59 protein-coding genes (2 of these 59 running past the window's edge) are annotated in these 55,269 nt (G+C 70.5%); 27 read left to right on the forward strand and 32 right to left on the reverse strand.

Annotated features, from left to right (window positions below; translation table 11 throughout):
- The 5 genes from CI089_RS04485 to CI089_RS04505 all read left to right on the forward strand — a co-directional run.
- On the forward strand, positions 1–962 hold the 3' portion of the coding sequence (locus tag CI089_RS04485; RefSeq protein ID WP_094261234.1) for a glycosyltransferase. 331 nt of this gene lie to the left of the window's left edge; the window shows 962 of its 1,293 coding nt (coding positions 332–1,293); the start codon falls outside the window, past its left edge; the stop codon is at positions 960–962.
- Positions 959–1,987: a GDP-mannose 4,6-dehydratase gene (gene gmd, locus CI089_RS04490; RefSeq protein ID WP_094260450.1), complete on the forward strand. Its 1,029-nt coding sequence runs from the start codon at positions 959–961 to the stop codon at positions 1,985–1,987. Before CI089_RS04485 ends, gmd begins: the two co-directional genes overlap by 4 nt.
- The gene (locus tag CI089_RS04495; protein ID WP_094260451.1) at positions 1,984–2,964 is read left to right on the forward strand and encodes a GDP-L-fucose synthase family protein; all 981 of its coding nucleotides are present in this window, start codon (positions 1,984–1,986) and stop codon (positions 2,962–2,964) included. Before gmd ends, CI089_RS04495 begins: the two co-directional genes overlap by 4 nt.
- A gap of 437 nt (positions 2,965–3,401) precedes the next feature.
- A complete protein-coding gene (locus tag CI089_RS04500; RefSeq protein WP_143738892.1) occupies positions 3,402–4,427 on the forward strand; it encodes an acyltransferase family protein in 1,026 nt (341 codons plus the stop codon).
- Between the two features lie 4 nt (positions 4,428–4,431).
- The gene (locus CI089_RS04505; RefSeq protein ID WP_094260453.1) at positions 4,432–5,817 is read left to right on the forward strand and encodes a hypothetical protein; all 1,386 of its coding nucleotides are present in this window, start codon (positions 4,432–4,434) and stop codon (positions 5,815–5,817) included.
- Between the two features lie 134 nt (positions 5,818–5,951).
- Here CI089_RS04505 and CI089_RS04510 read toward each other — a convergent pair whose 3' ends face one another.
- The 3 genes from CI089_RS04510 to CI089_RS04520 form a co-directional block, all read right to left on the reverse strand.
- Complete coding sequence (locus tag CI089_RS04510; RefSeq protein WP_094260454.1) at positions 5,952–6,134, reverse strand: hypothetical protein; 183 nt, start codon at positions 6,132–6,134, stop codon at positions 5,952–5,954.
- A 403-nt stretch (positions 6,135–6,537) separates the two neighbouring features.
- Complete coding sequence (locus CI089_RS04515; RefSeq protein ID WP_143738894.1) at positions 6,538–9,099, reverse strand: DUF5979 domain-containing protein; 2,562 nt, start codon at positions 9,097–9,099, stop codon at positions 6,538–6,540.
- Positions 9,100–9,298: 199 nt separating this feature from the next.
- Positions 9,299–11,893: a LuxR C-terminal-related transcriptional regulator gene (locus CI089_RS04520; protein ID WP_094260456.1), complete on the reverse strand. Its 2,595-nt coding sequence runs from the start codon at positions 11,891–11,893 to the stop codon at positions 9,299–9,301.
- Between the two features lie 171 nt (positions 11,894–12,064).
- Here CI089_RS04520 and CI089_RS04525 point away from each other — a divergent pair, with 171 nt between their 5' ends.
- A complete protein-coding gene (locus CI089_RS04525) occupies positions 12,065–13,450 on the forward strand; it encodes an HNH endonuclease signature motif containing protein (RefSeq protein ID WP_094260457.1) in 1,386 nt (461 codons plus the stop codon).
- 42 nt (positions 13,451–13,492) lie between these two features.
- A complete protein-coding gene (locus CI089_RS04530; protein WP_094260458.1) occupies positions 13,493–13,999 on the forward strand; it encodes a hypothetical protein in 507 nt (168 codons plus the stop codon).
- 17 nt (positions 14,000–14,016) lie between these two features.
- Here the strand turns inward: CI089_RS04530 and CI089_RS04535 are convergent, their stop codons facing one another.
- The gene (locus tag CI089_RS04535; RefSeq protein WP_094260459.1) at positions 14,017–14,505 is read right to left on the reverse strand and encodes an SRPBCC family protein; all 489 of its coding nucleotides are present in this window, start codon (positions 14,503–14,505) and stop codon (positions 14,017–14,019) included.
- Between the two features lie 220 nt (positions 14,506–14,725).
- Here CI089_RS04535 and CI089_RS04540 point away from each other — a divergent pair, with 220 nt between their 5' ends.
- Positions 14,726–15,661: an aldo/keto reductase gene (locus CI089_RS04540; protein ID WP_094260460.1), complete on the forward strand. Its 936-nt coding sequence runs from the start codon at positions 14,726–14,728 to the stop codon at positions 15,659–15,661.
- 11 nt (positions 15,662–15,672) lie between these two features.
- Here CI089_RS04540 and CI089_RS16700 read toward each other — a convergent pair whose 3' ends face one another.
- Positions 15,673–16,083 (reverse strand): excalibur calcium-binding domain-containing protein, encoded by a 411-nt coding sequence (locus tag CI089_RS16700; protein ID WP_306426966.1) that lies wholly within the window; start codon positions 16,081–16,083, stop codon positions 15,673–15,675.
- Between the two features lie 15 nt (positions 16,084–16,098).
- Entirely contained in the window at positions 16,099–17,595 is a 1,497-nt protein-coding gene (locus tag CI089_RS04550) for a protein adenylyltransferase SelO (protein WP_094260461.1), read from the reverse strand.
- 114 nt (positions 17,596–17,709) lie between these two features.
- On the opposite strand from CI089_RS04550, the gene CI089_RS04555 reads away from it, so the two are divergent.
- Entirely contained in the window at positions 17,710–19,020 is a 1,311-nt protein-coding gene (locus CI089_RS04555) for a UDP-glucose dehydrogenase family protein (RefSeq protein ID WP_094260462.1), read from the forward strand.
- Here CI089_RS04555 and CI089_RS04560 read toward each other — a convergent pair whose 3' ends face one another.
- Positions 19,021–19,494 (reverse strand): acyl-CoA thioesterase, encoded by a 474-nt coding sequence (locus tag CI089_RS04560; protein ID WP_094260463.1) that lies wholly within the window; start codon positions 19,492–19,494, stop codon positions 19,021–19,023.
- Positions 19,495–19,577: 83 nt separating this feature from the next.
- Here CI089_RS04560 and CI089_RS04565 point away from each other — a divergent pair, with 83 nt between their 5' ends.
- The gene (locus CI089_RS04565; RefSeq protein ID WP_094260464.1) at positions 19,578–19,814 is read left to right on the forward strand and encodes a three-helix bundle dimerization domain-containing protein; all 237 of its coding nucleotides are present in this window, start codon (positions 19,578–19,580) and stop codon (positions 19,812–19,814) included.
- On the opposite strand, the gene CI089_RS16370 is transcribed toward CI089_RS04565, so the two are convergent.
- From CI089_RS16370 to CI089_RS04610, 9 genes are all read right to left on the reverse strand, one after another.
- The gene (locus CI089_RS16370; RefSeq protein WP_179223225.1) at positions 19,794–20,312 is read right to left on the reverse strand and encodes a Na+/H+ antiporter subunit E; all 519 of its coding nucleotides are present in this window, start codon (positions 20,310–20,312) and stop codon (positions 19,794–19,796) included. The two genes, CI089_RS04565 and CI089_RS16370, sit on opposite strands and share 21 nt — an antisense overlap.
- A gap of 11 nt (positions 20,313–20,323) precedes the next feature.
- Positions 20,324–22,087, reverse strand: coding sequence for a complex I subunit 5 family protein (locus tag CI089_RS04575; protein WP_143738896.1), 1,764 nt, complete (start codon positions 22,085–22,087; stop codon positions 20,324–20,326).
- On the reverse strand, positions 22,078–23,619 hold the full coding sequence (locus tag CI089_RS04580; protein WP_094260467.1) for a complex I subunit 5 family protein: 1,542 nt from the start codon (positions 23,617–23,619) through the stop codon (positions 22,078–22,080). The genes CI089_RS04575 and CI089_RS04580 overlap by 10 nt, the downstream gene beginning before the upstream one ends.
- Entirely contained in the window at positions 23,616–25,058 is a 1,443-nt protein-coding gene (locus CI089_RS04585; RefSeq protein ID WP_094260468.1) for a complex I subunit 5 family protein, read from the reverse strand. Before CI089_RS04585 ends, CI089_RS04580 begins: the two co-directional genes overlap by 4 nt.
- Positions 25,055–25,366: an NADH-quinone oxidoreductase subunit K gene (locus tag CI089_RS04590; protein ID WP_094260469.1), complete on the reverse strand. Its 312-nt coding sequence runs from the start codon at positions 25,364–25,366 to the stop codon at positions 25,055–25,057. The genes CI089_RS04585 and CI089_RS04590 overlap by 4 nt, the downstream gene beginning before the upstream one ends.
- Complete coding sequence (locus CI089_RS04595) at positions 25,363–26,313, reverse strand: hydrogenase subunit MbhD domain-containing protein (RefSeq protein WP_094260470.1); 951 nt, start codon at positions 26,311–26,313, stop codon at positions 25,363–25,365. The genes CI089_RS04590 and CI089_RS04595 overlap by 4 nt, the downstream gene beginning before the upstream one ends.
- The gene (locus tag CI089_RS04600) at positions 26,310–26,633 is read right to left on the reverse strand and encodes a cation:proton antiporter (RefSeq protein WP_094261235.1); all 324 of its coding nucleotides are present in this window, start codon (positions 26,631–26,633) and stop codon (positions 26,310–26,312) included. The genes CI089_RS04595 and CI089_RS04600 overlap by 4 nt, the downstream gene beginning before the upstream one ends.
- A 17-nt stretch (positions 26,634–26,650) precedes the next feature.
- Positions 26,651–26,911 (reverse strand): hypothetical protein, encoded by a 261-nt coding sequence (locus tag CI089_RS04605; RefSeq protein ID WP_094261236.1) that lies wholly within the window; start codon positions 26,909–26,911, stop codon positions 26,651–26,653.
- 66 nt (positions 26,912–26,977) lie between these two features.
- A complete protein-coding gene (locus CI089_RS04610) occupies positions 26,978–27,682 on the reverse strand; it encodes an L-ribulose-5-phosphate 4-epimerase (protein WP_094260471.1) in 705 nt (234 codons plus the stop codon).
- Between the two features lie 117 nt (positions 27,683–27,799).
- Between CI089_RS04610 and CI089_RS04615 the strand changes: the two genes are divergently transcribed.
- From CI089_RS04615 to CI089_RS04625, 4 genes are read left to right on the forward strand one after another with little or no spacing between them, the layout of a single operon-like run.
- A complete protein-coding gene (locus CI089_RS04615; protein ID WP_094260472.1) occupies positions 27,800–28,900 on the forward strand; it encodes a VanZ family protein in 1,101 nt (366 codons plus the stop codon).
- A 19-nt stretch (positions 28,901–28,919) separates the two neighbouring features.
- Positions 28,920–29,096 (forward strand): hypothetical protein, encoded by a 177-nt coding sequence (locus tag CI089_RS16375; RefSeq protein WP_157096452.1) that lies wholly within the window; start codon positions 28,920–28,922, stop codon positions 29,094–29,096.
- Positions 29,097–29,148: 52 nt separating this feature from the next.
- Positions 29,149–29,700 carry a VOC family protein gene (locus CI089_RS04620; protein WP_094260473.1) on the forward strand — a complete coding sequence of 184 codons (552 nt, stop codon included), beginning with the start codon at positions 29,149–29,151 and terminating at the stop codon, positions 29,698–29,700.
- Positions 29,697–30,497, forward strand: coding sequence for a MerR family transcriptional regulator (locus tag CI089_RS04625; RefSeq protein WP_094260474.1), 801 nt, complete (start codon positions 29,697–29,699; stop codon positions 30,495–30,497). Before CI089_RS04620 ends, CI089_RS04625 begins: the two co-directional genes overlap by 4 nt.
- A 4-nt stretch (positions 30,498–30,501) precedes the next feature.
- On the opposite strand, the gene CI089_RS04630 is transcribed toward CI089_RS04625, so the two are convergent.
- Complete coding sequence (locus CI089_RS04630) at positions 30,502–31,464, reverse strand: alpha/beta fold hydrolase (RefSeq protein ID WP_094260475.1); 963 nt, start codon at positions 31,462–31,464, stop codon at positions 30,502–30,504.
- Positions 31,465–31,541: 77 nt separating this feature from the next.
- On the opposite strand from CI089_RS04630, the gene CI089_RS04635 reads away from it, so the two are divergent.
- Genes CI089_RS04635 through CI089_RS04665 form a run of 7 tightly spaced genes read left to right on the forward strand, consistent with a single transcriptional unit; the run spans position 31,542 to position 37,000 of the window.
- A complete protein-coding gene (locus CI089_RS04635; protein ID WP_094260476.1) occupies positions 31,542–32,657 on the forward strand; it encodes a Gfo/Idh/MocA family protein in 1,116 nt (371 codons plus the stop codon).
- Between the two features lie 9 nt (positions 32,658–32,666).
- Positions 32,667–33,608, forward strand: a complete 942-nt coding sequence (locus tag CI089_RS04640; RefSeq protein ID WP_094260477.1) for a metal ABC transporter substrate-binding protein — start codon at positions 32,667–32,669, stop codon at positions 33,606–33,608.
- A complete protein-coding gene (locus CI089_RS04645) occupies positions 33,605–34,354 on the forward strand; it encodes a metal ABC transporter ATP-binding protein (protein WP_094260478.1) in 750 nt (249 codons plus the stop codon). Before CI089_RS04640 ends, CI089_RS04645 begins: the two co-directional genes overlap by 4 nt.
- Before the next feature lie 5 nt (positions 34,355–34,359).
- Positions 34,360–35,226, forward strand: coding sequence for a metal ABC transporter permease (locus CI089_RS04650; RefSeq protein ID WP_370877360.1), 867 nt, complete (start codon positions 34,360–34,362; stop codon positions 35,224–35,226).
- Positions 35,227–35,235: 9 nt separating this feature from the next.
- Positions 35,236–35,484, forward strand: a complete 249-nt coding sequence (locus tag CI089_RS04655; RefSeq protein ID WP_023954097.1) for a hypothetical protein — start codon at positions 35,236–35,238, stop codon at positions 35,482–35,484.
- An 8-nt stretch (positions 35,485–35,492) separates the two neighbouring features.
- Complete coding sequence (locus CI089_RS04660; RefSeq protein ID WP_094260480.1) at positions 35,493–36,563, forward strand: spore photoproduct lyase family protein; 1,071 nt, start codon at positions 35,493–35,495, stop codon at positions 36,561–36,563.
- A 47-nt stretch (positions 36,564–36,610) separates the two neighbouring features.
- Entirely contained in the window at positions 36,611–37,000 is a 390-nt protein-coding gene (locus CI089_RS04665) for a PLD nuclease N-terminal domain-containing protein (protein ID WP_256977486.1), read from the forward strand.
- On the opposite strand, the gene CI089_RS16380 is transcribed toward CI089_RS04665, so the two are convergent.
- Entirely contained in the window at positions 36,979–37,380 is a 402-nt protein-coding gene (locus tag CI089_RS16380; RefSeq protein ID WP_179223226.1) for a VanZ family protein, read from the reverse strand. The genes CI089_RS04665 and CI089_RS16380 overlap by 22 nt on opposite strands.
- Positions 37,377–38,084 carry a universal stress protein gene (locus CI089_RS04675; RefSeq protein WP_094260482.1) on the reverse strand — a complete coding sequence of 236 codons (708 nt, stop codon included), beginning with the start codon at positions 38,082–38,084 and terminating at the stop codon, positions 37,377–37,379. Before CI089_RS04675 ends, CI089_RS16380 begins: the two co-directional genes overlap by 4 nt.
- 70 nt (positions 38,085–38,154) lie before the next feature.
- Between CI089_RS04675 and CI089_RS04680 the strand changes: the two genes are divergently transcribed.
- Positions 38,155–39,282 (forward strand): glycoside hydrolase family 6 protein, encoded by a 1,128-nt coding sequence (locus tag CI089_RS04680; protein ID WP_256977487.1) that lies wholly within the window; start codon positions 38,155–38,157, stop codon positions 39,280–39,282.
- Positions 39,283–39,362: 80 nt separating this feature from the next.
- Positions 39,363–40,427: a response regulator transcription factor gene (locus CI089_RS04685; RefSeq protein ID WP_179223227.1), complete on the forward strand. Its 1,065-nt coding sequence runs from the start codon at positions 39,363–39,365 to the stop codon at positions 40,425–40,427.
- Positions 40,428–40,449: 22 nt separating this feature from the next.
- On the opposite strand, the gene CI089_RS04690 is transcribed toward CI089_RS04685, so the two are convergent.
- The 3 genes from CI089_RS04690 to CI089_RS04700 form a co-directional block, all read right to left on the reverse strand.
- Positions 40,450–41,946: a glycosyltransferase family 2 protein gene (locus CI089_RS04690; RefSeq protein WP_094260483.1), complete on the reverse strand. Its 1,497-nt coding sequence runs from the start codon at positions 41,944–41,946 to the stop codon at positions 40,450–40,452.
- 4 nt (positions 41,947–41,950) lie between these two features.
- A complete protein-coding gene (locus CI089_RS04695; RefSeq protein WP_094260484.1) occupies positions 41,951–42,751 on the reverse strand; it encodes a fructose 1,6-bisphosphatase in 801 nt (266 codons plus the stop codon).
- A gap of 130 nt (positions 42,752–42,881) precedes the next feature.
- A complete protein-coding gene (locus CI089_RS04700) occupies positions 42,882–43,511 on the reverse strand; it encodes a hypothetical protein (RefSeq protein ID WP_094260485.1) in 630 nt (209 codons plus the stop codon).
- Positions 43,512–43,570: 59 nt separating this feature from the next.
- On the opposite strand from CI089_RS04700, the gene CI089_RS04705 reads away from it, so the two are divergent.
- The 3 genes from CI089_RS04705 (at position 43,571) to CI089_RS04715 (ending at position 46,671) form a co-directional block, all read left to right on the forward strand.
- Positions 43,571–45,364: a DUF4012 domain-containing protein gene (locus CI089_RS04705; RefSeq protein WP_094260486.1), complete on the forward strand. Its 1,794-nt coding sequence runs from the start codon at positions 43,571–43,573 to the stop codon at positions 45,362–45,364.
- 11 nt (positions 45,365–45,375) lie between these two features.
- Positions 45,376–45,924, forward strand: coding sequence for a cell wall protein (locus CI089_RS04710; RefSeq protein ID WP_094260487.1), 549 nt, complete (start codon positions 45,376–45,378; stop codon positions 45,922–45,924).
- 183 nt (positions 45,925–46,107) lie between these two features.
- Positions 46,108–46,671, forward strand: a complete 564-nt coding sequence (locus CI089_RS04715) for a hypothetical protein (RefSeq protein ID WP_094260488.1) — start codon at positions 46,108–46,110, stop codon at positions 46,669–46,671.
- A gap of 60 nt (positions 46,672–46,731) precedes the next feature.
- Here CI089_RS04715 and CI089_RS04720 read toward each other — a convergent pair whose 3' ends face one another.
- Genes CI089_RS04720 through CI089_RS04730 form a run of 3 tightly spaced genes read right to left on the reverse strand, consistent with a single transcriptional unit; the run spans position 46,732 to position 49,155 of the window.
- The gene (locus tag CI089_RS04720; protein WP_094260489.1) at positions 46,732–47,400 is read right to left on the reverse strand and encodes an endonuclease/exonuclease/phosphatase family protein; all 669 of its coding nucleotides are present in this window, start codon (positions 47,398–47,400) and stop codon (positions 46,732–46,734) included.
- A 32-nt stretch (positions 47,401–47,432) separates the two neighbouring features.
- Positions 47,433–48,266, reverse strand: a complete 834-nt coding sequence (gene truA, locus CI089_RS04725; protein WP_094260490.1) for a tRNA pseudouridine(38-40) synthase TruA — start codon at positions 48,264–48,266, stop codon at positions 47,433–47,435.
- A 4-nt stretch (positions 48,267–48,270) separates the two neighbouring features.
- Positions 48,271–49,155, reverse strand: coding sequence for a carbohydrate kinase family protein (locus tag CI089_RS04730; protein WP_094260491.1), 885 nt, complete (start codon positions 49,153–49,155; stop codon positions 48,271–48,273).
- Between the two features lie 133 nt (positions 49,156–49,288).
- Here CI089_RS04730 and CI089_RS04735 point away from each other — a divergent pair, with 133 nt between their 5' ends.
- Complete coding sequence (locus CI089_RS04735; RefSeq protein ID WP_094260492.1) at positions 49,289–51,163, forward strand: acyltransferase family protein; 1,875 nt, start codon at positions 49,289–49,291, stop codon at positions 51,161–51,163.
- 21 nt (positions 51,164–51,184) lie between these two features.
- Here CI089_RS04735 and CI089_RS04740 read toward each other — a convergent pair whose 3' ends face one another.
- The 7 genes from CI089_RS04740 to infA all read right to left on the reverse strand — a co-directional run.
- Positions 51,185–52,186: a GNAT family N-acetyltransferase gene (locus tag CI089_RS04740; RefSeq protein ID WP_256977488.1), complete on the reverse strand. Its 1,002-nt coding sequence runs from the start codon at positions 52,184–52,186 to the stop codon at positions 51,185–51,187.
- Between the two features lie 72 nt (positions 52,187–52,258).
- The gene (gene rplQ / locus CI089_RS04745; RefSeq protein ID WP_094260494.1) at positions 52,259–52,828 is read right to left on the reverse strand and encodes a 50S ribosomal protein L17; all 570 of its coding nucleotides are present in this window, start codon (positions 52,826–52,828) and stop codon (positions 52,259–52,261) included.
- 29 nt (positions 52,829–52,857) lie between these two features.
- Complete coding sequence (locus CI089_RS04750) at positions 52,858–53,847, reverse strand: DNA-directed RNA polymerase subunit alpha (RefSeq protein ID WP_023954080.1); 990 nt, start codon at positions 53,845–53,847, stop codon at positions 52,858–52,860.
- 122 nt (positions 53,848–53,969) lie between these two features.
- Positions 53,970–54,368: a 30S ribosomal protein S11 gene (rpsK, locus tag CI089_RS04755; RefSeq protein WP_023954078.1), complete on the reverse strand. Its 399-nt coding sequence runs from the start codon at positions 54,366–54,368 to the stop codon at positions 53,970–53,972.
- A gap of 34 nt (positions 54,369–54,402) precedes the next feature.
- Positions 54,403–54,777: a 30S ribosomal protein S13 gene (gene rpsM, locus CI089_RS04760; RefSeq protein WP_023954076.1), complete on the reverse strand. Its 375-nt coding sequence runs from the start codon at positions 54,775–54,777 to the stop codon at positions 54,403–54,405.
- 156 nt (positions 54,778–54,933) lie between these two features.
- The gene (gene rpmJ, locus CI089_RS04765; protein WP_005050492.1) at positions 54,934–55,050 is read right to left on the reverse strand and encodes a 50S ribosomal protein L36; all 117 of its coding nucleotides are present in this window, start codon (positions 55,048–55,050) and stop codon (positions 54,934–54,936) included.
- Positions 55,051–55,126: 76 nt separating this feature from the next.
- A protein-coding gene (infA, locus tag CI089_RS04770) for a translation initiation factor IF-1 (protein ID WP_017201569.1) crosses the window boundary here: on the reverse strand, positions 55,127–55,269 show its 3' portion. Its footprint extends 79 nt past the window's final position; only the last 143 of its 222 coding nucleotides appear in the window; the start codon falls outside the window, past its right edge; the stop codon is at positions 55,127–55,129.

The raw sequence follows: 55,269 nt of genomic DNA on the forward strand, positions 1-55,269 counted from the left end.
TGTTCGTGTCTCCAGCGCTCTTCGCGACGTGCATCGGCATGCTCCGCGCGAAACTCACCCACAGACGCACTCCAACTGTCGTCTGGGTGCAGGACCTGTACAGTCTCGGGCTTGCCGAAACCGGTCAAGGCGCCGGCGTCACCGGGCGGATTATGAGGCTCGCCGAGGGCAGCGTTCTGAGAGCGGCAGACAAGGTCGTCGTCATCCACGACCGATTCGCTCGCCGCGTTTCGGACGACTTCGGGGTGGCTCGCGACCGCATCAGTGTCGTGCGGAACTGGACGCACCTGCCCTCCTTGCCCGCGGTGGATCGAGCTGCTGTCCGCAAGAGCCTCGGGTGGGGCGACGAGACCGTCGTACTGCACGCCGGCAATATGGGAGTCAAGCAGGGGCTCGAGAACGTCGTCGAAGCGGCTCGTCTTTCGGATGACACTAAGGCCGGCGTACGTTTCGTCCTTCTCGGAAACGGCGGCGAGCGGGCCGCACTCGAGTCGTCGGCGGAGGGCGTGACTCAACTCGATTTCCTCGACCCTTTGCCAGACGCTCAGTTCGCGACAGCTCTGGCCGCCGCCGATGTTCTCCTTGTGAACGAGAAGCCCGGCGTCTCGGAGATGGCTGTGCCGAGCAAGCTCACCTCATACTTCTCGACAGGCCGCCCCGTGCTGGCCGCTACCGACGAGAGCGGCATTACGGCCGAAGAGATTCGCGCTGCTGAGGCGGGAGTGGTTGTTCCGGCGGGCTCTCCGTCAGCGCTCCTCGAAGCGGCCGTTTCTCTCGGTCGTGATGCCGCGCGCGCCGACGCGCTGGGTGCTAGTGGGCGTCGGTACAGAGAGACCGTTCTCGACGAATCCTTCGCGATCGATCGCTTCGCTAACCTACTGGAGCAGCTCATCCGTGGGGGACATGAGCAGCATGGAGCTCCCTCGACTCGTCATAGCCCCCCGGATGGAGCTTCATCTTGACCAAGCGCGCACTCATCACCGGCATCACGGGCCAGGATGGTTCCTACCTCGCAGAGCTACTGCTGTCGAAGGGATACGAGGTGCACGGCCTGATTCGCCGCGCGTCTACCTTCAACACGCACCGGATCGACCACCTCTACGTCGACCCTCACGAGCCCGGCGCCAAGCTGTTCCTGCACTACGGTGACCTCTCCGACGGCGCGCGCATGGTCACGCTCATGTCGGAGATCAACCCCGACGAGGTTTACAACCTGGCCGCGCAGTCGCACGTGCGAGTTTCGTTCGACGAGCCCGAGCACACGGCCGACACCACCGGCACCGGCACGATCCGATTGCTCGAGGCAGTTCGCCTCTCGGGAATCACGACCCGCTTTTACCAGGCATCGACCTCCGAGCTCTACGGCGCCACTCCCCCGCCGCAGAACGAAGAGACTCCGTTCTACCCCCGCTCGCCCTATGGCGTCGCGAAGCTGTACTCGTACTGGATCACCAAGAACTACCGCGAGGCGTACGACATGTTCGCGGTCAACGGCATCCTCTTCAACCACGAGTCGCCGCGTCGCGGCGAGACATTCGTGACGCGCAAGATCACGCGTGCCGTCGCTCGCATCAAGGCGGGCGTTCAGAAAGACATCTACCTCGGCAACCTCGACTCCATCCGCGACTGGGGGTACGCCGCCGAGTACGTCGAAGGCATGTGGCGGATGCTGCAGGTCGACGAGCCCGAGGACTTCGTTCTCGCCACCGGTGTCGGCTACACGATCCGCGACTTCCTGGAAACGGCGTTCGGACACGTCGGCCTCGACTGGCGGGAGTACGTGAAGTTCGACGAGCGCTACCTGCGTCCCACCGAGGTCGACGCCCTCATCGGCGAGCCCGCGAAGGCTGCGGACAAGCTCGGCTGGGTTCCCACCATCGATGGGAAGGAACTGGCGAAGCTGATGGTTGATGCAGACGTGGAAGCACTCGAACAGGGCCCCGATTGGATCGACACTGTGAAGCTCGCCTCGTGGGGCCACAAGTGACCGCCAGCGACGGACTGACCTACACGCCGGGCGAGCTCGACCGCGACGCGACGTTCTACGTCGCGGGTCACCGCGGGCTCGTTGGCTCGGCCATCGTGCGCCGGCTCGAGAAGGCCGGGTTCACCAATGTCGTCGGCAAGATGTCGAAGGAGCTCGACCTCAAGAACCGCGATGATGTCTTCGCGTACCTCGGCGAGATCAAGCCGAAATACGTCGTGTTGGCGGCAGCCAAGGTCGGCGGCATCATGGCGAACAGCACGTACCCCGTCGACTTCCTCAGCGACAACATGCGCATCCAGACGAACGTGCTCGATGCCGCACTCGCGAACGACGTCGAACGTGTCGCCTTCCTCGGCTCGTCGTGCATCTACCCCAAGTTCGCCGAGCAGCCCATCCGCGAGGACTCGCTGCTGACGGGCCACCTGGAGCCGACGAACGACGCCTATGCGATCGCAAAGATCGCCGGCATCCTGCACACTCAGGCGGTCCGGCGACAGTACGGGCTTCCCTGGATCTCGGCCATGCCGACGAACCTCTACGGGCCGAACGACAACTTCTCGCCGCAGGGCTCTCACGTCCTGCCCGCGCTCATCCGTCGTTATGACGAGGCGGCGCGTTCGGGTGCGAGCTCCGTGACGAACTGGGGCACCGGGACCCCGCGCCGCGAGTTCCTCCACTCCGACGACATGGCGGATGCTGTGCTCCACCTGCTCGAGCACTACGACGGCCCGGAGCAGGTCAATGTCGGCACCGGGACCGACGTCACGATTCGCGAGATCGCCGAGACGATCGCCGACGTCACCGGCTTCGAGGGCGAGACCGAGTGGGACACCTCGAAGCCCGATGGAACGCCGCAGAAGCTGCTCGACGTATCGAAGCTCGCCGAGGCTGGCTGGACCGCTCAGATCTCGCTGCAGGAGGGCTTGGAGCGCACCGTGGCCTGGTACCACGACAACGTGGAGCGCATTCGCGAGTGAGCGCCTTCCGCCACATCGTGCTGTTCGGCATCCACGATGAGGTCTCGGATGAACGAGTGACCGAAGCGATCGACGCGCTTCACTGCACCGGTGCCTGGGTCGACGGCCCGATCGACTCTTCGAACCCGCGGGCGGCACCGCTCGAGCCACCGGCGCCCAGTGTGGGCCGTGGAAGGGTCGCTCGCCTGGCACGCGAGCGTCGGCGAAGCGCGACGTGCATTACCGGGCCAGGACTAACCCGAGCCTTAAGACGCAGAGCCGCCCGTCTAGCCGGTCCGCGGCGCGCGCCCCTTCAAAGTCAAGCAGGTCAGCAACGTGGGTCATGAGCCAATTCTCCGCTGGGCCGGCCGGCGCGATCAGCCACCCGCGATACCTGGCCGATCGTTGCCGACTGCGGCGACAGGCGACAGGCGACAGGCACACATAGACTTCGTCCCGTGCGAACGGAACAGAGGGCGCGGTCAGGCGCAATCGACATGGTCCGAGTGATCGGAATCGTTGCTGTCGTCGCGGGACACATCTCCACAGAAGGCGTGATCCGCCCTCTCCTCTACAGCTGGCATGTCCCGTTGTTCTTCGTGCTCGTCGGGTACTTCTGGTCTGCCGAGCGAACGCTGCGAGCCGAGACTGTCTCTCGGTTGCGCTCCCTCGTCGTTCCAACCCTCGTATGGGGCACGGGCATCTACCTTGCCTACAGCGCAATCAACCTGCTCGCGGGCAGTTTCGATGGCGCGGTGCCGGTCTCGGCCTACATGGCCTACTGGTTCACACCCGCCCTCTTGATGGCCGCCCTCGTCTGCCGATTGCTGTCTCCGCTCCCGGCATGGGTGAGTTGGGCTGTGGCTTCCGTGGGCGTCGGGGCGGCGTATGTTGCTAACGATATCGTCGCGTCGGCACCTCTCTATGTTGGCGCAGCACTGCCCGGGCTCTTCTTCGTGATGATCGGTCGCGCCGCCCGTCGCTACCGCGGGCGATTGCGTCTGCGGTTTGTCCTGCCCGTGTTCGCGACCGTTGTTTCGCTGATCGCGCTCGGCGTTTCCGCGCCGGTGGACATGAAGAACGGCGATCTGGGCACGCCGATCCTCAGCGTTCTCGCGGCTGCGGTGATTTCGTTGACGCTTATCGTAGTTTCCGAGACATACGCACCGCGCCTCCCAAGGGTCGTCTCCACCGTCGCCACCCACCTAGCGCTCTCAGGATGGGCAGTGATCCTTGGCCACGCTGCGTTCATCCTCGCGTTCAGGCACCTGGGCGCTCCCCCGGCGTTCGTGTTCCTGAGCGCACTCGTCCTGCCCTGGGTGATCGGACTCGTCGCCCTACCAACGCGCGCCTCGCCAGCAGTGAACGGCAGTCCAAAACAGGTCGGGCTGGGGTCCGGGAGTAGCACTTCGCCGCGCTCGAGCACCAAACGGCCTGTCGCGTCGAACGGCGCGAGTCACGCGACGCGCCCGTGCGAGGATTAGGCGCATGCCCGCCCCTCGCACACTCATCCTGTGGGCGGTCGTTGCCGCCACGGTGATCGTCGCCGTGGTACTGGCGGTCTCGAGCTCGCCCGAGTCCACGTGGCTCCCGTTCGCAGTACCGCTTGCTCCTCTGCTCCTGCTTGCATCGATGCGGTCGCGTCTGCAGATCGTGCCGCTTTCGCCGGTTTGGCTGATTGGTATCATCATCGCTGTCGTCGGCGCGTTCGGCTACGTTCTTGCTGAGCCGCTCGCGGGTATGGCCGGCGGCGGGATCATACTGAATCTCCCCGTGGCGGATCGAGCGCCAACAGCCTACGTCTACGCGGTATCCGTCGCCGCGTTCTGCGTAGGGGCTCTTGCCGCCTCGCTGTTCACCCGACGGCGTGATCGTCTGGCGCTCACGGCCGTTGAGGTGTCCCCCCGTGGCCAGCTTTGGATGAATGCGATAGCCCTCGTGCCCTTCACGATGGTGCTAATCGCCTTGGGCAGCACCATTATCAGCCGCGATGTGTACCTCGCGGGCGCCAGTTCCAAAGCCTTATTCGGCTTGGGCCAACAACTTGCCACAGCTACGACGGCTCTCCTCGGCTACGTGGTCGCGGCAGGTAATAGGGGCCGGCGAGCCTTTGCGCTGCTGCTCACCGTCGCCTACCTCGCAACGTTCTTCGCGCTCGGCTCTCGCCGGCTCGCGCTCTTGCCGATCGTTTTCATCATCGGCATGCTCATGGCAAAGCCGACGCGTATCTGTCTCAAGCTCGCCGTCGCGGGTGCTGTCGCAGTCGTCTTACTCCCTCTGCCATTGTTCCTCCGCAACCTGTCACAGCACGGCCTCGCGGCTTACACGGAAGCACTCGGAGGCTATGATCTCGGCGAGGTTGACTGGCTCACCACGATCAATAACGTGCTGATCTCATTCCCGACGACAGGCATGTCCGCCTTCCACGTCAACCGCTTACCGCTTGACTACTTGTGGATCAGTATCAATCCCCTGCCTGGCCAAGACGCTGGCTGGTACAGCATCGCGTCATCACTCACCCTCAACCAATGGACGCCGTATTCGACTCTCGGCGAGTTGTGGAACTACGGCACCTTGCCGGCGCTCCTCGTCTGGGGCGCATTCGGTGTCTTCGCCGTTATCCTCGACCGCGCGGTTGGCTATTTGTGGGAGGCGCGCATACCGTTTGTGAGCCTCGCCATCGTCGGACTGTCAGCATTGTTCGCAATCCAAACACTGCAGTACAACCTGCGGTCATCCTCGAGGATGCTGCTGTACGCGCTTCTGATCGCGGCAGGGGCCACGTTTTATATCAAGCTGCGTGACAACGCTCGACGCGCGGACGTCGATCGAGCCGCGCACGCCGGGCGTCGAAACGCTCTGCATGCCCGGTAGCGTGGTCCCGCTCTGCGCTATCCCCGCGTGGTCCGCATCTTCGACATCGGCGGGCACCTAGGGCATGTGAGCGCTCCGGGGGGGGCGACAGCGGTCTCCTCAGTGAGGGCCCGATTCTAGCGACCGCGCCCGCCTCAGTGCAGGTCGCGCACGCGAAGGAGCGAGAGCTTGCGGTGCGTGAGCCCTGAGCGCACTCGCACCATGCTGCATCCGCCCGGCACGAGCTCATCGCGGATCTCCGCGGTCAGCATGAAGGGCTGAACCTGTCGCCAGCCGTCGGCGGCGTCGTAGATGTGAGTCACTCGATACTTGCGCATGGTTCCTCCCCGTCCGATGACCGGCCCCGATCGGCGCGCGTCGGGCCCAGCGCCCGACGGACGCGACGATACGCGCCTCGGGCTTCGAGCACAGGAGGCCTGAGTGAACCCAGGGCTACGACCCGTATCGGCTACCGGTCCGGTTGCGCTGGCGCTGAGATTCCGGCGCTACGGAGCCGCCCGCGGCATCCGTCTCCCGCGTAACGTGGCGTGGACCGAGAACCGTCAGGGGCCGTCGTGGACACCACCGTTTTCTTCATCGCCGCTTTGCTCGCCGTCGCCGCGATCGCGACCGCGGCCGCGTACGGTCGGCGCCGCGGCCGCCGCAAGCGCTGACCGAACGAGCGAGTGGCCGAAGCGATCGATGCACTCCGGCCACTCATTGCCACTTGGCAATACCGCTCTACTCGGCCGCAGCTCCCGAGCGCGAGCGCCGCGTGCGGGATGCCGTCAGCACCGCTGCTCCCACGGCGAGCATGAGAACCGCAGCCCCGGTCGCCCACCACACGGTCGCCTCGCCGCCCGGCACACCGGTGGCGGCGAGGTCACTCGGGTCGCCCGAGGTCGTCACCGCGAGCTCCGGCGCGGTGAGCGTGTTCGTCAGCGTCACCTCGACGACCGTGCCGTCGCCGATCGTCACGCTCACCGGGCTGAACGCCGGAGCCTCCCACGTCGCGCCCTCGATGTCGGCGGGCGCGATCTCCGTGAGGGTGACCTGCGCACCGAAGGGCAGCTGCGGGCTCGTCACGGTCTGACCGGCACGGACGGTCAGCTCACCCTCGGCGCCGCCGAAACCGACGCCGGCGGGGTACGCGTAGTGCACGGTGAACTCGGTGTCGGCCGGCACCTGACCCGCGGCGTTGCCCTCGATGACCTTGTGGATCGAGAACGCGCCCGTGTTCAGGTCGAGCAGGTTCGTCAGCGTGATCCGCGCGGTCTCGTTCTGCACGACCGTGAACGTGTTGCCCGGCTCGAAGGTCGGGGCCGCCCACGTGCCTCCCGTGATCGCGACGGGCGCTTCGCTGAGCGTGACCTCGGCGCCGGCGGGCGCGGTGACGGCCACGGCATCCTCGTCCGCGGCGACCGTGACCGTTCCCGACCCCGCCTCGATGCCGAGCTCGCTGTTCGCAGGCCACGCGTAGTCGACCTCGAAGGTGCGGTCGACGACCAGGTCGGCGGCGTCACCGGTGAGCTTCTTCTCGATCGCGAAGAACCCGACGTCGCGGGCGATCACGTTCGTCGCGGTCACGGTCGCGCCGACCGAATCGGCGCCGATGGTCATCGTCTGCGGCGAGACGCTCGATCCGGTCCACGTGCCGCCGGGAACATCGGCCGGCGCGGTCTCGGCGAAGCTGACCTCCGCCCCCACGGGCAGCGCGGGGAACTCCACGATCGACCCGTCGGCGGGAAGCGCGACGGATGCCGAGCCGGCCGCGATCGCGAGCTCGGGGTTCGCGGGCCACGACGCCGTGAGCTCGAACGCGGTGCCCTCCGGCATCCGCATCCCATCCGGGTTGTCGAGCTGCTTGCGCGCCTGCACGGCCTGCGTCTGCAACGCCGCAGCGTTCGTGAGCGTGACGTCGAGCGGCGTCGACGAGTGCGTCGCGGTGAAGCTGAACGAGCCGTCGCGGGCGGGCGCGACGGGAGCGCCGGCGAGCGTCAGCACCGACGATCCGTCGACATTGCTCGGCCACGGGTCGACCTCTTTCAGCGTCACCGTCGAGCCGGCGTAGATGTCGGAGCTCGTGTACGACCAGTCGTTGCCGGCGTCGAGCGTGATGGTGCCCGAGGTGGGGGCCGGGATGCCGCCGGGGTACGCGATCGTGTAGTCGACCCGGATGCCGTCGGGCGCGATGACACCCGCATCGAGGTCGAAGGTCTTCCGCAGCTGGAACCGGGCGTAGTTCTGACCGACCGCCGAGCCGCTGCTGCTGTACCGGGTCGCGGTCGACACGGCCTCGCGAGCCGTCCCGCCGATCGCGACGGTGGCGTCGTTGCGGTACGAGCCGGGCCCCGTGACGCCCTTGCCGCCGTCCTCCGCGATGACGTCCCAGTTCACGCGGTACACCGATCCGGTCAGCGCGACGGGGTTCTCCGCGGCATCCTGACCGGAGCAGCCCGTGCCGGCGGTCGTCTCGAACCGCACCTGCCGGCCACCGTCGCTGACGGTGTACTGCGACGGGTCGAGGTCGGTCCAGACCGGCGTCTGCTGGTTCCACCGGTCGGTGACGACGCAGCTCGCGCGCTGGACGCGAGGCGATCCCTCGACGAGCGTGAAGGGGTTCTGCTCATCGAAACGGTCGGTGACGGTCACCGTCTGTCCAGCGGCGAGCGAACGCCCGTCGTCCTCCGACTGCACGCCCTGGCCGCGGGTCGGCACGCCGATCCACCAGTGCACGGCGTCGTTCGCGTTCTCGTACCAGCCGCTCTTCCACGGATTCCAGACGCCGTCATAGCTGCAGTTCTCGGCGCAGTACCGCGATGTGATGTGCACGGGCGGCGTCGCCACGCCCCCGACCGTGAACGTCGCGCTGGGAACGGCCTCGGTATTACTGAGGTCGACCTGCGCGCGGATCGTGAACTCGCCTCGGATGTCGAGGGGGTTCGACATGACGTAGTCGTCGTCGATGACGCACTCGACCCGGCTCGCCGTGACGGTGCACGTGCCGTTGCCGATGCTGAACGACGTGCCCTGGCCGATGAGCTCGGACGGCAGGTCGAACGCGACACGAAGCGTCGGCGTCGCGGGCGACTCGCTCGCGTGCCACGTCACCTTCAGCGTCTGGACCGACTGGTCCTGGAAGGTGTCGTTCGTGAACTCGACGGTGTCGAGCACCGCCGACGACCCCGCCGCCAGTGCCGGCGCGGCACCGCCCCACATCCCGACGGCCAGCACGGCGACGGCGAGCGCCGCACTCGCCCTGCCCCTTCGACGCAGGCGCGTGCCTGCAGCATCATGTTCCATGTTTCCTCCCCAGACGCGCAGGGGTGTCGCCCCGAGCGCATCGTCCGTGTCGTCGCCCCCTTCGGCGACGACGGTTTCGCCGCGCTCGTAGCGAGGCTCATCCCACCGTCGCAGTCCGGTGACACGCCGGGCGCACCCGAGCCCGCGGCATAGTCCTTCGGCGGAGGATTTCACCCTCGGACTAGTACCGGCCCGCCACTCACGGCACGCGCGCGGGAACCTCCGGACCGAGGATGCCGAGCTCGCGGGCCACGTCGCACGCGGCGCGGCGCGACGTCACCCCGAGCTTGCGATAGATCGACTGCAACTGAGCCTTCACCGTCGACGGCGAGACGAACAGCGCCGCCGCGACGTCGCGGGTGCTCCCGTGCCGGTCGACCGCCGCGAGCACGACTCGCTCGCGATCGGTGAGCTCGACCGCCGCCGGCCGGGCAGCACCGCGGGCGCGGCCCGGGGTTCTGAGGTACCGCTGCAGCAACGGGGCGCTCCGCTGCGCGGCGAACTCCCCCAGTGCGAGCCGATCACGCGGAGGCAGCAAGGCGACATGCATCCGCGCGCCGTAGTGGTCGGATGCCAGCGCCGCCGCTCCGAGCCAGGCCCAGGCCCGTTCTTCGTCGCCGACCCGCAGCGCGGCGATCGCGCCCGACGTCTGCACCTCGGCGCGGGAACGGATCGTGTGACCGGTGCGTGCCAGCTCGGCCTCGGCCTGCTCGAACGCGGCGGCATCACGGCGCTCGGCCAGCAGCCACATCACGCGCGCGTGCGAGAGGTACGGGCTGTCGCTCGGCTGCGCCTCGAGCACCTCGGCCGCCCGGCGGTGATCGCCCGCGGCGAGCCAGGCCAGCGCGAGCGCGGCGTGGAGCTGCCGGCTCGCGATGTTCTCCCCCACGCCGGGCAGATCGCTGCGCTCGAGCTCGGTGCTGACGCGTTCGGCCTCGGCCGCCGCGAACCCCTTGCCGTGCCAGACGGCGAGGCTCGTCGCGGTGACCAGCGGCCAGCACTCGGACTGCGACTCCGTGGGGGCGAGCTTCAGCTGCTTAGCGGCACCGGCGAAGTCGAGCGCGTCCAAGCTGATCCAGGCCTCGGCGACGACCGCGAGACCGTTCGCCGACACCGGCCGCGGCGCCTGCAGAGGCCAGGTGCTGCGGTCGAGGGTCGCCAGCAGCGCCCGCGCCCGCACCGTGTCGCCCGCCGGGGCGGTCAGGGCCGCGGCGACGGCGGTCGACGAGTTCCGTGACGCCGGCTGCGACGACACCGACGCCGACGTCATCGCCGCTGACATCGCCTCGGGCAGACGCCCGCCCTGCCAGAGCGAGAGGCTCACTTGCCGCAGCATCGCGCCCAGCGGCTCTCCGACTCTCGACCTGGCGGCGGGCTCGATCCGAGCGATCAGCTCGAGGGCGCGCGCGCTCAGTTCGGTCGCGGCGCTCCCATCGCCGCGCAGCCGGTGCGCCGTCGCGCGGACGGTCATCCGGGTCACCTCATCGAGGGCCGGGTCGATGTACGTCGGGTACGACGGCGCGTCGATCGCCATCGCGAAGACACCGGCAGCCTCGGGCCAGCGCAGCGGGTTCGCCGAGAGTGCCAGGCCCAGGCCGAACGCCAGCATGGGATGCCGCGGAAGAACGTCCTGCGGCACGCGCTGCAGCACCGGAAGCAGCGTGTCGTCCGGGTAGCTGTCGGTGCTGGCCGCGACGAGGTGAGCGAGCACCCGGTCGGCGAGCGCCCAATCCATGCCCTCGACCGCCAGCTCGAGCGCGTGGCCGAGGGCGGTGCCGCCCTCGAGCAGAGACCGCGCGGCGGTCACGCACGACCGGCGGTAGCGCTCGCCATCGCGACGAGCACGCGCGCGGAACGCATCCTTCACGGGCTCGACGTACTGGAACACGCGCCCACCCGACGCGCAGGGAATCCACCGGCCGAAACCCTCCCGCTCGAGCGTCGTGAGCAGCGAATCGGCATCCGGGTTTCCGCTCAATCGGCGGGCGAGCGCAGCACCCACGAACGGAGCGACGGCGGTGTCGGTCACGAAGTCGGCCGTCGCCGGGCCGCTCAGCGACGCGGCGATCCGGTCGGCCACGACGCCGTGCCACTGACTCGGATCGAGACGGAGGATGTGGCCGACCTGCGAGATTTCGTCGACGACGGCGCGAACGGCGAGCGCGAACCCGCCCGTCGCTGCGACGACCTGGCGCGCGACGCGCTCATCGTCAGGTGCCCCCTGCTCGCGCAGGAGCGCGCCCACCTCGTCGGCGGTGAGCGACAGCTCGCCGTGACGGATGACCCGGGTGAGCCCGTCGTCGAGCGCAGCGACCGACAGCGCCGTATCGCCCCGCGTCGCCACGATGACGCGAAGCATCGGGTACATCGCGAGCAGGCGGACGAGGTCGCGGTCGATCTGATCGGTGAGCTCTCCGAGCCGCTCGTAGGCGTCGAGCACGAGCACGGCCGGATGATCGAGGGGGACGAGGCGGCGGGCGGTCTCGATCGGATCGGCGCCCGACTCGACCAGCTCGATCGCGGTCGCGGCCGCCTCCTCCGGCAGATGCCCCGCGCGCCCCGCGGCGGCGATCACCCGGCGCCACAGCATGAGACTGCTGGAGATGCCCGCCGGCACGGAGACGAGCACGACGTCGCGGGGGCGCTCGGTGCTCAGCACCCAGGTGCGCAGGAGCGTCGTCTTGCCCGCCCCGGTCGGCCCCTGGACGACGCTCAGCCGCACCAGCGGCGACTCGAGCACCCGCGTCAGCCGGGGCCGGTCGGGCACACCGGTGGCCGGCTCGATCCGATTCATCCCTCTACCTCGATTCGTGACACCGAAACGACCAGCCTAGAAAGCGCACCTTGGGAAAAATGGTCGGTTCTGACACATCAGCGATTCCTCCCCAGAACCGGCCGAGATTTGTTTTCCACAGATGTACGGATATTCGATACGAATGTCCGACCCCTCTGCCAAAATGGGAACATGACATCGAACGGCGACACCACCGACGAACCGGATGCCGGCTCGTCGAGCTCGCCGTACGCGGGCATCGTCGATCGGGTGTCCGAGGCCGACGACCTGCTTCATGCGGCGCACATCGCGATGACCCGCGCTCTCGCCGAGGCGGGACGCACCGCCGTCCAGCGCGCACGCACGAGCGAGCGGCCGCGCGGCATGGGGTCCGACATGGAGATGCGCTCGATCGCGGCGGAGATCGCCGGGGTGCGACGCTCGCACGACCGCCGTGCGCAGAGCGAGATCGACCACGCGCTGACCATCGTCGACGACTACCCCGCCGTGTTCGACGCATGGGAGCAGCAGCGCATCACGCGCGACCACGTCGATGTGGTCGTCAAGATGGGATGCGGCCTCGCCGATGACATCCGCCCCGACTACGAGCGGCAGGCGATCGCGATCTGCGAGCGCGACATCGCATCGCGGGTGCGCGAGCCGCTGCGCAACCTCGCCGCCCGCATGGGGTCCGAGTCATTCGCCGAGCGGCACCGCTCCGCTGCCGCCAAGCGAGGCGTCTGGGTGACGCACGGCACCGACGGCATGTCCGAGCTCGGCGCCACCCTGCCGACGGTGATCGCCACCGGCATCCATGATCGCCTCACCGCGATGGCGCAGTCCGTCAAAGATGCCCGCGCCACCGCCGCGGATGCGCCGGTGACGGATGCCGCGGGTGAGGGCTCTGCGGGTGAGGGTTCTGCGGGTGAGGGTTCTGCGGCGCCCGACGTTCGCACGATGGATCAGCTGCGCGCCGACATCCTCGGCGATCTGCTGCTCGGCGGCGCTCCGGTCGTCGACCCCACCTATGGCCGCGACGGCGCGGGGCCGCTGGGCGCGATCCGGGCGCGGGTGCAGGTGACGCTGACGTCCGAGACGGTGACCGGCGTCGACGATGCTCCCGCCGAGCTGGTGGGCGCCTCGCTCATCGACGCCGACACCGCCCGCAAGCTCGCCGGCCGCGCGCGGATCTGGAACCGGCTCTTCATCGACCCCATCACCCGCACGCCCGTCGAGGTCGACACCTACCGCCCGCCCGCGGCGATGAGCAGGCTGCTCAAAGCGAGAGACCAGCACTGCCGGTTCCCCGGATGCCGGCGGGCTGCGATCCGATGCGAACTCGATCACACGATCGATCACGCCCTCGGCGGCCACACCCACATCTTCAACCTCGCCCACCTCTGCCAAAGACACCACTCCATGAAGCAATTCACCAAGTGGGAAGTTCGGCAGCTCGGCGGCGGGGTCCTGGAATGGACCTCACCCCTCGGCAGGGTCTACCGCGAAGATGTTCCGATTCCGTCGGTCTGTTTCGTCCCCGATTCCGGCGGGCCGCCCGACGAGCCACCGCCCTTCTGACACGGGCTCTTCACGATCTGCGCCTCGGTTAGCCTGAGGAGCATGGCCGACCCCGCGCTTCCCGGCCGCGTGGCATTCGACGGATCCTCCCGCAGCTCACTCGAGCAGCGCCTCGAGGGAGCAGGGGTCCAGCTCAACGCTCACGCTCGGACGCTCCTGCTCGACCCGGTCTTCGACGCACCGATCGAGGGCGAGATCGCGATCATCGCGCTGTCCGCGGGCGAGCTCGGCTTCCCGGCCGGAGCGACATTGCCCCGCATCCTCGCCGCGGCTCGCGAACGCGGATTGCATCCGTGCCCGCCTCAAACCGGGCCCTACCTGCGGCTCGCATACCTCGGGCAGCCTTCAGCTCCGGACAACCGCACGAACGAGGGCCGCGCGCCCACGGCGTCGATGACGCTCGTGACCGAGCGCCTGAGCCCCGACGATGACTATCCGCGAGGCTTCTACCTGCGCACGATCGACGGCAAGCCCTGGCTGCGCGGATTCCGCTGCGACGACGAACACGTCTTCAGTGCCCACGATCGGCTCGTCTTCCGCAGCCGGTGACGCCTCGGCGCGGCCGTCTACGCCGTCCGCAGGCGCTCCGCTTCGGCGAGCACGACGGGATCCACGCATCCGCGGGCGAACCCGGCGATCCGCCGATCGATGTCGCGCTGCAGGATGACGCTGCCGATGCGCTCCGCGAGCGGCGCAAGCCACGCGGGGCGGCACGCGAAGTTGTAGCGCCAGACGGCCAGCGAACGCGACGGATCACCCTCGACCGGACTGAACCGCCACCCGCCGCCCATGCGCGCGAAGAACCACGAGCCTTTCGTCATCTTCATCCCCACGTTCGACGGCGGGTTGTACGAGACGTACTCGCTCTCCATCGCCAGACCGAAGCGCTGCACCGTGTACGTGCGGACGCCCTTCGCGGGCCGGACCGCGCCGATCAGGTGCTGCCGCCGGATGAAGGGATCCCACCGCTTGCGCACCTCACCCTGCGTCTGCGACACCGCGAAAGCGACGTCGGCGGGCACGGGAACGACGCAACGCGACTCGACGACCGGCACTCGCCCATCGTGGCACGGACCTGGCGAGGCGGGCCCTGAGCGTGGGCTCGCTCTGGGCTGGCAGTTGTTGCCCCTTCTGGGGCTGTGTGGGGGCACGAGCTGCCAGGTGAAGGGGATGCGACCCAGGTGAGCGCACGGCCCTCCCCTCGCTCCGACAGCCGATACTGAGAGGACGGCGGCAACCACCGTGTCCGTCCCGCCCCTGAATCAACGGAGAGTCATGCGCAGCGTCCCCCTCGGTCGGAGCAACATCCAGGTCCCCAACGTCGTCGCGGGCATGATGCGGATCGAGGAGCTGTCCGACGACGACATCCGCGCCCTCTACGACCGCTGCCGCGAGGTGGGCGTCGACTTCTTCGACCACGCCGACCTCTACGGCTCGTCGCGTCACGCGTGCGAGCGGCGCTTCACCGAAGCGCTCAAGCTCACGGCATCTGAGCGTGACGAGATCACGCTGCAGACCAAGACCGGCATCGTCGCCGACGACTGGCACTTCGACCACTCGTACGAGCACATCGTGACCTCGGCCGAAGAGTCGCTCGCAGCGCTCGGCACCGACCGCATCGACGTGCTGCTGCTTCACCGCCCCGACGCGCTCGTCGAACCCGAGGAGGTCGCCCGCGCCTTCGACCACCTCGAGTCATCGGGCAAGGTCCGCGCCTTCGGCGTCTCGAACCACACGCCCCGCCAGATCGACCTGCTGAAGACGGCGGTGACTCAGCCGCTCGTCGCGAACCAGGTGCAGCTGTCGATCACGCACTCGACGATCATCGCGCAGGGGCTCGCGTCGAACATGGCCGGCGAAGACGACTCGATCACCCGCGACGGCGGCGGGCTCGTCGACTACTCGCGCATAAACGGGATCACCCTGCAGGCGTGGTCACCGTTCCAGAAGGGCTTCTTCGACGGCGTCATCTTCGGCGCCGAGGAGTACCCCGAGCTCAACGCGAAGCTCGATGAGCTCGCCGCGAAGTACGGCGTCACCCCGACCGCCATCGCGACCGCGTGGATCACCCGCCACCCCGCCGGGATGCAGGTCGTCCTCGGCACCACGAACCCGCAGCGCGTCGCGGATGCCGCCGAAGGCAGCGACATCCCCCTCACCCGGGGCGACTGGTACGGGCTCATCCAGGCCGCCGGGCACAAGGTGCCCTGAGCCCGGAAGGCTCACTCGCAGCCGATGCCGTCGCCGTCCCGGTCGAGGTGCCGCCCGTAACCGGGGTCACCCGCCCGGACCGGAGCGGCGCCGGCGTTCCGGGTGCCTGAGCAGCGGGCGCCTGCACCGTCCGGGCGGACAGCTGACCCTCGAGGTCGGAGATCCGCGCAGCGCGGGCGTCGAGCTCGGTCTGCGACGCCGTCGCCGCGGTCTGCATCTCGGTCACCTGGGCCGTGGCGGTCTCGAGCGCCGCGGTCGCCGTTGCGAGATCGTCGAGCGCCTCGTCGAGATCCGCGCGGGCGTCGGTCAGCGCGGTGTCGTTCTCGACAGCCTGACCCCTCAGCGATTCCACCTCGGACTGGGCTCCGGCGCCATCGCCGCGCCCCCGCGCGGCCGGGCGTCGCAATGCGGACCGGCGGTATCGCGTTCCGCTCCGGTCAGGTGCCGCAGAACGTCTGGTAGCCGGCCGCGAAGTCCGGACCAGCCGGCTCGGCATACCGCTCCGCGCCCGAGCGCGCCGTGAACGGCGTCGACAGGACGGTGGTGAGCCAGCCGAGCGGCTCGAGGTTGCCCTCGGTCGCCGCGGCGAGCGCCTCCTCGACGAGGTGGTTGCGCGGCACGTAGACCGGGTTCGCGGCATCCATCACCTCGGGGTCGGGATCGTGGGCGCGCCACCGGCCCAGCCAGCCGGTCAGCGCCGGATCCCCGCCGAGGGCCGCCTCGAGACCGGCGGCGTCGCCCCGCGCGGCATCCGACAGCGACCGGAACGTCGAGGTGTAGTCCGCGCGCTTCCGCTCGAGCATCTCGTGCAACTCACCGGCGAGCGCCTCGACCTCGTCATCCGACACGGCGTCACCCGCACCGGCCACCAGCCCGAGCTTGCGCCGCATGCCCGCCGCGCGCGCCTGGGCGAACCGGGGTCGGAACTCCGCCAGCGCGCCTTGAGCCAGCTCGACGGCCCGCTCGAGCTCGTCGTCGAACAGCGGCAGCATCGCCTCGGCGAGCCGGGCGAGGTTCCACTCCGCGATGTAGGGCTGGTTGCCGTAGGCGTAGCGTCCGCCGGTGTCGATCGAGCTGTAGACGGTGGCCGGGTCGTACGCGTCGAGGAACGCGCACGGACCGTAGTCGATCGTCTCGCCCGACAGCGTCATGTTGTCGGTGTTCATCACGCCGTGGATGAAGCCGACCAGCATCCACCGCGCCACGAGGTCGGCCTGCGCGCGAACGACCCCACGGAACAGCCCCGGCGCGGGAACCTCCTCGGCCGCCGCCTCGGGATGGTGCCGGGCGATCGCATACTCGACGACGGAACGCAGCACGGCGATGTCGCCCGTCCCCCGCGCGAACTCGACGCTGCCCACCCGCAGGTGGCTCGACGCGGTCCGCACCAGCACGGCACCCGGAAGCGCCGTCTCGCGCAGCACCTCGCGCCCGGTCGCGACGACGGCGAGCGAACGCGTCGTCGGGATGCCGAGGGCGTGCATCGCCTCGCTCATGACGTACTCGCGCAGCATCGGTCCGACAGCCGCGAGCCCGTCGCCCCCGCGCGCGAACGGCGTCGGCCCCGATCCCTTCAGGTGCAGGTCACGGAGCGAGCCGTCGGGCGCGGTCAGCTCGCCGAGCAGCAACGCCCGGCCGTCGCCCAGGCGGGGCGAGAACCCGCCGAACTGGTGGCCGGCGTACGCCTGCGCGACCGGCTGCGCACCATCGGGCAACGCGGCTCCCACGAGAAGGTCGACCCCGGCGGGGCTGCGCAGGAACCCGGCATCCAGCCCGAGCTCACCGGCGAGCTGCTCATTGAGCACGAGCAGGCGCGGCTCGGGCGCGGGATCCGCCGACCACGGTCGCGCGAGCGCGGGCAACGCGTCGGCGAAGTCGTGCGACAGCGTGAGCGACTGCGACTGCGACTGCGACTGCGACGGAACCGAAGACATGCTCCGAGGCTACGCGCGCTGCGCCGCACCGGGGCCGGACCCGTTTACGCGTCTGACACAGGTTCTTGATATGAAAGGTGGGCGGTCCGCCCGGGTCCGCGGAGAGCGAGCGCCATGCGTCTGTCAGTCATCGGTTGCGGTTACCTCGGCGCGGTGCACGCCGCCGCGATGGCGTCGATCGGTCACGAGGTCGTCGGGATCGACGTCGACGAGCGCAAGATCACGTCGCTCTCGAACGGCGAGGCGCCGTTCTTCGAGCCGGGGCTGCAGGAGATCCTGAGCGAGGGTCTCGCGTCGGGCCGGCTGCGCTTCTCGACCGACATGGCGGATGCCGCCGGCGCCGCCGTCCACTTCATCGGCGTCGGCACCCCGCAGCAGAAGGACGGCTACGCCGCCGACCTGACCTACGTCAACGCCGCCGTCGACGCGCTCATCCCGCACCTCGCCGAGGGCGACATCGTCGCCGGCAAGTCGACGGTCCCCGTCGGCACCGCCGCCACGCTCGCCGAGCGCGTGACCCCCACCGGCGCGACTCTCGTCTGGAACCCCGAGTTCCTGCGCGAGGGCTGGGCGGTGCAGGACACCGTCGACCCCGACCGCCTCGTCGCGGGCGTCCCCGCCGGCGCCGAGGGCGAGCGCGCCGCCGACATCCTGCGCGAGGTGTATCACCCCTCGGTCGCCAAGAACACGCCGTTCATCGTCACCGACCTCGCCACCGCCGAGCTCGTCAAGGTCGCCGCCAACGCCTTCCTCGCGACCAAGATCAGCTTCATCAACGCGATGGCCGAGATCGCCGAGGTCACCGGCGCCGACGTCACGACCCTCGCCGACGCGATCGGCCACGACGCGCGCATCGGCCGCCGCTTCCTCGGAGCGGGCATCGGCTTCGGCGGCGGCTGCCTGCCGAAGGACATCCGCGCGTTCTCCGCCCGCGCCGAAGAGCTCGGCCGCGGCGAGTCCGTCGCGTTCCTCCGCGAGGTCGACGCCATCAACATGCGCCGACGCGACCGCGCCGTCGACCTCGTCGTCGACGCGCTCGGCGGCTCGGTGTACAAGAAGAACGTCACGGTGCTCGGTGCCGCGTTCAAGCCGCACAGCGACGACATCCGAGACTCCCCTGCCCTCGACGTCGCCGTGCGCCTGCACGGCCTCGGCGCCTGGGTCACCGTGACCGACCCCGAGGCGATCGAGAACGCCCGCCGCGTCCACCCGCAGCTCAACTACGTCGACGACCGCGACGAGGCCCTCCGCGCCGCCGACGCCGTCATCGTCGTCACCGAGTGGGACGAGTACCGCCGCCAGCTCGACCCCGCTCACGCCGCGACGCTCACCGCGGGCCGGCTCGTCATCGACGGCCGCAACTGCCTCGACGCCGACGCCTGGCGCGCGGCCGGGTGGGACTACCGCGGCATGGGCCGCCCCTGATCAGGGCAGGCGCACCGAGTCGGTCTTCGGGTGCTCGCGCGGCATCCGGTCACGGTCGTACGTGATGGCGGAGTAGCCGTGCGGGATCGGCTGCCCCTGCTCGTCGACGCTCACGAACACGAGCCGCTCGATCGAGAGGATGCGCTTGCGCGTGATCATGTTGCGCACCACGGCGCGCATCGTCAGCGACGTGCGGCCGAAGTGCGTCGCCGTCAGCCCCATCTCGATGAGGTCGCCCTGCAGGGCCGACGACTCGAAGTTGATCTCGGAGATCAGCTTGGTCACCACCCGGTAGTTGCCGAGCTGGATGATCGCGTAGATCGCGGCCTCTTCGTCGATCCAGCGAAGAAGGCTGCCGCCGAAGAGCGTGCCGTTGGCGTTGAGGTCCTCCGGTCGCACCCACTTGCGCGTGTGGAAGTTGATGCCGCCCTCTGACCAGGGCCATTCGGAACTCGTCTGATCGCTCACGTTCATCCAGCCTAGCTCGCCATGATCGCACGGTCCGGGCGTCGCGTCGACCGGTTCCGCGCGCACGGCGGGCGGCGGATGATGTGCGCATGGACAAGCCTGCGAAAGACTTCGACGCTCACGAGGTGGCGGAGGAGGTCGCCGAACGCGTGAAGAAGCGGATGCCGGATGTCGACGACGATCTCATCCGCCGCGAGGCGGCGGCATCGGTCGACAGCCACGCCGACGCGCGGGTGACCGACTTCATCGGCATCATCGCCGAGCGCGAGACCCGCGAGCGCCTCGCCGACATCGCCGACGAGTCCTCAGGCGCCGCCTCCGACTGACCAGGCCTCCTCGATGCGGGCGATGCGCCGCTCCAGGGAAGCGAGCGCCCCGGCGACGTCCACCGAGGGGCTGATCGTGTGCACCGCGATCAGCCGCCCGTCGATGCTGGCGGTGAGACTGCCCGGCATCAGGTTCGCCACGAGCGCCAGCGCGGCGCGGCCCGTCGATGTCTCGAGCACCGTCGTATGCGTCACCCACTCGGGATCGATGTCGGCCCGCGGCAACCAGATCGCCCGGCGTGCGACATCGATCCCGCCGACGATCGAGCGACCGATCACCCACGATGCCAGCTCGAGAGCCCCGAGCGCTCCTCGCACCGAGCGGATCAGCCCGACCCGGCGCCTCGGTATTCCCGTCAGGGCATACGTGGTCGCCACGACCACCGGGACGGCGACCATGCCGTAGCCGAACGCCGCCACCGACGCCTCGGTCGCCGCGATCCAGACGATGCCGATCACGACGAGCCGGCACAGCACCGAGACGATCACCGTTCCCACCCGTCCAGCCCTCACGACACCATCACCGCCGCCACAACCGCGACGAGCACAGCACCGCCCAGGGCGAGCACGATCACCGAGCCCGAGCCGGACCACGTGCCGATCGCGCGCTGCGCGCGGTCGAGCCCCGGCCCCGCGCTCGGGCCCGCGGCGATCCGGGCGACGACGGCACCCCGGACCTGTCCCAGGCCGTTCGACGCGACGGTGAGACCCCGCAGGACGATCCGCGCCGCGCGCTCCTCGACCACGACGATGTCGCCCGGCGGCACGGTGGGTGAGCGCTCCGGCGAGCGCCGCGTGACCGCAAGGGCGACCGCGGCGCCGGCGAGCCCGAGCAGCAGCGGCCAGGTCTGCGCCCAGACGGCCGACGGATCGAGCCAGCCCGGCACGCTCAGCGGCGGTGCCCATGCCGACGCGAGCGCCGCGACCGGCACCGCCGCGAGCACCGACAGGGCGACCCACGCGATGCCTCGCGTACGCGCCGTGTGCTTCGGCGCGCGCTCGCGCCGCGACAGCGCGACGGCGAACCGGGCCAGCAGCAGCGTCGACCCCACACCGAACCACGGCAGCACATCGGCGACGCCGAGGGCCGGCAGCAGCGGCACCGCCACCTCGCCGACGGCCTCCTTCGCGACGTACTTCGCGATGAACCCGCTCGTGAACGGCGCACCGACGAGCGCGAGAGACGCGACGGCGAGCGCCGCCGTGACGATCCATCGCGGCAGCCGTTCGCTGTCCCACGCCTGCACCCCCAGGAACAGCGCCCCCTTCACGAGCCCGTGCGAGACGCTGTAGACCACGACGGCGGCGATGCAGGCGGGCGCGAGCGGCGGCGCGACGAGGGCCGCGCCGATGACGGCCGTCAGGAAGCCCATCTGGCTGATGCTGCTGTAGGCGAGGATGACCTTGGGGTTGCGCTGCAGCACGCCCGCGGGCACCGCCAGCAGCCCGCCGACGAGGCCGAGCACGAGGAACACCGCTCCCCACGTCGGTTCGCCGGCTCCCTCGCCGAGCGGCAGGAAGCGCAGCCACCCGACGATCCCCGCCTTCAGCATCGCTCCCGACAGCACCGCGCTCGCGGGACTCGGCGCTGCCGGATGCGCGAGCGGCAGCCAGACGTGCAGCGGGACGGTGCCCGCCTTCACTCCGAAGCCGATCAGCAGCAGCAGGATGATCGTCCCCTGAGCGGGCGAGGCGGCGACGGCCGCCGGAGCGTCCCCGACCGTGGTGACGCCGTCCGCGGCCAGCAGCAGGAGCGCCGCGAGCACGGCGCACTCCCCGAACACCGTCAGCACCAGATAGATGGCGCCGGCACGCCGCGCACTCGCCGTCCGGTCGTGCACGACGATCGCGTACCCGAGGAAGCTCATCGCGGCGAAGGCCAGGTAGAACGTCACGAGATCGTCGGCGAGGAACACCGCGATGTTGCCGGTGAAGCACAGCAGCAGGAAGGCCGTCAGCACGTGCGGACGCTCGGCTTTCGACCGGGCCACGAACGACAGGGCCACGCCGTACAGGACGACCGCCATCAGCACCAGGGGCCGTGCGACGGCGTCGAGCCGGATGGAGGTGCCGAGCAGCATCCACGCGATCTCATGGCGGGTGCCGGCGTCGACGACCGCGGCCACACCGGCGGGCAGCACGACGAGCCAGGAGAAGCGGGTGATCGCCTCCCGCGCCCGGCGCGCCCCCGCGCCCCCGATACCGCTCAACACGGCGATGAGCGCCGCGACGAGCAGCGGCAACGACAGCGCGGGGAGGAAGATCACAGCCACGCTCCGTCCGCGATGAACCGGGCGAGCGACCACGGCGAGAACTCCCAGCCCGCGGCGACGCCGAGTCCGACGACGGCCGCGGCCGTGATGAGGGTGGGAACGAGCAGCGCGGCGGGCGCCTCGAGGCGCCGCGCGCGGTCGCCCGGCTCGGTCAGCCGGGGCGCCCGCTCCGCCGACGCGGCGGTGGCCGCCGGCTCCGTCCACATCGCGATGATCACCGGCAGGAAGTACCCGGCGTTGAGGATCGTGCTCGTCAGCAGCACCGCGATGACCCACGGCTCGCCGGCGTCCAGGGCCCCCACGCCCAGCGCCCACTTCGAGATGAATCCGGCGAAGGGCGGCAGCCCGATCATCCCGAGCGCCGCGATCGTGAAGGCCGTCGCCGTCAGCGGCATCCGCCGTCCGACTCCGCCGAGTTCGCTGATCCTGTGGATCTTCAGCTCCTCCGCGAACAGCCCGGCGCAGAAGAAGAGGGTGATCTTCATGAACCCCTGATTGACCATGTGCACGATCGCGCCGGCGGTGGCCATCGGGGCCAGCAGCGCCGCGCCGAGCGCGATGTAGGCCACCTGCGACACCGTCGAGTACGCGAGGCGCTTCTTCAGATCGTCCTGGGTGAGCGCACGGAGCGAGCCGTAGACGATCGTGATCGCGGCGACGACGGCGAGCACCGCGAGCAGGCCGAGGTCGGCGAACAGCTCGAAGCCGAACGTGTCCTCGACGACCCGGATGATGCCGAAGGCGCCGGCCTTGACCACCGCCACCGCGTGCAGGAGCGCGCTGACGGGCGCCGGGGCGACCATCGCGACCGGCAGCCAGCCGTGCAGGGGGAACAGCGCTGCTTTCACCCCGACGCCCGTGAGCAGCAGGGCACCGATCGCGGTCGCCGTCGCGGGGTCACGCGCGGCGAGTGCGGCGACCTCGGGGATGCCCCCGGAGACGAACTCGACCGGTCCCACCTCGAGGGTCAGCCACGCGACGCCGAGCAGCAGCACGACCCCGCCCACGAGCGTGTAGCCGAGATAGGTGCGCGCTCCGCGCATCGCCTCGGGCGTGCCGCGGTGGGCGACGAGCGGATACGTCACGAGCGTCAGCAGCTCGAAGAAGATCAAGAAGGTGAAGAGGTTCTGCGCGAGCGCGATACCCGTCGTCGCCGTCACGCACAGGCTGAAGAACCCGAAGAACCGGCTGCGGTTCGGGGCGCCTTCGAGATAGCCGATCGCGTAGACGGTCGTGACGAGCCAGAGTCCCGACGAGAGCGCGACGAAGAACAGCGAGAACGTGTCGGTGACGAAGACGATCTCGAGCCCGGGGATCCACTCGAATGACGAACGGAGCTTCTCGCCCGACACGACGATGGGGATGAGCACGACCACGATCGCCACCTTCGCGATCGCGCCGGCGAGGTTGAGCGCCGTGCGCAGCCGCCGCTGCTCCTCCTTCAGGGCGAAGATGACGAGCGCCGGCACCAGCGAGGTCAGCAGCAGCACGACCGGGATGAGGCTGGGCGAGACGACGGAACCCGGGATCATGGCGCCGCTCCCTCGATGATCGCGACGAGCGGCCCCGGGAAGACGCCCATGACGACGGATGCCGCGGCCAGGACGAACGGCACGATCGACAGCGTGCGGCTCGGCAGGCCGTTCGGGGGCGGCGGGTCATCGCCCGGCGGCGCGAACATCGCCCGGAGCATCTTCGCGACGTACGCGAAGGTCAGCAGTCCGCCGGCGAGCAGCACCACGACCCACCACCAGGCGCCGACCGCGAGCGAGGACTCGAGCAGCTGCCACTTGCCCACGAACCCGAGGGTCGGCGGCAGCCCCGCCAGGCCGACTCCGGCGATCCCGATCGTGGCTGCCGTGAGCGGCATCCGGGCGAGCGCGCCCCGCAGCCCGCCGAGACGGTCGCTGCCGTAAGCGACCATGAGAGTGCCGGCCGCGAGGAACATCGCCGCCTTCGCGAGCCCGTGCGCGACGGCGAGCACGACTCCGCCGCTCCACCCGGCCACGGCCGCGTCGCTCCCGTGTGCGCCGCCGTCGAGCATCAGCGGCAGCATCAGCACGAGGTACCCGACCTGCGCGACCGTCGAATAGGCGATGACGGTCTTCAGCCGATCGCGACGCAGCGCCATGAACCCGCCCCACAGGATGCCGGCGGCTCCGGCCGCGGCCGCGGCGTTCGCGAGCACGGGTCCGAGGGCGGTCTCGGGACCGATCGCGGCGAACACGCGCCACAGCACGAACAGCGACGCCTTGATCACGAGCGCCGACAGCAGCGCGCTCACGGCGGCGGGCGCAGCCGGATGCGCGACCGGAAGCCACGAATGCAGCGGGAACAGCGCCATCTTCGCCCCCATGCCGACCAGCGTCAGGGCGAGCACGGCCGCCGTGACGGGGCCGTCGTCGAGGCGACCCGCCGCCAGAGCGAGGTCGAGCGTCCCGGCCTGCCCGTACACGAGCGCGACCGCCAGGAGGTAGAACAGCGAACCGGTCACCGCCACGAACAGGTATCGCAGAGCCGCCGCACGCGCCCGCGCACCTCCCAGAGCGACGAGCGCGACCGCGGCCAGGGTCAGCAGCTCGAGCAGGACGTAGATGGTGAACAGGTCCGCGGCGACGAAGACGCCCGAGATGGCGGCCATCGCAAAGAGCGCGAGCGGCCAGAAGCTCTCGGCGCCGATGAGACGTGGCTCCGCCGCGCCCATGACGAAGGCGGCGAGGAACACGACATGCGCGAGGGCGAGCATCGCGACCGACGCCCCATCCGCCTGCAACGCGATGCCGAGCGGGGGAACCCATCCCGCGAGCTCGACGCGCACGAGGCCGGCGCCCGCGACAGCCGGCCACAGCGCGACCACGACGGAGCCGCTCGCGACGACGGCGACGACTCCCACGGCAGCGCGGAACCGGGCGGGAACGAGCGCGGCGACCACAGCGGCGGCCACCGGCACGAAGACCAGCAGCGGGATCATCCGTCCACCTGCTCGTTCTCGTCGGTGGTGTCCTCGACCCGGCGAGCGAGTGCGAGGGCGAGGCCCGTGATCGCGGCCATGACGACGATCCCCGTCAGGACGAGGGCCTGCGGCACAGGATCGGGCGCGCCGCCGTCAGCGCCGTCCGCGCCGCGGTCGGCGAGAGCCAGCAGCACGAGCATCACCCCGCCGGAGGCGACGTTCAGTGCGACGATGCGGCGGATGAGGTCGCGCACGACGAGGTGCGCCACGGTGCCGATGACGAACACCACGACGCCCGCGCCGAGGAAGAGCAGCGTCGCGTTCATGCGCGCACCTCGTCCACCGCGCCGGCGGGACCCGCGCTGTCGTCGACCGCGCCGGCGGCGAAGAAGATCTCGCTGAGCGCGACGCCGATCCCGACGGCGAGCACAGCTTCGATCGTGAGGATCGCCCCACCCGCCCAGGCGGTGTCGAGCCCGAGCCACGCCCCCGTCGCGCCGAGGCCGATGACGGCGAGGGCGACGAACGCAAGCAGACTCGCGCCCACGATCGCCGTCGCGACGGGGCGCGAGACGGCGGCGACTCGGATGCCGCACAGCCGGGCGATCACGAGAGCTGCGGCGATCAGCGCGCCCGACTGGAACGCCCCGCCGGGCTGAACGCTGCCGGCCACCAGCACCCAGATCGCGAGCACGAGGACGACCGGCACGAGCACGACCGCGAGGGCCCGCCGCACCGGATCAGCCGGAGTCACGGGCCGCAGCCGCTCGCGGCCGATCGCGCCCGCGGCCACTGCGGCGACGACGAGGACGGCGATCTCGAGGAGCGTGTCGAGGCTGCGGTAGTTCAGCAGCACGGCTGTCACGGGGTGCGAGACGCCCGCCGCGTCCGTCGCCGCGACCGCCTCCCGGCCCAGATCGGCGGGTTCGGCGCTCACGCTGCGCACCACCAGCAGCAGACCGACCAGACCCGCCGCACCTCCCACGGCGGCGACCCCGATCGCCATCGCCCGGCCCCGCGGATCGGCGCCCGGTCGCGGCGGCGTCCGGCGTTCGAGCGCGTCGACCAGCAACGCCCCGGCGATGCCGCCGCCCAGCGCCGCCTCCGCGAGCGCGACATCGGGCGCATCGATGCGGCCCCACAGGACCGCCAGCAGGATGCCGAACACCAGGAACGCGGTCGTCGCGGCGGCCCGGCCCCGCACGAGCACCGCCACCGAAGCGGCGACGACGACGGCGCCGACCGCGAGCACGTCCAGCAGGTCGACGTTCATGAGCCGCCGTCCGCGTCGCTCCGGCGCCTCCGGCGCTCACTGCCGGCCAGCAGGTGGGAGTTGCCGGCGGTGCCGAGGAGCGCGAGCACCCAGATCAGCAGCAGCTTCGCCGCGACCCCGAGGATGCCGAGCCCGTCGCCGCCCCGGGCGAACGCGTCGACGATGAGGGCGACGACGATGAACCCGAGGCCGAGGTTGTCGGCCTTGGCGACAGCGTGGAGGCGGGTCGGAAGATCCGGAAAACGAAGCAGCCCCAGCGTCCCGACGACGACGAACAGGCATCCGATCGTCAGCAGGCCGATCACGAGCGAGTCAAGCACGCCGACGTTCGCTCCGGTCACCGCTCTGCCCGCCGGGTGTAGACGACCACGACGACCGTCGCGAGGGCGACGACCGTGACGGCGACATCACGAAGAGCCGGGACGCCCAGCGCCGAGGCGAGGACGATGAAGAGCGCGGCGCCGCTCGTGCCGAGAAGCACGAAGGCCGTCAGCCGGTCCTCGGGGCTCGGCCCGCGCACCGCGCGCCAGAGTCCCGCGACGATGCAGACGAGCAGGATGGCGGCGACCGCATACAGCGCGATGTCCACTGCGGTCATGGCGTCTCCCATCCGACGTCGTCACCACTGACGATATCCGGAATGCGAAGCCGCCCCGGTGCGGGGCTACCGGCGGTCGTCGGTGGTCTGTCCGTAAACGTTCTGATACCGGTCGTACAGCGCATCGATCGCGTCCTGCGGGATCGGGAGCAGCTCCCCCGCCTGCCGGGCGATGTGCACCGTGCGGGCGACGTCCTCGACCATCACCGCGGCCTTGACCGCATCCTTCGCACTCGACCCGATCGTGAACGGCCCGTGATTCTGCATCAGCACCGCCCGAGAACGATGCCCCCGCAGGGTCTCCACGATCCCCCGGCCGATCGAGTCATCACCGATGATCGCGAACGGCCCCACCGGGATCGGACCCCCGAACTCATCGGCCATCGCCGTGATCACACACGGGATCTCCTCACCCCGCGCCGCCCACGCCACCGCATACGTCGAATGCGTGTGCACCACACCACCCACCTCGGGCATGTTCCGATACACATACGCATGAGCCGCCGTATCACTCGACGGCGCCCGGTCACTGCCCGGCGTCCCCGGCACCACAACGCCGTTCAGATCGCACACGATCATGTTCTCCGGCGCCAACTCGTCATACGACACCCCCGACGGCTTGATGACCATGAGGTCGTCGGCGGGGTCTCCGCCCAGGCGCACCCGGCCCGACACGTTGCCGCCGGTCCACACGACCAGCCCGTAACGCACCAGCTCCGCGTGCAACGACGCCACCTCGGCCCGAACCCGTGCCACCGCTTCGTGTTCCATCGGACTCCTCCGTCTCTCGGAATGAGCCGGATCCGCCTGCGGGACCGGCCGTCGACATGTTACCGGTAACACTGCTCGAGACGCGGAACCCTCCGCTCATCTGGAAGAGTTGTCGGAATGGGTGACAACGTCTTCCTCGGCGCCGTGGCGATCGGCATCGGCGCAATCGTCGGGATCGTGCTGTTCGTGCCCTTCGTGGCCATCCAGTACCGGCGCGCGGGGCACCTCACTGCGGGGCAGCTCGTGCTCTGGAGCGCGGCCCTCGTCTACTTCTTCGCCATCTGGACGTACACCCTCCTGCCGCTGCCCGACCCCGCCGGCATGCGGTGCGCGGGCGTCAACCTCAACCTCTTCGAGCTGGTCGACGACATCCGCGGCGCCGCGCAGCGCGCAGACGGCAGCGCCCGGGCGTTCCTCACCGACTTCGCGTTCCTGCAGCTCGCGCTCAACGTCCTGCTCTTCCTGCCGCTCGGCTTCTTCGTCCGGGTGCTCGCCCGCCGCGGCATCCTCGTCGCCTTCGCCGCCGGCCTCGGCATCTCGCTCATCGTCGAGTTCACGCAGCTCACCGGCGTCTGGGGCGTCTACCCGTGCGCCTACCGGGTCTTCGACGTCGACGATCTGTTCACCAACACCGTCGGCGCCGTGATCGGCTCGATCCTCGCGCTCCTCGTGCCGCGCCGGCCGGTCTCCGACGAGCCCGACGCCCCGCGCCCCGTGACCCGGGGCCGGCGTATCCTCGCGATGGTGTGCGACCTGCTCGCCTACTCGCTCGTCGGCATCTTCGTGAGCGTCGGCATTCAGGCCGCGCTCGTGTTCACGGGCAACCGCGACGTCGCCGTCGAGACCGACATCGCCGGTCAGGTCGGCTCCGTCGCCGCCCTCGTCATCGTCGTGGGATGCGTCCTGGTGTCGGGGCGCACGATCGGCGACCTGACCGTGCGCCTGCGCTACGCGGGAGGGCCGGCCCCGGCCGTGGTGACGCGCCTGACCCGGATCATCGGCGGCATCGGCGGATACGCGCTGCTGGATCAGCTCCCGGGCCCCTGGGGCTTCCTCACCTTCGCGTTCCTCATGACCGCGACGATCCTCACGTTCACGACCCGCGCCGGCCGGGGCCTGCCCGGTGTCCTCGGCGCCCAGGAACTGCGCGACAGCCGTGAGCATGGTCCCGCAGGACGAGTCGAAATCACCCGTACGGGGGACGCGCGCCGGCGCTGAGATCCGTACCGTCGAGGACATGGACGTCGAAGCACTCGCCCACACCGCCACCGGCGCTCTCGTCGGCATCGCCCTCGGATTCGTCGTGGGGCTGCTCACCCTCAACCCGATGCTCGGCGTCATCGTCGGGGGCGTCGCGATGATCGTCCTCGCGATCGCGGCCGTCATGCTGCTTCCCCGCGGCATGTACCGCTGACCGGGGCACCCCCGCTTGACCCTCACGCGACGTGAGGGCCGAGAGTGGTCGCATGACCGACCACCACACCCCCTATTACGACGCTTTCGAGATCAGCCCCGTTCCCCCGCCCGGACCGGATGCCGTCGCCCCCGAGCCGTATCGCGGCATCTACGGGATGCCGGCGTTCGTCACGATCCCCACGCGTGACCTGCCGGCCTCGACGCGATTCTGGACCGCGGGCCTGGGGTTCTTCGAGCTCTTCACGATCCCCGGAACCCTCGTGCACCTGCGCCGCTGGGCCTTCCAGGACGTGCTCCTCGTCGCCGCCGATCCCGCCTCGGCGCCGACGTCCGAACCGCCCGCGCTGACCTACAGCTACGCCTGCATCCTCGCGGAGCTCGACGGCATCGCCGCGGCCTGCCGCGGGCTCGCCCCGGGGGCGGTCGGCGAGCCCCGCGACACCCCGTGGAACAGCCGCGAGGTCGAGATCCGCACCCCGGAGAACGCGCGTATCGTCGTCACGGCGGCGAAGCCGTACGACCCCGGCAGTGCCGCAGCACGCTCCCTCGCCGCCATCGGCATCACCCCGACCGAGAACCCGGCGAAGAAGGAGCAGCCATGAGCGGCATCAGCACGGACGGGGTGACCGTCGGGCGCGCGGCATCCGACCTCGCCGTCACGGTGCGCACTCTGCATCACTGGGACGAGATCGGCCTCGCCTCGCCGTCGCTGCGCACCGACGCGGGCTACCGGCTGTATACCGCCGACGACATCGCGCGCCTGCAGCGCATCGTCGTGTACCGGGAGGTCGGGCTGGGGCTCGACCAGATCCGCTCGATCCTCGACGAGCCCGATCGCGACACCACCGCGGCTCTGCGGGAGCAACGCGACGAGGTGTCGCGCTCGCTCGTCCGCCTCGAGGCTCTCCGGGCCGGTCTCGATCGCATGATCGAGGCGCACGAGCGCGGCGTCCTGCTCACGGCCGAGGAGCAGCTGTCGATCTTCGGCCCCGACTGGAACCCCGACTGGCCCGCCCTCGCCCGGCACCGCTACGGCGATTCCCCGCAGTGGAAGCAGTACGCCGAGCGTTCCGCCACCCGCACCCCCGACCAATGGCGGGAGATCACGGCGGCGATGACCGCGCTCGAGGCCGACCTCGCCGCGGCGACCGACGCGGGCATCGAGCCCGGCGCGCCGGAGGCCGAAGCCCTCGTCGAACGCCACCGTGCGGCGATCGGCGAGTACTTCCCGGTGACCCGGTCGATGCAGGTCTGCCTCGGCCGGATGTACGAGGCGGATGCCGCCTTCGCCGCGCACTACGATCGCCTCCGGCCCGGCCTCGCCTCGTGGCTGCGCCGCAGCATCGACGCGAGCGCCCGCGCGCACGGCATCGACCCCGACACCGCGGTGTGGGAGTGACGGCTCAGCGGCGCCCGCCGGTGAACGCGCGCCACATGACGGCGGCGTGCGACTCCTTCGCGTGCTCGACGCCGACTTCATCGCCCTCCCGCGCGCTGAACCATTCCTGCACGCGATAGCGGGCCGCCCGCCACATGAGGGCGATCCCGCCGTACGCCGGCCGCGGGACGCGCGCCTCCTCCTGCGACATCTGACCGCGGCGGGGAAGATCGCCGGCGACGAAGGCGTCCATGAGCTTGGCCACGCCGATCGCGTTGCCGTTGATGACGGAGTGCGCGGCGCCGTGGATCTCCCACCGCCACGCATCGCGCGCGACGGCGACGAGCTCCGAGTGGAAGTAGCGCGGCGACGAGAAGTCCCGCGCGCCGCGAATGAGCAGCACCTGCGCCGAGACGTCCGCCAGGCGGCGTGGCAGCGGATACCGCATCATGTGCGGCAGCACCCGCATGAAGTAGGCGAAGCCGCAGAGCAGGTAGGCGCTGACCGCCAGCAGCACGAGACGGAACGGCTCGAACAGCGACGACTGCGCGAACCGGATCCCCTGCAGCACCACCGAGCGCTCCCGGTCGTTCACGACCGGACCGATGAGGACGGCGTGACGGATGCCGGGGCGCCGCGCGAGCACCTCGGTCACGATCTGCGTGCCGAAGGAATGCCCGAGCAGCACGGGGTCCTCGAGCTCGAACCGGTCGAGCACCGCCTCCACCTGGTCGGCGAAGAACGACACCGACGGCTCGTCGCGTGGCGCGCGCTGGCCCGCGAAGCCGGGGAGGTCGAGCGCGAAGACCCGGGCGTTCTGGGCGAGCAAGGGCGCGAGCAGATCGAAGTACGTCGCGGCCACCCCGATCCCCGCGATCAGCACGAAGGCCCGCTCCGCATCCGCCGAGGACGCGGTCTGCACCCGCGTGACACGCGTGCGCACCCCGTCGAACGCGACCGTCTCGACATCGATGTCGGCCGGCTCCATATCATCTTCACCGCCGCGAGCGCGCCCCTCCACCATGCCCCTACCGTCTCACACGCGGCCCCGTGCAGACTGTGCCGATGACCCTCACCTTCGCCATCGTCGGCAGCGGCTGGCGCAGCGACTTCTTCCTGCGCGTCGCCGCCGCTCTGCCCGAGCGGTTCCGCGTCTCCGGCCTCGTCACCCGCAGCGCGGCGACGGCGGCCGAGACCGAGGAGCGCTGGGGCGTCCGCGGCTACAGCGACCTCGACGCGCTCCTCTCCGACGGCGCCCCCGACTTCGTCGTCGTCTCGGTGCCCCGCGACGTGGCGCCCGGGATCATCCTCGACCTCGCGGGCCGCGGCATCCCGGTGCTGACCGAGACCCCGCCCGCAGCGGGGATCGACGACCTCGTCGCCCTGTGGGAGCACCTCGCCCGCCCGGGGATGCCGACCGTCCAGGTCGCCGAGCAGTACCACCTCTCACCGCTGCTGTCGGCGCAGCTCGCGGTCGCCCGTTCCGGCCGGCTGGGCACCCCGTCGTACGCGCTCGTCGCGCAGTGCCACGACTACCACGGCGTCAGCGTCATGCGCCGGGCCCTCGGGATCGGCGCCGGCGAGGCCGAGATCTCGGCATCCGTCTTCCGCTCCCCGCTCGTGGCCGGCCCCGACCGCGCCGGCGACCCCACCGCGGAGCGCGTCGTCACGGCGACGCAGACCACGGCACGGTTCGCCTTCGGCGACCGCCTGGGCGTGTACGACTTCGCGAGCGAGCAGTACTTCTCGTGGATCCGCGGCAACCGCCTGCTCATCCGCGGCGAGCGCGGCGAGATCGACAACGGCGAGGTGCGCCACCTGCGCCGGTTCGACGAGCCCGCCTTCGACTCGCTGCGCCGTGTCATGACCGGCGAGGGCGGCAACCTCGAGGGGATGTTCCTGCGCGGCATCCTCCTCGGCGACGAGTGGGTCTTCCGCAATCCGTTCCTCCCGGCACGTCTCAACGACGACGAGATCGCGATCGCGCGCATGCTCGACGCCATGCCGCGCGCCATCGACGGCCACGCGCCGGTCTACTCGCTGGCCGAGGCCAGCCAGGACCACTACCTGGCGCAGCTCTCGCAGCAGGCGGCCGAAACCGGTAACACCGTGCGCTCGCCGCGTCAACCCTGGGCCGATGTCGTCGACGCGGAATTGCATGCCCGGGAGGCCAGCGGGTAATTTTTCGGTATGCCGAAAAATCGACATCGTCGCCTCGCCGCCCTGGTCGCCCTCGGCGCGACGGCCGCTCTGCTCGCGGGCTGCGCGACGGGCTCGAACGCCGACGTCGCCGGTGAGCCGTCCGGCGACCGGCCCGTCGTGCTGACCACCTTCACGGTGCTCGCCGACATCGCGCGCAACGTCGCGGGCGACCGGCTCGACGTGCGCTCGATCACGAAGGCCGGAGCCGAGATCCACGGCTACGAGCCCACCCCGCGCGACATCGCGGCGGCATCCGACGCGGATCTGATCCTCGACAACGGGCTGGGCCTCGAGTCGTGGTTCGCGCGGTTCGTCGAGACCGCCGACGCACCGCACGCCGTCGTCTCCGACGGCGTCGAGACGATCGACATCACCGGCGACGCCTACGCCGGCAAGCCCAACCCCCACGCCTGGATGAGCCCCCTGAACGTGCAGCTGTACGTCGACAACATCGTCGCGGCGTTCAGCGAGCTCGATCCGGCGGGCGCCGACGCCTACGCCGCGAACGGTGCGGCATACAACGACGAGCTGCAGCGGATCCACGACGATCTCGTCGCCGACCTCGCGACGGTGCCGGTCGAGCAGCGGGCGCTCGTCACATGCGAGGGCGCATTTTCGTACCTCGCCCGCGACGCCGGGCTCACCGAGGCCTACATCTGGCCCGTCAACGCCGAGCAGCAGGCGACGCCCCAGCAGATCCGGCAGACGATCGAGTTCGTCCAGGACAACGACGTGCCCGCCGTGTTCTGCGAGTCGACCGTCTCGGACCGTCCGATGCAGCAGGTGGTCGAGGCGACGGATGCCGTCTTCGGCGGCACGCTCTACGTCGACTCGCTCTCCGAGGCCGGCGGCCCCGTGCCGACCTACCTCGATCTGCTCCGCCATGACGCCGAGACCATCGCCGCGGCACTGACCCGGAGCGCCTCGTGAGCGCCGCGACCGGCGCGTCCCCGGCAATCGAGGTCTCGGGCGTCTCGGTGCGCTACCGCGACATCGTGGCGCTCGACGACGTCCACCTCGCCGTCGCGCCCGGGCGGGTGACCGCGCTGATCGGCATGAACGGCTCGGGGAAGTCGACGCTGTTCAAGTCGATCACGGGCCTCGTGCGTCCCGCCAGCGGACGAGTGAGCATCGCCGGGCAGACACCCGCCGCCGCCCGCCGCCGCGGCCTCATCGGGTACGTGCCGCAGAGCGAGGACGTCGACTGGACCTTCCCGGTGTCGGTGCGCGACGTCGTGATGATGGGTCGGTACGGGCACCTCGGCCCCACGCGGCGCCCGCGCCCCGAGGACCATCGCGCCGTCGACGCCGCGCTCGAGCGCGTCGAGCTGAGCGAGCTCGCCGACCGTCAGATCGGCCGGTTGTCGGGCGGTCAGCGCAAGCGCGCGTTCGTGGCGCGCGGCATCGCCCAGGATGCCGGCATCCTGCTCCTCGACGAGCCGTTCGCGGGCGTCGACAAGAAGTCCGAGGCGACGATCGTGCGACTGCTGCGCGAGCTCGCCGCCGACGGCCGGACCGTGCTCGTCTCCACCCACGACCTCCACGCCCTCCCGTCCCTCGCCGACGAGGCGGTGCTGCTGCTGCGCCGCGTCGTCTTCCAGGGCGCCGTCGACGAGGCGCTCCGCCCCGAGCTGCTCGCGCGCGCCTTCGGCCTGACCACCGAGGAGCGCCCGTGACCCTCATCGACATCCTGCTCGAGCCGCTCCGCTACGAGTTCATGCTGCGCGCCCTGTCGGCCACGGCCATCGCCGCGATCGTCTGCGCCGTGCTGTCGTGCTGGCTCGTCCTCATCGGCTGGTCGCTCATGGGCGACGCCGTCAGCCACGCCGTGCTGCCCGGCGTCGTGCTCGCGTACGTCCTGGGCGCGCCCTTCGCGATCGGCGCCCTCGTGTTCGGGTTCCTCGCGGTCGCCCTCATCGGCATCATCCGCGGCACGAGCCGCGTCAAGGAGGATGCCGCCATCGGCATCGTGTTCACGACGCTGTTCGCGCTCGGCCTCGTGCTCATCTCGGTGACACCGAGCCAGACCGACCTCAACCACATCCTGTTCGGCAACGTGCTCGGGGTCTCGGCGGGCGACCTCGTGCAGATCGCCGTCCTGGCGGCCGTCGCCTTCGCGATCCTGTTCGTCAAGCGCCGCGACCTCACCCTCTTCGCCTTCGACCCGATCCACACCTTCGCCATCGGGCTCTCGCCGCGGCTGCTCTCGGGGCTCCTGCTGGGCGTGCTCGCGCTGACCGCGGTCGTCGCGCTGCAGGTCGTGGGCGTCGTGCTCGTCGTCGCGATGCTCATCATCCCGGGAGCCACGGCGCACCTGCTCACCGACCGCTTCGGGCGCATGCTCGTCATCGCCCCGGTGCTCTCGGCGGCATCCTCGGTCGTCGGCATCTACCTGAGCTACTGGGTGGATGCCTCGTCGGGCGGACTCGTCGTGCTCGTGCAGGGCGTCGTGTTCGCCGCGGTCTACCTCTTCAGCCCGAGACACGGGATCATCGGGCGTCGGATAGCCTCGCGCAAGTCCGTCGCCGAATCCGTTCCCGCTGGCTAGCGTGCCGCTATGAAGATCAGCGAGATCCACTGGAATGACGAAGCCCGCCAGAAGGTGCTCGACGACGCCGACCGTGTCCTGCAGGATGCCGTCGCCGCCGTCGCCGCGACCGATGACGCGAACGACGCCGACAAGGCCTACGCCGCGCTCGTCAGCCACATGAAGGACAAGTTCATCGACTGGGAGCCCGGCCCCGACGTCCGTACGTACGCCGACGCCCTCGCCGCCGGCGAGATCGAGCTCGAGCAGGCCGGCTGACCGGCCGGATGTCCCGGGATCGGGCCCCGCTGCTGCAGATCAGCCGCATCTACGCCGAGGAGGCCGCGCTCGCGCTGCCCCGCGGGCAGGAGATCGTGGCGCGGTGGCCCGATGCCGAGATCGTCCCGATCGACTCGCACTGGCTCGTTCCCGAGGTCCACGGCGACGAGACGAATGTGCGGCGCTGGGTGCGGATCAAGACCGAGGCGCTCGTGCTGGGCGTGAAGAAGTCGGTCACGACCCGGCTCAACGGCCGCTCGGCCGACTTCATCGCGCCGTCGACGGCGAACGGCTGCGCCATGGCCTGCTCGTACTGCTACGTGCCGCGCCGCAAGGGATACAGCAACCCCGTCACGGTCTTCGCCAACATCGACGAGATCTCGCGCCACCTCGCGCGTCACATCTCCCGGCAGGGCCCCAAGACCGAGCCGAACCAGTGCGACCCCGAGGCCTGGGTCTACGACATCGGCGAGAACAGCGACTGCTCCGTCGACGCGATGATCAGCGAGAACGTCCGCGACCTGTGCGAGCTGTTCCGGATGTCGCCGACGGCCAAGGCCTCGTTCGCGACGAAGTACGTCAACCGCGACCTGCTCGACTGGGACCCGCTCGGGCGCACCCGCATCCGCTTCTCGCTCATGCCGCACGACACCGCGCGCGTGACTGACATCCGGACCTCGCCGATCTCCGAGCGGATCGCGGCGATCAACGACTTCGTCGAGGCCGGCTACGAAGTGCATCTCAACTTCTCTCCCGTCATCCTCACCCCGACCTGGGAGGCCGACTGGACGGCTCTGCTGCGCGAGCTGAACGACGTGCTCTCCGACCGCGCGAAGGCGCAGCTGGCGTGCGAGATCATCTTCCTCACCCACAACGAGGGCCTGCACGAGGTCAACCTCGGCTGGCATCCGCGCGGCGAGGACCTGCTGTGGACCCCGCGGATGCAGGAGACCAAGCGCTCGCAAAACGGCGCGATCAACGTGCGGTACCGCTCACCGCTCAAGGGCGAGGCCGTCGCGGCGCTGTGCGCGCTCATCGAGCGCGAGCTGCCGTCGTGCCGCATCCGCTACGCGTTCTGATCCACCCTCCCTTGCGCGGACGCGCGGATCTGCGCCACCCTGGCGGGGTGTATCTGCTGCTGCCCCTGCTCGTCTTCGTCCTGATGGTCGCAGCTCTCGTCGACGCCATCACCCGCCGCGACGACCAGGTCAAGCACCTGCCGAAGTTCGCGTGGGTGCTCTTCATCGTCTTCCTGCCGCTCATCGGATCGGTGCTGTGGTTCACCCTCGGACGCGAGTGGGACACCGCCCCGCGAGAGTCGATGAGCTTCGGCGACCCGCGCCGGTGGTCCCGCGACGAGCCGGCACCCGCCGCCCCGGCGAGCCGCCCGCAGCCCCGCGACTATCGGACGACGGCGCAGCAGCTCGCCGACCTCGAGCGCGAGATCGAGATCGCCGAGCTCGAGGCCGAGATCCGTCGCCGCCGGCAGGGTCCTCAGTCACCCGACGCCGGCTGATCCCGTCCGGCGGCCCACCGGCGTGCGATCAGCCAGCCCGCCGTCGTGCCGAGGGTGTTGGCCACGACATCCCACGCGCTCGCGGTCCGTTCCGCGAGCAGCACGCCCTGCGCCGTCTCGATCACGACGGAGATGACGAGGCCGGCGGGGATGACGTACGCGTGCCAGCGGGGCCAGCCGAGCGCCGCGCACCACCCGAACGGGACGAACAGGGCGATGTTGGCCGAGAATTCGATGCGGTCGTAGGTCAGCCACGGCACCGCCGAGGTGATGGCCCGGAGGATCGGGCCCGCGTCGCGGTCGACGGGCGTCGGCCAGAACGCGATGAGCGCGAGAACGACGACGTAGCCGATCAGCAGGGCTCGTGCGCCGCGGGTCACCGAACGATGACGGTCGGGGAACCGACGTGGGCCGCGACCCGCTCGCTGACCGATCCGAGCAGCAGGCGCGACAGCCCGGTGCGTCCGTGCGAGCCCACGACGGTCAGCACGGCGCCGCGCGACGCGTCCTCGATGAGCGCGGAGGCGTCGCCGACGTCGATGCGCGTGCGCACCTCGAGCTGCGGATGCTCCGCGCGCACCGGCTCGAGCATGCGCTCCAGCATCCCGGCCGTCGCTTCCGTGAGGTCGACGGGCATCGGTCCGGTCCACAGATCGAGACCCGGTTCCGTGCCCACCGAGACGGGTTCCCACGCGGCGAGGGCGACGAGGGGCTCACCCGTGCGTACGGCCTCGCGGGCGGCGAAGTCGAGCGCCCGGGCCGATACCTCCGACGCGTCGACGCCGACCAGCACGCCCGCCCTCGCGGCGGCGGAAGCCTCGGCATCGCCGTCGAGCCGGTCGGGGACGATCGCGACCGGGCAGTGCGCGTGCGCGAGGAGCGTGCGGTACGCGTGACCGTGCTCTTCGGGGAGCACGAGGATCTCGGCGTCCGCTGTCGCCGCCGCGGCCCGGTCGGCATCGTCGCGCGTCGGCGCGATCAGCAGCTCACGCAGTGTCAGGCCCAGCGCCTCGGCGCGCCGGAACGCCCACTCCCGCGCACCCGCGCCGTCCGCGTCGGTCACTCCCAGGATCACGTCGCCCATGGCCCCAGGGTATCCGCCGAGGCCGACCGGCACGATGGGCCTCGCGGTCGCCAGCGGTTAGAGTCAGTCCGTGGCACAGCGACCCGGCTCCGATGCATCGCATCACGATGCCGGTGACGATGCCGGTCGCTATGTCCTCAGCGGGCACTACGAGCCGCCGCCCCCGCCCGAGCGGCCCGCGCCGCCTCGGCCTGCTCGCCGGCGCCGTCGGCTGCCACGCTGGGCGTGGATCGCGATCATCGTCGCCGCACTGGCGCTCATCGTCGCCGGGATCGCCCTGGTCGTCTCCCTCGTGATGGGCGGGGTCCAGGCGCTCACCGCGCGACCCCCGGGTGTCGGCACCGCTTTCGTCGCACCCGCCGAGTCGAAGGCCGCACGCGCCGCAGCCGAGGGCGGATCGGTCGACGAGGTCGCCGCCGCCGAGTATCTCGCCGCCCAGCCGACGGCGTACTGGCTCACCCCCGAGCAGGACCCCATCGGCGCAGTCGGCGAGCGCGTGCTGAACATCGCGCACGAGGCGCGCGAGTCGGGCACCGCGATGGCGGTCGTCGTCTACGGCCTGCCCGGGCGCGACTGCGGCAACCACTCCGCCGGCGGGCTGGACGAGGCCGACTACGAGACGTGGACGAAGCAGATCGGCACGGCGCTGCGTTCCGTTCCGGACGTGAAGAAGGTCGTCGTCGTCGAGCCCGACAGTCTGGCCCTCGCCCCGCAGTGCGGCAACGTCGACGAGCGCGTCGACCAGCTGCGCGGCGCGCTCGGCCGCCTGACCGGCCCGGACACCTGGGTCTACGTCGACGGCGGGCACTCGAACTGGCTCGGGCCCGAGGTGATGGCGGGACTCATCGAGCGGGTCGCGGTCTCGGGGGTGCGGGGCTTCGTGACGAACGTGTCGAACTTCAACGACACCTTTGACGAGTTCGCCTACGCCCACGCCCTGTCCGACCGCCTGGGCGGCATGCACGCCCTCGTCGACACCTCGCGCAACGGCGCGGGCGCTCCGAGCGACGGCGAATGGTGCAATCCGCCGGGACGCACCGTGGGCGACCCGAGCGGCACGTTCGGCGACGACGTCGTCGACACGAACCTGTGGATCAAGCCGCCGGGAGAGAGCGACGGACCGTGCAACGGCGGCCCCGACGCCGGCGTGTGGTGGCCCGCCGGGGCCGTCGAGCTCACGCGCGGCGTCGCGCCCTGACTCTCCGGCGTTCCTGCGGGAGTGCCGCGTCGCTCGCGTGTGGCAAAATAACCCGAACCTGAGGGAGAGAAGTGGCGCGCATGATGTCCGAGCAGTTGAAGACGGCGGTCATCGTCGAGGACGATCCCGACATCCGCCATCTTCTCGTCGAGGTGCTCGAGGCAGCGGGATTCTCCACCGTCTCGGTGGGCAACGGCATCGACGGCATCCAGGCCGTGCTGTCGTACCGGCCGCTGTTGACGACGCTCGACGTCAACATGCCCGGCATCGACGGCTTCGAGGCCGCCCGGCGCATCCGCGCGCAGAGCGACACGTACATCATCATGCTCACCGGGCTCTCCGAAGAGGCGGATGTCGTCCTCGGGCTGGGTGCCGGCGCCGACGAGTACATCGTCAAGCCCTTCCGCCCGCGCGAGTTCCGGGCGCGGGTCGACGCGCTGCTGCGGCGCCCGCGCGCCGCCGCTCCCCAGCCGGCCGCCCCGCAGCAGGATTCGGTCGGCCCGTCGTTCCCGGGCGCACGCCCCGCGCCGTCCGCCCCGGCTCCCGGCCCCGCCGAGGCCGCACCCCTGTCGTACGAGGAGTACCTCGCCCGCTTCCCCGGCTCGGCCCCGCAGCAGCCCGCCCCGGCGCAGTACGCACCGCCGCAGTACGCACCGCCGCCCGCGCCCCCGCAGTCCGCGCCGCCGCAGCAGCCGGTCATCGTGCATCACCCGAGCGACGCTCCGGCGCCCGCCCCGGCCCAGGCGCCGGGGGCAGACATCGTGGTGCACCAGTCCGGCGGCGACCTCGTGCCGACCACGGGCGACCACTGGCTGACGCACCGCGACCTGCAGGTCGACACCGACACCCGGCTGGCCTACATCGGCGGCCGCGAGCTGGAGCTGACCCGCACCGAGTTCGATCTGCTCTCGACGCTGATGGCCTCCAAGCGCCGGGTGCGGTCGAAGGCCGACCTGACGCTCGTCCTGCGCGGCGAGTCCTACGTCACGAGCTACTTCGTGGGCGAGGCCGATAAGCGGGCGATCGAGGCGCACATGACGAACCTCCGCCGCAAGCTCAGCGACAGCCCGACGACCCCGCGGTACATCGAGACCGTTCGGGGTGTCGGGTATCGCATGACGTCCGAGACCGCCGCGGCGGTCTGAGCCGGCGGGCCCGGCTTCCGGCTCAGACCTTGTAGCCGTTCTGGCGGCGGACGAGCTTCGAGAACATCAGCAGGGTCTGCAGTACGGTCACGACACCGACGATCGGCCATCCGATCCACAGGATCGATGACTGCGCGACGGGGCCGATGATGTTCCACACGACGGCCATCGCCAGCAGCACCGCGGCGAGGATCACCAGCGGCATCCAGTGCCCGATGCTGCCGCCGCCGCTCTCGGCCTTGGCCTGCATCGCCCAGTTGTCGACCTTCTTCTTCGACAGGAAGCGCGACCACGACCGCATGAAGTGGCCGAGCCGGATCCACATGAACGCCTCGGCGGGGAACACCAGGATCGCGAAGAGGATGTCGCGCTGATTGTGGTCCTTGATGCTGCGGGCCATGCGCAGGTTCAGCAGCACGGCGACCAGCGGCGGGATCAGCCACAGCGGCGAGAAGACGAACGCGTTGATCGACAGCGAGCCGGCGAGCAGGATGAGGAACGCGACGCGCACGAACAGGTTCGTCAGCATCCCGAAGTTCTCGAACCAGCGCAGGCGCAGGTTCGGGTGGAACGGCTGGCCCTTCGTGTCGCCGCGCTGGCCCGGCCACATCAGCTCGATGGCGCCGTAGGTCCACTTCACCTGCTGGGCGTCGTAACCCTTGAGAGTCGTCATGCCGCCGACGTTGGCGCGGGCGTACGGGCTGATCTTCGTCAGGTAGCCCGCGCTCTTGATCTGGAGCGACAGCAGCGAGTCCTCGACCTCGGAGTCCTTCACCCACGGGGTCGACTGGTGGTTCTGCTTCATCGCGTCGCGCAGCGCGTTCGTCGAGAAGATCGAGAACTGCCCGCCGAGGACGGCCATGTTGCGGCCGCGCAGCAGGTTCTGCATGTTGAAGGCGGCGAACTGGGTGCGCTGACCGGCGATGAGGAACTTCGCGATCGTCCCCTTGATGGGCTTGTCGTCGATCGAGTAGATCGCCGAGATGCCGCCGATGCGCGAGTCGCCGACAGCCTCCGACTCGAGGTACTCCACGGCGCGCGAGTCGGCGATCGTGTCACCGTCGACACCCAGCAGGTAGTCGTACCCCTCGACCAGCGAGTAGCCGTAGTTGAGCGCGCCGACCTTCTTGTCGGGGTTCTTGCCGATGTCGTGGACGAACACCTCGGTGAACTGCGTGCCGAGCTCGGTCGTGACCTCGTGGGGCCCGGCGTACCCGGCGGCGATCTTCACGGTGTTGTCGGAGGTGTTGTTCGCGATGACGTGGATGACGTCCGGCACGCGGGTCTGCGCGAGCAGGCCCTCGATCACGTCGGCGATCGATTCCTCCTCGTTGTACGCGGGGATGACGCAGCCGATCGTGGAGCGGTGGACGGTGGTGTTCTCGAGGACCGACTCGAAGTCGTCGGGGAACGCCGTCTCGAAGTGATCCGCCAGCTGCACCGGCGCCTGCGGGGCGGGGCGCTGCGGCTGCGCGAACGCCGGGTTGGGCGTGTACGGCGTGTACGGCGTCTGAGTCATGCGGTCACATCCTGTGCGAGGTGATGGGCAGCTGTTGTCTGCCGCGATCCATTCTGGAACGCCGTGTGTGCAGAGCGGACGAAGTCAACCGCAATTTCTGCGCAAGGAATGCGGGCGCCGCGACCGGCTCAGGGAGTGGTGCTGGGAACCGGCGCGGGATCGCGTCGTCGTTCGCGTTGCCCTCGACCCACACGGTCATCGCGAACTCGAGCGTCATGCCGTAGGTGTCGGCCGGGAGCCCGTGGACGATGGTCTCGGGCACGTAGAGACCGCCCTGGAAGCTGTTGAGCAGCAGGCCCCGGTCGGAGCGGATCGTGTCGCTCGGGACGAGCGTGCGGGGGTCGGCGCTGAACTGGAACGGGTTCTGCACCTGCCCCGACGTCTGCGCTGTCTGCGAGGTGATCGAGATCGACGAGATGAACACGCGCCGCTTCTGCGACAGCACGGCCTTCTCGTCGACGCGCTTGTCGTGGACGTTGACCGCGAAGCCGAACGTCTTGTCCGCGCCGGGCGTCCATTCCTGCGTGCGCTTGGGATCCTGCGCCCACACGTCGAGGCGGAGCTCGAGGTCCTGCGCCACATCGGAGGAGAGCGACACCGAGCCGTCATAGGTGAACTGCGAGTTGAACGCCATGCTGGGCGACTGCGAGGGCGCCGGCGCCGGCACGGCCGAGACCGGCTCGCCCTGGACGGCGTTGATCATCCCGGTCAGCTGAGAGCAGCCCGAGAGCACGACGAGCGAGAGGGCGAGCGCGCCCGCGCTGAGCGTACGTGCGCGGAGTGTGGGGGTGCGGCGCGGAGACATGGCAGACCGGATTTCTCGAGGCGAGGGGCCAGCGTCGGATGTCGCGGGCCTCGCCATCCAAGCACCCCGGCCACGACGACCCCGGGCGCTTTGCGATCTCTTCAGGTCGCCTTGCGGTGACCTTGAGGTTTCAGCCGCCGTCGCTCTCGGCCGCCGCGATCGCGACGGTGATGCTGTCGGTCGCGGTCTGCTTCGCGAACTCGTCGGAGGTGGGGGTCGTCTGCACGAGGAAGTCGTACGTGAAGCGGATCGTGACGAAGGTGGCCTCGGGCGGCACCTCGCCGACGTAGAACGTCTGCGAGTAGCTGTACGGCGAGAGCACGAGGTAGCCGGGATTGGTGGCCGACTGGTCGGATGTCGGTGCGAGCGGGCTGAGGTCGCCCTGCGCGTTGCCGGGCACGGCGATCATCGTCGCCTTCTGCAGGTACACCTTCTGCCCGTCATCGGGGCTGACGGTCGTCACGAGGGAGAGGCTGACGGGCTTGAGCGCCGTCGCCGTCCACCGGTCCATCGACAGGTCGGACCAGTAGTTGAGCGATCCCGTCACGGCCCCGGCGGTCACCTGACGCTCGGTCGAGCCGCTCGAGAGGTCGTTCGGGACCGGCGGCGGCACGGCGGTGCGCGAGACGCTCGGCGAGGGCGCGGGGCCGCTCGCGTCTCCCCCGCCGCCGGAGGGGGAGTTCCACGGCGCGGGGCCGCATCCCACGAGAGCCACAGCCATCACCGCAGTCGCGGCGGCCGTCCCCCAGCGTCGCATCATCGAGTCCTCCGCTTCCCCTCGCAAGTGTACGCACGCGGCCGCCCCCTTAGAGTGATCGGGTGCGCACCGCTGACCAGCCCCGCCCCCTGCGCCGGACGCAGCTCGCGTTGGCGGCGATCGCCGGGCTCTTCCTTCTCGCCCTCGTCGCAGCCGCCGCCTGGGTGGGCGTCCGCGGCGCCCTGGCCTACGGCGAACTGCGCGAGGTGGAGGCATCCGCCCGCAGCGCCATCGACTCCCTCGCCGACCCCGCGGCCGCCGCGCCGCACATCGCCGACGCCGCCGACCACGCCGCGCGAGCGCGCGAGCTGACATCCGACCCGGTCTGGTCGCTCGCCGAGGGCACCCCGTGGATCGGCCCGCAGCTGCACGCGGTCGGGACGATCGCGGCCGCGGCCGACGACATCGCCCGCGACGGGCTCCTCCCCCTCGCCGATGTGGCGTCGGCGTTCTCGCCCGATGCCTTCCGGCCGGTCGACGGGCGCATCGACACCACCGTCTTCCGCGAGATCGCCGAGCCGGCTCGGTCCGGCGCCGACACCGTCGCCGCCGCCGCGGCATCCGTGCGGGCGCTCGACGACACCCCGCTCATCGGCCCCGTGCGGGCGGCCGTCGACGACGTCACCGACCTCCTCGACACGGGCGCCTCCGCGACCGATGCGCTCGCCCGCGCCGCGACGCTCCTGCCCGCCATGCTCGGCGCGTCCGGCGAGCGCACCTACCTCCTGGCGTTCCAGAACAACGCCGAGTGGCGGTCGACGGGCGGCATCGTCGGCGCGATGGCGATCGTGCGCACGGCGGACGGGCGGATCGAGCTGGCCGGGCAGGCCTCCTCGTCGGACTTCCCGAACTTCGGCGAGCCGGTGCTCCCCCTCGACCCCGAGGTCGAGCGCATCTACGAGACCAGGCCCGGCCGATACATCCAGAACGTCACGCAGATCCCGGACTTCTCCGTCGGCGGCCCGCTCGCGCGCGAGATGCTGCTGCGCCAGACGGGGCAGAGCGTCGACGGGGTGATCGCGACCGACCCGGTCGCCCTGTCGTACATCCTCGAGGCCACCGGACCCGTCGAGCTGCCGACGGGCGACGTGATCTCCGCCGACAACGCCGTCTCGCTGCTGCTGAACGACGTGTATGCGCGCTACGAGAACCCCCGCGAACAGGATGCGTTCTTCGCGGCGGCGTCCGCGGCGGTGTTCGACCGGCTCGCCTCCGGTGGAGCCGATCCCGCGAAGCTCATCGCCGCCCTCGGTCGCGCCGGCGACGAACGGCGACTGCTGCTGTGGAGCGCGATCCCCGAGGACCAGGCGGTGCTCGCGGACACGACGCTCGCCGGCCCGCTGCCGGTCACCGATGACGACACGGCCGCGTTCGGGGTGTACCTCAACGACGGCACCGGGTCGAAGATGGACTACTACCTCACCGCCGACACGCGCCTCGTGTGGGACACCTGCGCGGTCGGCGGCGACGGACGCACGTCCTCGCCGGTGACGCTCGAGGTCACCATCGCGAACAACGCTCCGTCGGATGCCGCGACCTCGCTGCCGACCTATGTCACCGGCGGCGGCGGCTTCGGAGTCCCGGCCGGCATCGCCCGCACCGTGGCGTACCTGTACCTGCCCGAGGGCTACGCCCTCTCGTCGGCGACCCGGTCCGACGGGGCCGGGTTCGGCGGCGGGTCGCACGCGGGACGACAGGTGATGGTGTTCTCCTCCGATCTCGCCCCGGGCGAGTCGGTCACCGCCACCGTGAGCGTCGTCGCCCAGGGCGGCCCGACGACCGCGACGGCAACCGTGACACCCACCGTCGACGCCGAGCGGCCCACCGTTGTTGTCGCTCGTTGCGGCGGCGCATAGACTCACCGATCATGCGCCGCACCGCCTCCCTCGCCGCCGTCGCGGTCCTCGCCGCCGCGATCATCGCACTGCCGGCGGCGGCATCCGCCTCGACCGGCGCGACCATCTACCCGCCGACGAACTCGTGCACGACCACGCCGAGCGCGTTCGTGGCCGGCGGCACCGTCGAGTTCGCGTGTGCCGACGGCACGTTCGGGGCGAACGAGGAGATCACGATCACGGTCCGCGGCGAGAACGGCGCGGCCGTCGCGTTCGCGCGCGCGGCGTTCGCCGTCACCACGGGCAGCACGGTGCGCGAGTCGTCCGAGGAAGGCGCGCTCGCACCGGTGGCCATCACCTTCCCCGCCGATGCGGTGGGCGTGTACAACATCGAGGCGATCTCGGCCTCGTCCGCCGGTGGCACCGCCAGCGCCTCGGTCGTCGACGCCTCCGGACTGCCCGCGACCGGCGGCGACGCCCGCACGTCGCTCGGCCTCTGGGTCGGCGGCGGGGCTCTCGTGGCGGCCGGCGCGACGATCGCGCTCGCCTCGGCGCTGCGTCGGGCCCGCGACGCGCGCTGAATCCGGCGTCCGCGGCGCGCCGCACGTCATCCGGATCGCGAAATGTTAACGCGATGGAAATGTCCGAGCTTGCATCGGGGACCTACGACCCTGAATACTTGCTATGACCACTCCTGACGTAATCCTTAGCATTACTTCTCCGTTGGGTGTGAGCCTCCGGATGACCCAAGGAAAGCAGGACACATGAAGAACCGTCTCATCAAGGCGGCGGCGGCCTCGGCCATCGCAGCAGCGGCCGTGTTTGCCGCCCCCGCCATCGCCAACGCTTACACCCCGGCACCGGTGGGCGGTTCGTCCGTCACCGTCACCGCTGGCGGCACCGCGACGATCGCGTTCAACAACTTCGAGCCGAACGAGGCCGTCACCGGCACCCTGACGGGCGAGAACGCCGCTGCAGGCAGCGTCGCGTTCGTCAAGTTCGCCGTGACCTCCACCAGCACCACCAAGGCCGCGAACGGAGCCGGCGAGGTCGCCTTCCAGGTGACCCTGCCCGCCAACGCGACCGGCGAGTACACCCTCACCGCCACGGGCACCGTCTCGGGCGCGAGCAGCGTCACCATCGCTGTTCCGGCCGCTGCCGGCGGCTCGGGCAGCACCGGCGGCTCGGGCACCCTGCCCGCCACCGGTGGCGACAACGCCGCTCTCCTCGGCCTGTGGATCGGCGGTGGCGCTCTCGCCCTCGCCGGCGGCAGCATCGCCGTGGCCAGCACGGTCCGCCGCCACCGCAACGCGGAGGCTGCTGCCTGATCAGGCGCACACAGCACGATCGGATGCCCCGGAGCTTCGGCTCCGGGGCATCCGTCTTTGTCAGCGAGGTTCCGCGGTGACCAGGATCGGCAGGTGGTCGCTCGCGCCCTGCGGCAGCGTCTGCACCCGCTCGATGTCGAATCCGACGCTCGTGGCGAAGTCGTAGTGGCCGCGGAAGAACTTGTAGCGCGTGTAGGTGCGGGCGTCGCTGAGCGTCAGCTCGTACCCCTGCTTGCGCACGACCTGCCCGAGGTTCTCCTTGAAGACCGGGTAGTTGTAGTCGCCGACCATGAGGATCGGCAGCCCCTCGCCCAGCTCCGACAGGGCGCCCAGCGCCGCCTGGATCTGGTTGCGGCGCAGCGAGTTCAGCGCCGTCAGCGGCGCCGCATGGAAACTCGCCACGATGACGTCACGCCCGTCGTCGATGTCACGCAGCCGCACACCGAGCATCCGTTCCTCGGCGGGCTTGAGCACGCGGTCGTGCAGCGACTTCTTCAACGCGAGCGAACGGACCTCGACCGCGCGGAAGGTGTTCTCCCGGTAGTAGACCGCGAGCCCCAGCCGGTTGCGCGCGGTCGCCTCGGCGAGCCGCAGCCCGCTGATCTGGTCGGGGATGCCGCTGGTGTCCGCCTCCTGCAGGCAGAGCACGTCCGCGCCGTGCTGCTCGATGAGTTCGGAGAGCTCGGAGGCGGCGCGGTGCTTGCGCAGGTTGTACGAGATGACCTTCATGGTGCCGCCAGGCTACGCCCGGTTCCTTTCGGTCAGGTGTCCGTTGCGCGGCGGGCGCGGGTCTGCTCCGCCCGTGCCGCGAGCAGATCGTCGGCGGGGTATCCGACCTCCGTGAGCGTGAGCCCGCGCGCCGCCAGCACCGCGAAGGCGCTCGTCCGCTCGCGGGCGTCGCGGAGGACCGCGACGTCTTCGACGCCGAGCCGGCCCTCGCCCACCGCGACGCACGCGCCGACGAGGGCGCGCACCATGCTGTGGCAGAACGCGTCGGCCTTGACGTTGGCGACGAGCACACCGCTCTCGTCGCGCCGCCAGTCGAACTCGAGCAGCGTCCGGATCGTCGTCGCCTCGGGCCGCGGCTTGCAGTAAGCGGCGAAATCGTGGAGGCCGGTCAGGCTGCGTGCCGCGGCATCCATCAGCGCGCCGTCGAGGGCGACCGGAACGAAGGTCGTGCGGAAGCGCTCGAGCGGGTCGTAGCCCGTCGTGCGGTCGGCGACGCGGTACGCGTAGCGTCGCCAGACCGCGGAGAACCGGGCGTCGAACCCCTCCGGAGCGACCGACGTCGCCCGCACGTGGACGTCGGCGTATCGGCCGAGCACACCGTTCAGGCGCGCGGCGAGGGCGGCCGGCTCGGGGTCGCGGCCACGTCGCAGCCGCGCCTCCTGCGCCTCGCTCAGGTCGAGGTGCGCCACCTGGCCCGAGGCGTGCACGCCGGCATCGGTGCGGCCCGCGACGACGAGCTGCGCGTCACCGCCGAGAACGCGGCTGACGGCCGCCTCGATCGACCCCTGAACGGTGCGCAGGCCCGGCTGGCGGGCCCAGCCCGAGAACCCCGATCCGTCGTAGGCGATGTCCAGTCTCAGGCGCACCCGATCAGTCTTCCAGCTCGGCGCGCGTGGGCGGGTTCGCCCCCGGCCGCGAGACCGTGATGGCCGCCGCGCGCGCCGCGACCCGCATCGCATCCGCGAGGGCGTCGGCGTCGGCGGGCAGGCCGCGACCCACGAGCGTGGCGATCAGGCTCGCCATGAACGAGTCGCCCGCCCCGATCGTGTCGGCCACCGTCACCGCGACGCCGGCGACCTCGACGATCGCGCCGTCGGGTGCCCGGCCGATCGCTCCCTCGCCGCCGCGCGTCATGACGACGGCTGCGGCACCGAGGCCCGCGATCGTCTCGAGCACGCTGGCGGCATCGGCGCCGGGCCAGAGCCACTCGGCATCCTCGTCGCTGAGCTTGACGAGGTCGGCGGCCGCGGCGGCGCGGGCGAAGCGCGCCAGCGCCGTCTCGCGCGAGCCGACGAGCGCCGGCCGGATGTTGGGGTCCACGGTGACGATGGCCCCGCCGCGGGCGGCCTCCAGAGCAGCCAGGCACGTCTCCCCGCCCGGGTCGAGGAACAGGGCGATCGAGCCGGTGTGCACGAGCCCGGCGTCACCACGCGGCACGGGCGGTACGACGCCGGCCACGTCGAAGTCGTACTCCGCCGACCCGTCGGGACGGATGCGGGCGCGCGCCGTGTCGGTCGCCGCATCGGTCCACGAGGCCTCCGCGACCTCGGCGCCCGCCTCGCGCACGTGACGGGCGATCCGCTCGCCGCGCTCGTCGCGTCCCAGCCGCGTCGCCAAGCGCACGGGAACACCGAGGCGGGCGACGCCCACCGCGACGTTGGCCGGACTGCCGCCGACGTGCTCGGTCGCGCCGTCATCGGTCTCGACGATGTCGACCAACGCCTCGCCCAGCACCAGGACCTCGGGAGCGCCCATGTTCCACCTGTTCTCGAAAGTCGATCCGCGGGATCCGCGCACCTCCTCCGGTCTACCACATCGCCCCCAGGCGCCCGCTCTACACTGGGAGGCTGCCGCCGCCCGTCCCCCCGACGACCCCGGATACAGCCCTATGACTTCTCCGCCTCTTCCGCGCGCCCGCATCGCGGGACTCGACGGTCTGCGCGCCGTCGCCGTGGTGCTCGTCGTCGTCTACCACCTGTTTCCCGCAGCGTTCCTGCGCAGCGGCTACGTCGGCGTCGACGTCTTCTTCGTGATCTCCGGCTTCCTCATCACGACGCTGCTCCTGCGCGAACGCGCCCGCGAGGGCCGCATCCGGCTGCGGCGGTTCTGGTCACGGCGCGCGCGACGACTGCTTCCGGCGCTCGCGACCGTCGTCACGGTCAGCGCATCCCTGGCCTGGCTCGTCGGTGGCGACGTGCTGGTCGACATGGGGCTGCAGGTCCTCGGAGCTGCCACCTTCTCGTACAACTGGGTGTCGATGGCCGACGGCGGCACCTACTTCTCCGCGGCCGACCCGGAGATCTTCCGGAACCTCTGGTCGCTGGCGGTCGAAGAGCAGTTCTACCTGCTCTGGCCGCTGCTGCTGCCCCTCTTCCTGCTGCTTCCCGGCCGGCGCTCGCGCGCCGCCGTCGCTCTCGCCCTCGCGGCGGCCTCGGCCGCGTGGGCATTCGCGAGCGTCGCGGCGGGCGCCGACCTCACGCGGGTCTACTTCGGCACCGACACGCACGCGTTCGGGCTCCTGATCGGTGTCGCCGTGGCCTTCGTCCTGCACGGTCTCGTCGTCCGCCGGTCATCTGTCGCCGGCGTCGGCCCGGTCTGGGGCGTCATCGTCGGGGCGCTCGCGACCGGCGGGATCGTCGTCGCCGCCGCCGCGGGCGGTGGTGAGGCCATCACATACCCGGCCTCGAGCCTCGCGGCGTCGCTCCTCACCGCCGTCGTGCTGCTGGTCGCGGCGTGGCCGGGCTCGTGGTTCGGCCGGGCGCTGGATGTCTCACCCCTGCGCTGGCTGGGCGAGCGGTCGTACGCGGTGTACCTGTGGCACTGGCCGCTCCTGGTCCTGCTGTCGTTCCAGCTCGGCGGCGCGGGCCCCGAGGCGGGCGTCCCCGTCGCGACGGGCGCGGTCGTCGCGGTCGCCTCGGTCGCGCTGGCGGCGGTGTCGTACCGGTGGATCGAGCAGCCGGTGCGGCGTCACGGTTTCCGCGGCGCGTTCGCGATCGCTCGGCGCGGTCTGCGCTCGCGCCCGTCCCGCCGGGCCGCGACCCTGGCCGCCGCGGTGGCCGCAGCCCTCGCCCTCGGCGGAACGACGGCCGCCGTCGCGGCGGCACCGCGCGAGACGACGAGCCAGAGCGCGGTCGATGCCGGGCGCGACGCCCTCGCGCGGGCCGATCGGCATCCCACGCCCGCCCCCGCGCCGGGCGCGCAGACGGTCGACGGCACGCGCGTGAGCGCCGTCGGCGACTCGGTCATGCTCGCCTCCGCTCCCGGGCTGCTCCAGGCGATGCCGGGGATCGCGGTCGACGCCGAGGTGTCGCGGTCGCTGTGGGCCGGCGTCCGCATCATCGACGACCTCGCGGCGTCCGGAGCCCTCCGGGAGTACGTCGTGGTCGGCCTCGGCACGAACGGCCCCGTCTCGACGGAGGCTCTCCAGCGCATCGTGGATGCCGCGGGGCCCGAGCGCTACGTCATCCTCGTGAACGCCGCCGCGCCGCGCGATTGGATCCCCGGCGTCAACCGCGACCTCACCGCTTTCGCCGCCACCCACCCTCGAGTGGCCGTCGCCGACTGGGCGGGTGCGATCGCCGACCACACCGACCTGCTCGCGGGTGACCAGATCCATCCCGAGGCGGCCGGCGGCGACCTGTACGCACGCACGGTGAAGCGTGCGATCGACGGGGCCGCAACCCAGCTCGCGACAGCGCAGTGGGCGGCGGAGCAGACGCGGACGACGCTCCTCGAGATCCTCGGGCGCGCCGAGGATCAGTAGTCGCGGATCGACGACCGCGGTTCAGTACCGGCGCACCAGCACCCGGTCGCGCTCGTACGCGGTGAACCCGAGGCCCCCGTAGAGCGTGTTCGCCCCGGTCGGGCTCTCGGTGTCGACGTCGAGCACGGCCACGCCGAGCCCCGCGTCCCGCATGGCCGCGAGTGAGCGCGAGATCACGGCGGGGGCCAGGCCGCGCCGACGGTGCGAGCGGACGACCCCGACGAGATCGATGTAGGCGTTGGGCCCGAGGACGCTGAAGTCTCCCTCGTTCACCGACGCGAGGCAGAACGCGACGATCCTCCCGTCGTCGAGCGCGAGCGTGCACAGGTCGGGCCGGAGGAACGGGCCGCCGATGAACTGCTGCCACCGCTCGGGCGGGCTGGGGAGGCTCCCCCAGTGATCGCGGAACGCGTCATTGCGCGCCAGCCGGGCGTCCTCCGCCCGGTCGGCAGAGAACGGCACCAGCTCGATGCCCGCGGGGGCGGCGACGTCGGCGATCGGCTGCGTCAGATCGCGGTGCATCGTCGAGAACCAGCGTTCGGTGCGGTAGCCGAGCGATTCGGCGATGCGCTCGAGGGCGGCGTCCTTCTCCGAGGCGTACACCTGGATCTCGGCCGGCAGACCCGCCGCCGCGCCGTCCGCTGCACGCGCCTCGTGCAGCTGCTCCTCCGCGCGCTCGTGCTGCCACGTGAACAGCGCGGTGCCGATCCCGCGGCCGCGCCGGTCAGGACGCACCGCGCCGGTGAGGGAGACGTGCAGGTGCTCCTCGCGCGAGGGGTGCAGGGTGACCGTGCCGACCGCGACAGCGTCGCCGCCGGCCTCGAACGCGATCATCGTGTCGCGGGTGTGGTCGATGTGCGACAGGTCGAACGTCTCCGCGACCTCCTCCCGCGGTGTCGTCCACGTCGGGTGGTCGACACGATCGGCGGCCGCCAGGACGCCATGGATGACGTCGATGTCGTTCGCGGTCGCGGTGCGCCAGTGCGCAACGGCGGGGCAGGACGGTGCGTTCGGCTCGCTCACCCTTCCACCCTCGCACATCGGGCCCGCACCCTCCGAAGAGAGTGCGGGCCCGATGTCAGCGCGACGCGCTGTTTACTTCTTGTCGTCCTCGGCGGGAGCCTCAGCGGCGTCCTCGGCCGCAGCCTCAGCAGCTGCGCCCTCCTCCGGCGACTCGGCGCCGGCGTCGGCGGCCGTGTCGTCGGCGGGAGCCTCGGTGGTCTCCTCGACGGGAGCCTCCTCGACGGGTGCCTCAGCGGCCGGCGCGGCGGCAGCCGACTTCTTGGCGGACTTCGGCTTGGGGTTCACCGGCTCGAGAACGAGCTCGATGACGGCCATGGGGGCGTTGTCGCCCTTGCGGTTGCCGATCTTCGTGATGCGGGTGTAGCCACCCTCGCGCTCGGCGACCAGCGGAGCGATCTCGGCGAAGAGCTCGTGCACGACGCTCTTGTCACCGATGACCGACGCGACGCGGCGGCGGGCGTGCAGGTCGCCGCGCTTGGCGAACGTGACCAGGCGCTCGGCGTACGGACGCAGGCGCTTGGCCTTGGTCTCGGTCGTGGTGATCGACTTGTACGTGAACAGGGCCGCGGCGAGGTTCGCGAGAAGCAGGCGCTCGTGTGCGGGGCCGCCTCCGAGGCGGGGACCCTTGGTGGGCTTAGGCATGTTTGATTACTCCAGGAAGAAAGGGGGGCTCAGAGGTTCTCGTCGTCGTATCCGCCGTAGAAGTGCGCACCGTCGAACCCGGGAACCGAGTCCTTCAGCGACAGGCCGAGGGAGACGAGCTTGTCGCGCACCTCGTCGACCGACTTCTGACCGAAGTTGCGGATGTTCATGAGCTGGGTCTCCGAGAGGGCGACCAGCTCGGACACCGTGTTGATGCCCTCGCGCTTGAGGCAGTTGTACGAGCGGACCGACAGGTCGAGGTCCTCGATCGGCATCGACAGCTCGTTGGTGAGGACCTCGGCGACCGGCGCGGGGCCGATCTCGATGCCCTCGGCCTCGACGTTCAGCTCGCGGGCGAGACCGAACAGCTCGACGAGCGTGCGGCCGGCCGATGCGACGGCGTCGCGCGGCGAGATGGACGCCTTCGACTCGACGTCGAGGACGAGCTTGTCGAAGTCGGTGCGCTCACCGGCACGAGTGGCCTCGACGCGGTAGCTGACCTTGAGCACGGGCGAGTAGATCGAGTCGATCGGGATCTGACCGGCCTCGGCGTACTCGTTGCGGTTCTGCGTCGCCGAGACGTAGCCGCGGCCGCGCTCGATGACGAGCTCGAGCTCGAACTTCGCGCTGTCGTTGAGCGTCGCGATGACCAGGTCGGGGTTGTGGACCTCGACACCGGCCGGAGCCGAGATGTCGGCGGCCGTGACCTCACCGGCACCGGTCTTGCGCAGGTACGCCGTGATGGGCTCGTCGCGCTCGGACGAGACGACCAGCTGCTTGATGTTGAGGATGATCTCGGTGACATCCTCCTTCACGCCCGGGATGGTGCTGAACTCGTGCAGCACACCGTCGAAGCGGATGCTGGTGACGGCGGCACCCGGGATGGACGACAGCAGGCTGCGGCGCAGCGCGTTGCCGATGGTGTAGCCGAAGCCGGGCTCCAGCGGCTCGACGACGAACCGGCTGCGGAACTCGCCGATCTTCTCCTCGGTCAGAGTGGGACGCTGTGCGATGAGCACTATGTGTTCCTTTCGATCACGTGACCGCTATATGACACGTGCAATTCAGTGAGGTGTTGAGTTTTCAAGGAAACGACGGAAGTCCGGATGCCGCGAGGTGCGGCATCCGGATCCGTGTCAGCTCAGACGCGGCGGCGCTTGGGGGGACGGCAGCCGTTGTGGGCCTGGGGGGTGACGTCCTGGATGGACCCCACCTCGAGGCCGGCGGCCGTCAGCGAGCGGATCGCGGTCTCACGGCCCGAACCGGGGCCCTTGACGAAGACGTCGACCTTCTTGACGCCGTGCTCCTGCGCCTGACGCGCAGCGGACTCGGCGGCCATGCCGGCGGCGTAGGGGGTCGACTTGCGCGAGCCCTTGAAGCCGACGCCACCCGAGGAGGCCCAGCTGATGACGGCGCCCGACGGGTCGGTGATCGAGACGATCGTGTTGTTGAACGTCGACTTGATGTGGGCGTGGCCCAGCGCGATGTTCTTCTTCTCCTTGCGGCGCGGCTTGCGCGCTGCGGACTTGGCCTGTGCCATGTGCGTGTTCTCCTAAACCTGTGGGGGCCGCGCCTTAGCGCGCCTTCTTCTTGCCGGCGACGGTGCGCTTGGGACCCTTGCGCGTACGCGCGTTGGTCTTGGTGCGCTGACCGCGCACGGGCAGGCCACGGCGGTGGCGCAGACCCTCGTAGGAACCGATCTCGACCTTGCGGCGGATGTCGGCGGCGACCTCGCGGCGCAGGTCACCCTCCACCTTGTAGTTGCCCTCGATGTAGTCGCGGAGCGCGACGAGCTGGTCGTCGGTGAGGTCCTTGACGCGGATGTTCTCGTCGATCTCCGTCGCAGCGAGGATCTCGTTCGAGCGGGTACGGCCCACGCCGTAGATGTACGTGAGGGCGATCACCACGCGCTTGTCGCGCGGGATGTCAACGCCGGCAAGACGTGCCATGCGGTTCTCCTAGGAGTAATCGAAGGTGTGGAGCAGGATCGGTGCTCGGGCCTTCGTCCCGAGGTGTCCCCCGCCGGCGGTGCCGGGCGGGTTCTGATCTGCCTGAGGTGTATTGAGTTGTCGTCGTACCGGGTGCCGCGCGGACGCGGCATCCGATCAGCCCTGGCGCTGCTTGTGACGCGGGTTCGACTTGCAGATGACCATGACGCGACCGTGGCGGCGGATGACCTTGCAGTGGTCGCAGATGGGCTTGACGGAGGGGTTGACCTTCATGATGTTCCTGATTCGCTGTCTTCGCCGGCGGAGCAGGAGCTCCGGGGCGTTACTTCTCGACCGGTGTGCGCTGGGCTCAGCGGTAGCGGTAGACGATGCGGCCGCGCGTGAGGTCGTAGGGGCTGAGCTCCACGACGACGCGGTCTTCGGGGATGATGCGGATGTAGTTCTGTCGCATCTTTCCCGAGATCGTTGCGAGGACCTTGTGTCCGTTGCTCA

It is taken from the genome of Microbacterium sp. Yaish 1, assembly GCF_002245215.1.
Lineage (GTDB): Bacteria > Actinomycetota > Actinomycetes > Actinomycetales > Microbacteriaceae > Microbacterium.

Bases quoted from the DNA above. Each gene is read 5' to 3' on its own strand.
- CI089_RS04505 (WP_094260453.1), top strand. From the start codon at position 4,432: ATGCCCGCCCCTCGCACACTCATCCTGTGGGCGGTCGTTGCCGCCACG.
- CI089_RS04510 (WP_094260454.1), bottom strand. From the start codon at position 6,134: ATGCGCAAGTATCGAGTGACTCACATCTACGACGCCGCCGACGGCTGG.
- CI089_RS04515 (WP_143738894.1), bottom strand. From the start codon at position 9,099: ATGGAACATGATGCTGCAGGCACGCGCCTGCGTCGAAGGGGCAGGGCG.
- CI089_RS04520 (WP_094260456.1), bottom strand. From the start codon at position 11,893: ATGAATCGGATCGAGCCGGCCACCGGTGTGCCCGACCGGCCCCGGCTG.
- CI089_RS04525 (WP_094260457.1), top strand. From the start codon at position 12,065: ATGACATCGAACGGCGACACCACCGACGAACCGGATGCCGGCTCGTCG.
- CI089_RS04530 (WP_094260458.1), top strand. From the start codon at position 13,493: ATGGCCGACCCCGCGCTTCCCGGCCGCGTGGCATTCGACGGATCCTCC.
- CI089_RS04540 (WP_094260460.1), top strand. From the start codon at position 14,726: ATGCGCAGCGTCCCCCTCGGTCGGAGCAACATCCAGGTCCCCAACGTC.
- CI089_RS04550 (WP_094260461.1), bottom strand. From the start codon at position 17,595: ATGTCTTCGGTTCCGTCGCAGTCGCAGTCGCAGTCGCAGTCGCTCACG.
- CI089_RS04555 (WP_094260462.1), top strand. From the start codon at position 17,710: ATGCGTCTGTCAGTCATCGGTTGCGGTTACCTCGGCGCGGTGCACGCC.
- CI089_RS04560 (WP_094260463.1), bottom strand. From the start codon at position 19,494: ATGAACGTGAGCGATCAGACGAGTTCCGAATGGCCCTGGTCAGAGGGC.
- CI089_RS04565 (WP_094260464.1), top strand. From the start codon at position 19,578: ATGGACAAGCCTGCGAAAGACTTCGACGCTCACGAGGTGGCGGAGGAG.
- CI089_RS04580 (WP_094260467.1), bottom strand. From the start codon at position 23,619: ATGATCCCGGGTTCCGTCGTCTCGCCCAGCCTCATCCCGGTCGTGCTG.
- CI089_RS04585 (WP_094260468.1), bottom strand. From the start codon at position 25,058: ATGATCCCGCTGCTGGTCTTCGTGCCGGTGGCCGCCGCTGTGGTCGCC.
- CI089_RS04590 (WP_094260469.1), bottom strand. From the start codon at position 25,366: ATGAACGCGACGCTGCTCTTCCTCGGCGCGGGCGTCGTGGTGTTCGTC.
- CI089_RS04595 (WP_094260470.1), bottom strand. From the start codon at position 26,313: ATGAACGTCGACCTGCTGGACGTGCTCGCGGTCGGCGCCGTCGTCGTC.
- CI089_RS04605 (WP_094261236.1), bottom strand. From the start codon at position 26,911: ATGACCGCAGTGGACATCGCGCTGTATGCGGTCGCCGCCATCCTGCTC.
- CI089_RS04610 (WP_094260471.1), bottom strand. From the start codon at position 27,682: ATGGAACACGAAGCGGTGGCACGGGTTCGGGCCGAGGTGGCGTCGTTG.
- CI089_RS04615 (WP_094260472.1), top strand. From the start codon at position 27,800: ATGGGTGACAACGTCTTCCTCGGCGCCGTGGCGATCGGCATCGGCGCA.
- CI089_RS16375 (WP_157096452.1), top strand. From the start codon at position 28,920: ATGGACGTCGAAGCACTCGCCCACACCGCCACCGGCGCTCTCGTCGGC.
- CI089_RS04620 (WP_094260473.1), top strand. From the start codon at position 29,149: ATGACCGACCACCACACCCCCTATTACGACGCTTTCGAGATCAGCCCC.
- CI089_RS04625 (WP_094260474.1), top strand. From the start codon at position 29,697: ATGAGCGGCATCAGCACGGACGGGGTGACCGTCGGGCGCGCGGCATCC.
- CI089_RS04630 (WP_094260475.1), bottom strand. From the start codon at position 31,464: ATGGAGCCGGCCGACATCGATGTCGAGACGGTCGCGTTCGACGGGGTG.
- CI089_RS04635 (WP_094260476.1), top strand. From the start codon at position 31,542: ATGACCCTCACCTTCGCCATCGTCGGCAGCGGCTGGCGCAGCGACTTC.
- CI089_RS04640 (WP_094260477.1), top strand. From the start codon at position 32,667: ATGCCGAAAAATCGACATCGTCGCCTCGCCGCCCTGGTCGCCCTCGGC.
- CI089_RS04655 (WP_023954097.1), top strand. From the start codon at position 35,236: ATGAAGATCAGCGAGATCCACTGGAATGACGAAGCCCGCCAGAAGGTG.
- CI089_RS04660 (WP_094260480.1), top strand. From the start codon at position 35,493: ATGTCCCGGGATCGGGCCCCGCTGCTGCAGATCAGCCGCATCTACGCC.
- CI089_RS04675 (WP_094260482.1), bottom strand. From the start codon at position 38,084: ATGGGCGACGTGATCCTGGGAGTGACCGACGCGGACGGCGCGGGTGCG.
- CI089_RS04685 (WP_179223227.1), top strand. From the start codon at position 39,363: ATGATGTCCGAGCAGTTGAAGACGGCGGTCATCGTCGAGGACGATCCC.
- CI089_RS04690 (WP_094260483.1), bottom strand. From the start codon at position 41,946: ATGACTCAGACGCCGTACACGCCGTACACGCCCAACCCGGCGTTCGCG.
- CI089_RS04695 (WP_094260484.1), bottom strand. From the start codon at position 42,751: ATGTCTCCGCGCCGCACCCCCACACTCCGCGCACGTACGCTCAGCGCG.
- CI089_RS04700 (WP_094260485.1), bottom strand. From the start codon at position 43,511: ATGATGCGACGCTGGGGGACGGCCGCCGCGACTGCGGTGATGGCTGTG.
- CI089_RS04710 (WP_094260487.1), top strand. From the start codon at position 45,376: ATGCGCCGCACCGCCTCCCTCGCCGCCGTCGCGGTCCTCGCCGCCGCG.
- CI089_RS04715 (WP_094260488.1), top strand. From the start codon at position 46,108: ATGAAGAACCGTCTCATCAAGGCGGCGGCGGCCTCGGCCATCGCAGCA.
- CI089_RS04720 (WP_094260489.1), bottom strand. From the start codon at position 47,400: ATGAAGGTCATCTCGTACAACCTGCGCAAGCACCGCGCCGCCTCCGAG.
- CI089_RS04730 (WP_094260491.1), bottom strand. From the start codon at position 49,155: ATGGGCGCTCCCGAGGTCCTGGTGCTGGGCGAGGCGTTGGTCGACATC.
- CI089_RS04735 (WP_094260492.1), top strand. From the start codon at position 49,289: ATGACTTCTCCGCCTCTTCCGCGCGCCCGCATCGCGGGACTCGACGGT.
- rplQ (WP_094260494.1), bottom strand. From the start codon at position 52,828: ATGCCTAAGCCCACCAAGGGTCCCCGCCTCGGAGGCGGCCCCGCACAC.
- rpsK (WP_023954078.1), bottom strand. From the start codon at position 54,368: ATGGCACAGGCCAAGTCCGCAGCGCGCAAGCCGCGCCGCAAGGAGAAG.
- rpsM (WP_023954076.1), bottom strand. From the start codon at position 54,777: ATGGCACGTCTTGCCGGCGTTGACATCCCGCGCGACAAGCGCGTGGTG.
- rpmJ (WP_005050492.1), bottom strand. From the start codon at position 55,050: ATGAAGGTCAACCCCTCCGTCAAGCCCATCTGCGACCACTGCAAGGTC.